Raw genomic sequence first — 57671 nt, forward strand, 5'->3', positions numbered from 1 at the left:
AGGGGAACTGGATGTTGGCGGGTTTCGTCAATGTTCATTCTGATTTTTGCTGTATTTTTGGAATATTTGTTTCTTATATTGTGTTATTATTGGTTTTTTATGTTGTTTTTGGCTTTGATTTATATTTTCATTTTTTATTGTCCTTTAGGGCGTGCGGCTGGCGTGTGATGTGCCTTAATTAAACTGGCATCATGTGATGTCAATGATCTAAGGAGTGAATTTTGTCCAGATCAAACGTACGCCTTAACCCGTTAGAGTGTGCTCAGCAGGCTCTGCATTGGATTCATCGCGACGCGTTAACGCAGGATGACATCGCGGCGCTGAATCAGGACGTGTTGGATTGTTTTCGTGAATACGTCAATCCCGGTTTTCTGGAGTACCGAAAATCGGTTACCACCGGGTGCGATTATGGCGCGGTCGAATGGTGCGCAAGCGGTCCGAATACATTAATTGATACGCAAGGGAATGAATACCTCGACTGTCTGGGAGGGTACGGTATTTTTAACGTTGGGCATCGCAACCCCAATGTGATTGCCGCTGTTGAACGTCAGTTAGGCAGACAACCGCTGCACAGCCAGGAACTGCTCGATCCGCTGCGGGGGATGTTGGCCAAAACGCTGGCGGCATTAACGCCGGGCGATCTGAAATACAGTTTCTTCAGTAACAGTGGCACGGAATCAGTGGAAGCGGCGTTGAAGCTGGCGAAGGCCTATCAGTCGCCGCGCGGTAAATCGACTTTTATCGCCGCGTCGGGCGCATTCCACGGAAAATCGCTGGGCGCGCTTTCCGCGACCGGCAAGTCAGCGTTTCGACGCCCTTTCATGCCGCTGTTGCCCGGCTTCTATCATGTTCCCTTTGGCGATATCAATACGTTGCGCAAGCAGGTTCAGCAATGCCAGAAGACCGGTGATGACGTTGCGGCCATCATCCTTGAACCGATTCAGGGAGAAGGCGGTGTCATCCTGCCACCGGAAGATTACTTGCCTGCGGTCAGAGCGTTATGCGATGAGGTTGGGGCATTGCTGATTCTGGATGAGGTTCAGACCGGTATGGGGCGCACGGGCAGGATGTTTGCCTGCGAGCACTATGGCGTACAGCCTGACATCCTGTGTCTGGCGAAGGCGTTGGGGGGCGGCGTGATGCCCATCGGCGCGACGGTCGCGACGGAAGAGGTGTTCTCCGTGCTGTTTGAAAACCCCTTTCTGCACACCACCACGTTCGGCGGTAATCCGCTGGCCTGTGCGGCGGCGCTGGCGACGGTCAATGAACTGTTGACGAAAAATCTGCCGGAACAGGCCGCGACGCAGGGGGCGTTTTTGTTGCAGGGGCTACAGCAACTGGCTTCCGAGTTCCCCCAGTTGATTATTGAAGCCCGGGGATTAGGGTTATTACAAGCGATTGAGTTCAGGAAAAACAAAATTGGCTATGCCTTCGCGAAGGCCTTGTTCCAGCGCCATGTTTTGGTCGCAGGGACGCTGAATAACGCCAAGTCAGTCAGAATTGAGCCGCCGCTGACCATCACACGTGAGCAATGCATCCGCGTGCTGAAAGAGGCGAAGGAAGCGCTTAAAGAACTCAGCGACGCGATGTCTGACGAAAATAACATGAAGGAATATGCAGCAGAGCGAAAATGAGACGGAAACAGGTTGTGCTCGATGAGTTTCGCTCGAAATCTGGTCAGCGGTCGCTGACTGGCTATTTTCCCTTTAGTCGTGTCGATCGTCATCGCGATTGCGATCAGGATGTCGCGTACCGTGCCCGATCCGGGCATTTCGATCCTTAAATGGTCGGCATTCGATCGTCGATATGGGGTTTATTAAGCAAAGGAAACAGGATGAGATTAAAAAAGAAACCAATTAAGCCGATGAAAATTCAGGATATTACCATTATTGATAATTCCCGGTTGAAGAAGGCGATTACCGCGGCTGCGTTAGGCAACGCCATGGAGTGGTTTGATTTCGGCGTGTATGGGTTTTTGGCCTATGCGCTTGGACAAGTTTTCTTTCCCGGCGCCGATCCGGGCGTACAGATGATCGCTGCGCTGGCAACGTTCTCGGTTCCCTTTCTGGTTCGACCATTAGGTGGGATATTTTTTGGCGCGATGGGCGATAAGTTTGGTCGCCAGAAAGTGCTATCGGTCACCATTATTATCATGGCGGTAAGTACATTCTGTATCGGCCTGATACCTTCCTATGAGACGATCGGGATTTGGGCGCCGATATTATTGCTGTTGGCAAAACTGGCCCAGGGCTTCTCCGTGGGCGGGGAGTATACCGGCGCGGCCGTTTTTGTCGCCGAATATTCGCCGGACAGGAAGCGCGGCTTTTTAGGCAGTTGGCTGGATTTCGGATCCATCGCCGGGTTTGTCATGGGCGCGGGGGTCGTGGTCCTGATTTCTTCCATCGTGGGAGAAGAAAATTTTCTGGCGTGGGGCTGGCGTATTCCCTTCTTTATTGCCGCGCCGCTTGGGTTGATTGGGATCTATTTGCGCCACGCGCTGGAAGAGACGCCCACGTTCCAGCAGCATGTCGACAATATCGATAACGAATCGAAAGGCAGCATCCAGTCTCCGCCGAAGATCTCCCTGCGCGAGATCGTGACGAAACAGTGGAAAGGTTTACTGGTTTGCATCGGAATGGTGATTACCACTAACGTCACTTACTACATGCTGTTGACCTATATGCCGAGTTATCTCTCGCATAGCCTGCATTACTCGGAAGATCACGGGGTGATGATCATCATTGCCGTCATGATTGGCATGTTGTTTGTGCAGCCGGTCATGGGACTGATGAGCGACCGTTACGGACGCAGGCCGTTTATCATTTGCGGCAGTATCGGGCTGTTATTGTTATCGGTACCCAGCTTTATGTTAATCAACAGCGGTGTGATCGGGCTGATTTTCTGCGGGTTATTGATATTGGCTGTCTTGCTCAATTCGTTCACCGGCGTGATGGCCTCAACGCTGCCTGCGCTGTTTCCCACTCATATCCGTTACAGCGCATTGGCGACGTCCTTTAACGTTTCCGTGCTGGTGGCGGGCTTTACGCCGACGTTAGCGGCGTGGCTGGTGGAGTCTACCAGCAATCTGTATATGCCGGCATATTACCTGATGGTGATTGGTATGCTGGGGTTGATCACCGGGATGTCGATGCGGGAAACCGCCAACCAACCGCTGAAAGGCGCCACGCCGGCGGCATCCGATCGGGCGGAAGCCAAAGAGCTTTTGCAGGAACAATACGACAATATCGAGCAGAAAATAGAAGATATTGATGAACAGATTGCCGATCTGGAGAAGAAAAGAAAACGTCTCACCGATCAGCATCCTGAAATTAATTAGCCCCTTCTGAACGGTAAAAAATGCCCGTCAGTGACTAACTGACGGGCATAACTTTGCGCGGCGCTGACGCCGGCATTGGCGACACCCAAACAGGTGCGATTAACGCCCTATCAGCCGCAACTGTGCACAGAATGGGCAATTGCAGCCGTTAATGGACGTCGCTTCACACTGGCCGGGATGAATCGTTTGCAGCCCCATCGGCGTAAAACCGACAAAAATACGCTTAGCCTCACCGGCATCGCGCAATCCGCCATCATTAGGCTGCGTTATTTTAGCCTGAAAGGCAGATGCTTGCGCCGCGACCAGAGAAAGACACAACACGGACAGACTTTTTTTCATCGGACGTCTCCAACGTGAAATTCGTTCCGTTATAACATAACAAACTGCGGCGCACACGTGCCGGCGACCGCACAGATGCAGCCGCCTTTCCGGGGGGTAGGCCGTCAACGAAACGGGGGCTCGTTAAAGGTACGCAGCTTGCGCGAATGCAGCTTATCTCTTTCCGCCTGGAGCAGGTCGATCGCACAAATACCGATCTGTAAATGCTCCGAAATCGCCCCTTCGTAAAAGCGGTTAGCCTGTCCCGGCAGCTTGATTTCGCCGTGCAAGGGTTTATCCGAGACGCACAGCAGCGTGCCGTAAGGCACCCGGAAGCGATAACCCTGCGCGGCGATCGTCGCGCTCTCCATATCGACCGCAACGGCGCGACTGAGGTTAAACCGTAGTGCGGAAGCCGCATAGCGTAATTCCCAGTTGCGGTCATCGGTCGTGACAACGGTGCCGGTACGCAGGCGCTGTTTAACGGCTTCCCCCGGCATGCCGCTGACCATTTTGGTGGCGTCGTACAGCGCACGCTGCACTTCCGCGATGCTGGGGATCGGGATATCCGGCGGTAGAACGGCATCCAGTACGTGATCGTCGCGCAGGTAAGCGTGCGCCAGCACATAATCGCCGATGGACTGGCTTTCGCGCAGGCCGCCGCAGTGGCCGATCATCAGCCAGGCATGCGGACGCATGACCGCGAGGTGATCGCAGATGGTCTTGGCGTTGGAGGGGCCGACGCCGATATTGACCAGCGTAATCCCCTTGCCGTGACGCGGGATCAGATGGTAGGCGGGCATTTGATGATTTTTCCAGGCCAAATCGGAGACCGTCTGTTCGGGATTGGGCGTGTCGGCGGTGATATAAATACCGCCCGCACAGGAGAGCGCCTCATAGGGGCTGTCCGGGTCGGCAATCTGTGCGCAGGACCAGCGCACGAACTCGTCCACATAGCGGGTGTAGTTGGTAAAAAGAATGTAGGGCTGAATGTGTTCCACGGGCGTGCCGGTATAGTGGCGCAGACGCGCCAGCGAAAAATCGGTACGCAGTGCGTCAAAGTGCGACAGCGGCGATATGCCCGCGGCGTTAAACAAACCGTCTGCGGTTTCGTCCCCAATCTGCGACAGCTCTGTCGTTGGGAAATGTTTGGCGATACCCGCGCTCATCGAACGGTCAAGAATCAGGTCGGAACCGTCCAGAACATAGGGGAACGGAATTTCCTGCTGAGAGGGGATAACGTCGATATTGACGTCATAATCCGCGTCCAACAACGTCAACTGTTCTACCAGATAAGCGCGCAGAAAAGCCGGGCGCGTAACGGTCGTGGTATAACGGCCGGGGTGGGTAAAACGTCCATAGGCGCGGTGGCGCGGGTGTCCGGTCAAATCACCGTTCCAGCTTACGCATAACGCCGGGTAGGCAAATAATCCGGCCTTACGCGCATTGGCATCCGGCAGCGTGCCGTGGCGGATAAACGCCTCAATGGCGTCGCGCAGGGCGGTGACGGCGTTACCATACAGCGTTTCCAGCTTATCCAGCGCCTGAGTGATGTTGAGGCTGACGTGGGATTCACTGCTATGCATATTGTCTCCTTATTGACGCTCGGCTCCCTGGCTGAGGTTAGCTAACAGCGTAACTGAAGATGCACAGGCCCGCCATCATGAAATCCGGCGGGGCAGCAGTTATGGCGGCTAATGCCGGTGGCGGCCGGAAAGGTTCGCTGCGCTGACGGCCAGTACCGACAGTACGCCGAGAGCAACCGCAGGCGCCAGTACGCCCCAGAACGCGCGTTCGATGTACGGCATACCTTCCGCCAGCACGCGTCCCCATTCCGGCGTCGGCGGTGATGCCCCCAGACCTAAAAAGCCAAGCGACGCCAACGCCAGCGCGATACCCGGCAGCCGTAGCATCGCGTGACGGAAAAGCGGACCAAGCAGCGCCGGCAGAACATAGAACAGGCTGCGGCGCATCGGACCCACGCCGAGCATCGGCAGCATTCGGATGTAAGGACGTGCGTTGATTTCCGCGACCAGCGCCGCGGTGTGGGCAGCCAGCGGCGCCCAACTGACGGCAATAACGGCAATCGCCGCGCCTGTCGCTGTGGGGCCGTTGACGGCGGCAACCAGCAGCCCGGCAATCACCGCCGGCAAGGCGTTAGCCACCTCGATGGGGCCGGTTAACAGGCGGGGAAACAGGCCGACACACAGGCCGATTATCAGGCAGGCCAGTGAAACGCCCAGCGCCAATAGACAGGTGTATAACGTACCGTGTGCGACGCGCGCCAGCAAATCACGCCCCATTGCGTCCGCCCCAAAGGGCAGGAAAAAGGAGGGCGGTTGCAGACGCAGAAATGCCGACGTGTAGGGATCGCGCGGTAATCCCGTCAGCAGCAGTATCGCCAGCAGCAGCACACAAACAACGGGCAGCCAGACGGCATGACGGGACACCGGGCTGGACTGTTCTTCCGGCACCGGCATGGCGCCGCTACGTAAGGCGCGCCCCAGAATCAGTAGCCGCACGCCGCTGGCCGCCATGCCGGCCAGCGAGGCGATGAGCAACAGGATCAACACGCCGACCTGCAAGGCGGGCAGGTCCTGTGCGGCGGCGGCGCCCAGCGTTGCCCGTCCCAGACCGGGGATCGCGAAGACTTTTTCGACGGCGATGGCGCCGCCGGTCAGCGAGACCAACACCAGCCCGACCAACGGCATCACGCTGGGCAGCGTGCGTTTCAGCACGGCCAGCGCGAGATGGCGTCGGCTCACGCCTGCGACGCTCCAGGTAGTCAGCCAGTTTTCACTAAAGGTGGCGGATAACGCATCGGCAATAATCCGGCCAAGGTAGCCACCTGCCGGGATGCCAAGCGCCAGCGAGGGCAACACCGCGTAATGCAGCCCTTGCCAGCCGTAGGGAGGGAACCATCGTAGCCAGACGGCGCCGACAATCAGCAAAAACGACGCCAGCAGAAATTCGGGCAGCGCGGTAAACAGGGCGGCGAACAGCCCGCCTGAACGATGAACCTGACCGCGCAACCCGTGCCAGAATGTCGCCGCACAAAGTAATGCCGCCAGCGTGAACGCCACCAGCGCTGAAGAAGCCATCAGCGTGAGCGAGACGCCTGCCGCCTCTAACATACCGGGAAGAACCGGTCGGCCCGAGACCCAGGAGTTGCCCGCATCGCCGTGCAGCAGACCGGTCAGCCAGTTCCACAGCAGGCGTAGCGGTCCCTGATCCAATCCGAGAGCATGACGAATCGCATTCAGCGTTTCCGCCGTCGCTTCCTGTTCGCCGGAGCGGGCGCGCAGCAATGCCAGCGCCGGATCCTGACCGGATAGCCACGGCAGCATGCCAATCAGCACCACGATGCCCGCCAGCGTCAGCAGCCGCGAAAACAGCGGGATCAGTACGCCGTATCGCAGGCGCTGTGTCTGGTTGACGGTCGCGCAGGTGCGGCAATATAGCGATTCGCTCATAAACTCTAACTCTTTATTCTTTTCGGTTGCGGATCCGTTGGCATCGGTTGCCTGTTATTTCACATCGGCGGCAATATGTGTGGCCGCGTTAATCAGCGTGCGCTCTCGCGGGTCGCGTAAGGCGCCTCTGACCTGCGCGTTTTCGCCTTGAATGACGCGTTCATGCAGCATGGGGATCGCCGCGTCGCTGGCGAGGATCAGGTTTTCTGCCCGCATAATGGCCTGACGGCGTGCTTCTCCGGCCGGGATCGTGGCCGCTTTTTGCAGCGCCTCATCGATTTCCGGTCGGCACAGTTGAGCGATATTGAACGATCCTTCGCAGGCAAAGTCGCTGTACAGATAAGCGACCGGATCGCCGGAATCCAGCACGGTAGCGCGCGATAAAATAAAGGCGTCAAATTTCCCCTCCAGCGCGTCGGACTCGATCTGGGCGTATTCGCGCACGACCTGCTTGACATTGAATCCGGCGGCGGTGAGCTGTTGCGCCAGATAAACCGCGACCTCAGGCAGTTCGGCGCGATCGCTGAAGGTGGCCAGCGTGATGGTCGCCCCCGCCGGCGTCCCGGCCTTGACCGGGGTCGCGACCGGCTGGCGCAGTTCCGCCGCCCAGGGTAGCGCAGGGCCTAACAGCCCCTGTGCGATATCGGCGCGCTTCTCATATACGTTATCCACTAACTGCTGACGGTTGATGGCATCACGCACGGCTGCACGCATGGTGGGGTCTTGCATCACGCCATGACGCGTATTCAGGTACAGCGTGTTGGTGCGCGGCATGGGGACTTCATGCACCAGTGATTGATCCAGCAGCGGCGCCTGAGAAACCGGAATAGCTTCGACAATATCTGCTGTTCCGGTACGCAAGGCGGCAGCGCGCGCCGCGCCGTCGGACACAAAGCTGGCGTCGATGCCGCTGGCCTGGGCTTTTTCACCCCAGTAGCCGTCGAATCTGTCTAATGCTGCGCTGCTGGTGCCGTTAACGCTACGCAGAACGAAGGGGCCGCTGCCGGTGTTAACCGGGTTGACGACGCCATTTTTACCGTAGGCCTGAGTCGAGAGGATGGCCAGTTGCGGGCTGGATAAACGCTGTGGCAGCAGCGGATCCGCTTTGGCGGTGGAGACAATCACTGCGTTATCGCCATCGGCTGTTACCGTCAATTGCACGCCGTCCAGAATGCGGGGTTTGGGAGACGCGGTCGCGGCCACGGTGAGCGAATTGACCACGGTGGCGGCGTTTAACGTGGTGTTATCGTGAAAATGGACGTTCGGACGCAGTTCAAAACGCCAGGATTTGTCATCGATCGGTTGCCATTTTGCCGCCAGCGCCGGTTGGGCTTCGCCGAGTTTATCCAGCACCACCAGCGTTTCCGCCGTACTCCAGCGCGACAGTTTAAAGGCGTCATCGCTCAGCGGCGTCAGGCCGGAACGCGGCGGCTGAAGCATCGCCAGTTTGATTCGACCGTCATGATGCGAGGTATTTTTTTCCTCCGGCTCATTAAAGCAGCCAGACAGCAACAGCGTGGCTGAGAGCAGGCCGAAAACGGGCCACGGGGTGTTACGCATATTCATCACTCTGTCCTTATTTATGATTTATGGTCTAAAGCGGATTTAAACGGGCGGCAAATGACCAGCATCGCCAGCGAGCTGCACAGCGGTACGGCGGCGAGCAGCACCCAGGGAATGGCGGCCTGCGGGGATGGCGTCAGCGCGCGATCGAGCTGGCTGCCGAGCACAAAGTTGCCCACCAGCACGGCGATGCCGCCCATTGATGCCAGCGCACCATAGTGCGCTCCCAGATTCTGGTTGTTGGCGAAACGAGGAATGAGGTCCATACCTACGGGCACAATCAGCATCTGGCCCAGCGTCAGCAGCGTGATCAATGAGATGGCTGGCAGCAAACGCAGCCAGCCTTCAGGCGGCGCGGCGGAGGCAAACAGCGCGACGCTCAGAAAGGAGGCGGCCAGCAGGGCGAAACCCAGCGGCAGCATACGCGCAGCGCCAATCCGACGGGCGAAACGCGCCAGCGGAAGCTGCAAACCGATCACCAGCAGCGAGGCGAGCACGAACAGCGGCCCCAAATCTTTTTCGCTGCTGCCGGAACGGTGCAGTTCAACCGGCAGCGCCAGATAAAGCTGGTTATAGCTAAACAGATAAGCGCTGTAGGCGATGATAAACGCGACAAAGCGCCGCTGGCGAAAGGTTTCCCACCAGGGGGCGATGTGCAATTCGCCCTGATTTCGCGGCGTAGGCGGCAGGCTGAAAAACAGCACGATGAGCGCGATGGTGAAAACGCCTGCGCCAGCTAACGCCACGCGCTGGAAACCGTAGCCAGCTAATACGGATCCCAGTAACGGCCCCAGTACCGCGCCCAGTTCACCGCAAATCGCAAACAGGGCGAACCATTCTGAGCGGCTACGTTTGCCCTCTTTCTCACTTTGCGTGCCGGCCTGCGCCATCAGCGCCTCAATCGCGGGAGAGAACAGCGCGCCGCCGACGCCGGTCAGGCAGGCGCCGAGAATAATGGGCCACAGCGTATCGCCCAACGCCAGCAGGAGATAACCGCTGATGCGCACGAGACAGCCGCACAGAATGATCACACGCGCACCAAAGCGATCGGCCAGCGCCCCGCCGATCAGAAACATCCCCTGTTGAGAAAAGGTGCGCAAACCGATCACCAGCCCGATAGCCCAGCCGGAAAGCAGCATGTCGTCACGCAGGAAAATGGCCAGAAACGGCACGACGGCATAAAAGCCAATGTTGAAAACCAACTGGCTGCCCAGAAGCAAGGGCGGATAGGGCCGCGGAGAGCGGCTGGCGATAAGGTCAGACATTCAATGATCCGTTATAGAAAAAGCCCGGTTATGGGAAAACATTCTGAATAAAGCGGCATTTTATTGTAAAAAAGACGTGTTCAGCGAGCTAATAACGATGAACCGCCAACGCGGGCACGGCCTCCAACAGACGGGAAGTGTGCGCCTGTTGGGGGGAGGCCAGTATCTCCGCCGTCGGACGATCTTCAATGATGCGCCCCTCATCCATCACCAACATTCGGTCGCACAGCCCCGCAAGCAGGGAAATATCGTGCGAGACCATCAGTAGTCCCATCTCATTTTGCTGGGTGACCTGTTGTAACAGGGCTTTGATCTGTTCGCGCAGCGGCAAATCCAGCCCGCTGACGGGTTCATCCGCCAGTAAAAAATCAGGACGAATAATCAGCGCCCGCGCCAGCGCGACACGCTGTGCTTGTCCGCCGGAGAGCTGACCGGCAACCTTGTCCAGCAGCGTTGTGCTGAGTTCGACTTGTTCCATCACTTCGTACAGGCGCGAAGAGACATGTTTATCTGAACGACGGTAATCGTCCGGCCGTAGACGTTTCAGAGGCTCAAGGAGAAGATCGGCGACGCGCTGGCGGGGGGCAAGCGACCCCGCCGGATCCTGCGGAATATACTGAACGCGACGGCGATACCAGAGCAGTGAACGCACTGAACCGGGTTTAATCAGGTTGCCATCGCAATACACGGCGCCGCGCTGAGGCGCCTCCAGCGCCAGCAGCGTTTTCAGCAACGTGGATTTGCCGCAGCCGGAAGCGCCAACCAGCCCGACACGTTCGTGGCGTCCCAGATGCAGCGACAGGTCGTGAAAAATTGCGCCGGCGGGATCGGTTTTTTGCCACGGCAAACGCGGCGTCTGGCGATAGCGGCTGACGTGTTCAAGGCTTAAAAACGGTGCAGGCACCGCATGCAGGCGATGGCTCATCCGACAAGCGCTCCGGCAACGTTTGAGGATAAGACGTGATCGGCACGGCGAGCGGCGGCGACCAGACTGCGGGTATACGGTTGCTGTGGCGCATTCAGCAATTGCAGCATGCTGCCGGACTCGACGATCCGACCATTTTCCATGACCAGACCGCGCTGGCACAGTTGGGCGGCGACGGCGATATCATGTGTAATAAACAGCAGGGCAGGCGACGTCGGCTGCGCGCTGCGCGCCTGTAATACCTGCAAGACCTGCTGCTGGGTCATGACATCCAGCGCCGTGGTGGGTTCGTCCGCCACCAGCAGGCGCGTCTTGCCGAGCAGTGCAAGCGTAATACAAATGCGCTGGCGCTGACCGCCGGACAGTTCGGCAGGATAGCGTTGCAACAGGTTGGGAATATCATCCAGGTTCATGGCGGCCAGCAGCGCGGAAAGTTCACTACGGGACGCGGTTTTCAGCACCAGCGACAGCTGCTTTCCTAATGGCATAAGGGGATTAAGCGCGGTTGCCGAGTCCTGAAAAACCGCGGATACCCGACAGGACTGCGGACGCGCCAGCGCGTTTAACCCACCCATCTCTTCGCCATTGATCCGGATGCTGCCGCTAAGCTGACACCCCGCCGGCGGGGTGCCGATGACCGCTTTAGCCGTCAGTGATTTACCGGAACCGGACGCGCCGATCAGACAAACACGTTCGCCCGCGGACAGCGTAAAGCTGATATCGCTGACTTTGGTTTCCCCTCCCAGAGACAGGCTAAGGTTCTCCACCTGAAGAATGGTATCTGTGTGTTTGTTCCTGCTGAGCATGATGGGCATATTACGGTGATGTAAATCGATATGTAATAACATAACAAATTGCATTGATGTGATGCAAAGGAAATGTGATTCAGCACGTGTAAATAAGGCGCGGAGACGCTGTCTGAGTTGGCGGCTTCAATATTCATTCGATGAATCAGGAAGCGGTGCCAGTTCCAGCATATCTCGCGTGCGCGCAAGGAAAGTGCGAAATGAAAGAAGCAAAGCGATCTCACGGGAAGCGAGATCGCTAGGGGGTGGTTAGGCTTGCTGTTCGGTCAGCCATTGGCGCAGGCGTTCGGGCGCCTGAGAGCCGCTCAGGCGAGCCTGCTCTTCGCCATTGACGATCCATATCAGTGTCGGGAGCGTTTTTACCGCCAGTTTCTCCGCCAGCGCAATGTGACGATCGGCGTCCAGATAATGGCCCGGCAAGTGGCGATATTCCTCGTTATCCAGAATCGATTCCAACTGGCGGTAGAGGCTTTTGCAGTGGACGCAGCGCTCCGCGCCGACCAGCAGCAACTGCGAGCCGGTGAGTGCCGCCCGTTCGGGCCAGTCGTCGGCGGTGAGCAGAGTAAAGCGCTCACGGTTGACGGCAAAGAGCTTCGGGCTGCGCTTGAGATCTTCGCTGTCGGTCGCGACGCACAGGGCATCGCCGCTCTTTTTGTAGGGGCGTGTGCCCTCAATTCTAACCACGCTCGCAAACCCGGGGGCTGCGGCGCCGGGCTGACGTAGCCGGGTGTTGTCGGGGGCGATCACCGGCGTTTCCTGTGGGCGAGGTAGCTGCGGCACCCATTCGTAGGGCACGCGGTAGGCGCGATACAGCATGTTGGTGTTCACCGTTTTGCCCCAGTAGGGGGAGATAAACTCCCAGACGATCTCGTGATCGACGGTGACTTCAAACAGTCGACCATTGGCTCCCTCGTTAATCAGCGTATTGCCGTTCGGCAGGCGTTGGATATTGCTGATGTACGGACTGTAAAACCGGAAGGCGTCGGTCGGATGCGGGATGCCCGCTTCGTAGGGCGAATAGCGCCAGACGATATCCAGCGTCACCGGGTTGATTTCCAGTACGCGGGAATAATCGCGCCAGGCGTTTTTTACCCCGTCGGGTGAAGCCGGATTCGGCGCGCCGTAGCCGGCCCAGCCGCCGTTATCAAACACCAGAATATTGCCCGCGCCCGGCAGGCCCGCCGGGATCATATGCGCGTGGTGCTGGCCGATAATCCAGCCGATATGTTTGAGCTCGGGCGTATTGTAATTGGGACCAAGCTGCCAGACGATCTTGCCGCTCTGTTTGTCGATGATGGCGATAATATTGGATTCGCGGGCGTCCCAGATGATGTTATCCGGATGGAAACGGGTATCGCCCTGATCGAACCACGGATTGGGGCCAAGCGCCGACATGGAATTGATATGCATCCAGTCGCCCATTCCGCCGCCGCTCTTGCGCAGGTTGGGATTGTGATACAAGGCGGTTTTGGCGGCATCATCAAAGCCCAGTTCGTCAAAATGGTCGCTGCAACGCCATTCCCATAAGATATTGCCCTGCCAGTCCACCTCGATGATGGTGTCGTCGAGCAGCCGTTTGTCGCTGATGCGTTCGTTATGCAGGTTAGTGTGCGCCAGCAATAGCGTGTTACCGCCAATCGACTGCGGTTCCTGACCCGGCGCGTAATAGCCGACCGGATTTCCGCTGCGCTGGTAGTCATGGTGGACGCGCGCCATCCATTCGGGCGGAAGGTCGGGATCGGTAATGTGTTCATAGCCGTTGAATTTCCAGACGACGTTGCCGTTCCAGTCGACCTGAATCAGGTCGACCATATCCTGCATGCCGTAGCGCGGGTCGCGTTCGCCGCTGTGTCCGAGGATGTAGCCGCCGGGCAGGATTTTGTTGGGAAAACCGTGCAGGCCTTCCCACAGACGCAGTTCGGTGCCGTTCATATCCACCAGCACCGCGCCGCGCTCCAGCGCCTGAAAGACGGTGTAGCCGCCCCAGGCTTTTTCCGGGTTGTAAATCGTCGTGCCGGTCGGGTAGACGGAAGGGTGTCCCATAATGGTGCTCCAGTATTTACGAGTTCAGAGAAGAGATCGCAGCCGCCGTATCGGCAGGCTGCGTCAGCAGTGCAAGCAGGTCGCTGCACTGCTGGTGGAAGGCCTGACTGTCGCGCTGGCGCGGATGCGGCAGCGAAATGGTCGCAATCTGCCGGATACGGCCAGGTCGTGGCGCCAGTACCACTACACGGTCGGCGAGGTACACCGCTTCCTCGACGTCGTGAGTCACCAGCAGCGTGGTGGTGCCTTCCGCCTGATGAATACGCCGCAACTCCTGTTGCATCTGCTGGCGGGTCAGGGCGTCCAGCGCGCCAAACGGTTCATCCAGCATCAGGATGCGGGGATTGGCGACGAGACCACGCGCGATGGCGACGCGCTGCGCCATGCCGCCGGAAAGCTGGGCGGGCAGCGCGTCGGCAAAATCCTGTAAATGCACGAGCTGAATGAAGTGGTCGATCAGGCGTTGGCGCGCTTTGGCGTCGATGGCTTCATTCGCCAGCCCGAGCGCGATGTTTTGCCGGACGCTCAGCCACGGAAACAGGCGCGGTTCCTGAAACACCATGCCGCGCTCACGTCCGATGCCGCGCACGGTTTTTCCTTCTACCAGCACGCGTCCCTGATAGTCATTGTCTAATCCCACCAGCATACGCAGCAGCGTGGATTTGCCGCAGCCGCTGCTGCCGACAATCGCCACCAGTTCGCCGCTGTGGATCGACAGTGAGAAATCCTCAATCACCGTCAGCGTTCCGCCCTGTACGCGAAACTGTTTACGCAGATGGTCGAACTGCACCACCGGCGGTGACACATCAAAAGAAGGGGACATCATGCAATTTCTCCTGCGAAACGCCAGCGCGTCATCCGCTGTTCCAGCGCGGATCCGATACGGTCGAGCACCGCGCCCGTTAATCCAATCAATAGCATGCCGCTGATAATCAGGGGCATATCCAGTAGCTGTTGGGCATTGATCATCAGGCTGCCGATCCCGGCGCCGGACGACATGAAATACTCTGCGCCGATGGTGCCGAGCCAGGCGTAAATCAGCGACAGGCGTAACCCCGCGAAGATCGCGGGGGCCGCCCCCGGCAAAATCAGCACCCGCAGACGGGTCGCGAGACGGAGTTGCAACACCAGTGCGACTTCCTGTAAGGCCGATGAGCGCTGGCGAATCCCGCGATGGCTGGCTACCAGCATGGGAAAGAAGGAGGCCAGCGCGACAAAGGTGATTTTTCCAGCTTCATCGTTACCGACCCAGGCGGTCAGCAGCGGCAGCCAGGCAAACAGCGCGATCTGGCGCAGCGCCGCAATGGTGGGTGTGAAGAGGGCGTCGCTGGTGGCGTTCAAGCCCAACAGAACACCACACAGCAGACCGGCGAGAATGCCGCAGGCTGCGCCGGCCAGCGCACGGCTCAGGCTGGCCTGCATCGCGTCGGTGAGCGAGCCGTCGCGCAGGCCTTGTAACAGCATGTGCCATACGTCGGTGGGCGGAGGAAGCAGTAACGGATCGATCCAACCGAAGCGGCTGGCCTGTTGCCATAACAGCAGAAGCAGAAAGGGGAAAACCAGCGCCGATAAGCGGCGGGACGGCGCGGTGGTTAACCGGCTGAGCGGCGGGTGTGGCCAGTAGACCAGATGGCGCTCCAGTTGGTTAATCAACCACTCCATTGCCAGCCCCGCCAGCCCGATGACGGCGATACAGACGAACACGATGTCTAACTGAAACAGCTGACGTCCCCACACCAGCAGGTAGCCGATACCCTGAGACGACGCGAGCAGCTCAACCACGATCAGCGATACCCACGCCTGCGAGAGCGCCAGCCGTAAACCGGTTAGCCAGGTGGGGAGGGCGGCGGGCAAGGTTAATTTGATGAGGCGCTGATGCCACGGCAAGCGCAGGGTGCGGGCGACTTCCTGTAGCGCGTGCGGCACATTACGCACGCCCGTTTGCGTGTGCAGCGTGACCGGGATGATCACGGCCTTGATGATGACGGCCAGTTTCAGGCCGTCATCAATACCGAACAGCACCATAAACAGCGGGATCCATCCCAGCGTCGGGATCTGTGCCAGCGCATACACCGTCGGATGCAGCAGATGTTCGGCGCGGCGTGACGCCCCCACGAGCGCGCCGAGCAGCGTTCCTGCGAGTAAACCCGCCAGCAGGCCGCTGGCTAACCGTTGCAGGCTGATGAAAAGCTGCGGCAGGAGATCGTTGTGCCAAAGCTCGACGGCGGTACTGCCCACCGCATCGGGAGAAGGGAGTATCTGGGCGGGCATCCAGCCGTAGTGGGTGCTGATGTACCACAGCGCCAGCAGCGCGAACGGCACCACAAGCGGATAGGCCAGCGCTATCGGCAGCGAAGGCCAGACGAACACGGTCTTTTTCATCAGTATCGACTTATTCATTTTTTTTCACTGCGGCATCATGTTTCGATGAATAAGTAATAAAAAACAGGTTTGCGCGCCGAAGGCCAATGCAATAAAGCGATAGTCGCCGTGCAATAAATGCATATGTGCAGCCGGAACGCGCCAGCACTGATTTATGCTTTTTTCCGCTGAGCAAACCTGTAAATGTTATTTAAGCCTGACGCCGACGGTTCGTTAGTTTTCATGCAGATGAAACGGATTACTGAGGAAAACCGTATGCGACACCCGTTACTCCGATTGAAAACCGATCCGTCAATGACGCTTCCATCAATACCGCGACCGCGTGCGTGCCGCTGGCGACAGGGAATGAACCGGCTTGTGAATGTTGCGCTGTTGCTGAGCGCTGCGCTAATGACATTGAGCGTTCAGGCTAACGATGCCGCGCCGCAGGATGTGCCGAAGCCAACGACGATCCGTATTGGATTGCCGGACCAAAGCGCGGGCAGTAAACCCTTTATTCGCGGGCCGTTGGGGTTGGCGCATATTCGCCAGCAACTGGAGAAGGAATTTGAGCCGCAGGGCATCAAGATTCAGTGGTCGTTTTTTAAAGGCGCGGGACCGGCGGTCAATGAGGCGCTGGCGAACAAGCAGCTGGATGTGGTGTATCTGGGCGATCTGGCCGCCATTATTGGCCGTGCGGGGGGGCTGTCGACGCGGGTGCTGGTGGGATCGCGCGGCTCTGATTCTTATCTGGCGGCGACACCGGAATCAGGCATTCAACGTATTGAAGATTTACGCGGTAAGCGGGTTGCGGTCTACAAAGGGACGGCCGATCAGCTGTCGTTCGAGCGTGCGATTAAAAGCGTCGGGCTGAGCGAGCGAGATATGCGGACGATCAATCTGGACTGGACGGCGAGTAAAGCCGCGCTGGCCGCCAAGCGCGTGGATGCGGTGTGGGGCGGCGTTTCTCTGCTGGCGTTGCGTAAACAGGGCATCAATATCGTCACCACCAGCCGGGCGCTGGGCTGGGGGAATACCACGCAGGCGGCGGTGCTGGCGACGCAGGATTTTATCGATCGTTATCCGGGCACCACGCAACAACTGGTGAATGTGCTGGTGGACAATGCACAGTGGATCGGCGATGCGCAGCACCTGCCCGAATACACGGCGCTGATGTCGGAACAGAGTCAGATCCCACAGGCAATTTTTCAGGAAGAGCTGAAAGCGCAAGATCTTCCCTTCCAAAGCTCGCCGCGTCTCGATCCGTTTCTGCTCAGCAGCTTGCAGGACAGCGTCGAGCGGGCGAAAGCCGCGGGTCTGATCCGTAACACATTCTCCGTCAGCGACTGGTTCGCCGGTCAGTTTGTCGACCGGGCGCTGACCGCCAAAGGGCTGGGATCGCACTGGTTGGTCTATGACGCCAGCGGCAATCCGACGAAGTAATAAAAAGACGCTCACAAGGTCGACAGGGCCGGATCCGGTGAGCGCAGCTTGTCCTGCGCCAGTAGGGTTTCGATCATCAGTTCGGCCAGCGGCGGCAGCGTTTTCTGCAAGCAGGTCACAATGCCGAAGCGGGTTTGCATGTTTCCCCATTCCGGCGGTGTTCCCGCCAGCGGAATTTCCACCAGTTGATGGCTTAGTCGTCCCAGCGCGAAGCCATCCTCGCTGGCGAAGCTGATAGCCTGCGTATGGCGCAGGATGCTGAAAACGGAATAGATATGGTCACACTGAATCTGCGGGCGGTAATCAGGCTGGCGCGTTAAGGCGGCCAGCACCTTGCGCATTCCGACGGGCATAAACGGGGAGGCAAGCGGAAAGCGCAGAAGATCGTCCGGCGTCACCGTTTCCTGTTGTGCCAACGGGTGAGAAGAATGGCAGATAAAAAAGCAGCGCTGCTGGCTTAAGGGTTGGACGTGGAGGTGGGTTTCCATTTCGGCCTGCCAGGTATCGGCAACGATAAAAGGCCACGCGTCGGCCATCAGGCGTTCACGCAGGGATTGCCAGTTATCCACGCTGTAGGTGACGCTGGCGCGCGGGCGGAGAACATGGAAATGCGCGACCGCCTTGGGGATCAACGAGGCAGAAGGCGCCGGGCCGCAGCCAAAGGTCAGTTCACCTTCCTGCGCTTCGCTGAGTTGCCGCATGTCGGTCATCAATTCCCAGGAGAGTTCCTGCATACGCCGCGCAAACGGCAGCAGCGTGTTGCCCTGATACGTCAGCGCAAAGCGCCGGCTCTGGCGATCGATGAGCGGATGCCCCATCGCATGTTCCAGCGCCTGAATACTGCGGCTGAATGCCGATTGCGACAGACAGACGGCTTCCGCGGCCTGTACAAAACTCCCATGTTCGGCCAGAGCAAGAAAATTGCGTAATTGCCGTAAATCCAGATGCATGTTGCAGTGACCTACCGTATCGATTTTCCTCACTTTTTAGGCGGAGGCAGGGAGGCAATGCAATGAACAAAAATTCATAAGTTATAGCAAATTGTTTGCTATAGGCCTTCGGTCCGTTGAGTCTGCTCACTCTGGCGCGATCGGCGGCTATTTCGCCAGCGCACAGGAAAAATCCTGAATTTCTTCCACGGAGCCGAGGCTCATATTGAAAACGTCAAGACTGCTGGCGAGCAGCACCTTTTCACCCGTAGGCGTGGAAACCATGGCAAGGCCGTATTTGCCGATCGATTCATTCCGCTGCTGGGCGTAGCGATCTAAGATTTTGAACGGATCGCTTTGCGTCAGCGCGTTCGGCGTGAGCGTTTTTGCCAGATAGACATGCCCGTTAATTTTCACCGGCAGGGTTTTCCAGTCGTCAGAAAGTGCCGGAAACTGTTGGTTCAGCGTGTGATAAATCGCCGGGCGCAGGCAGGCAATGTGGATATGCAGCTGGTTTTGCGTACGGCCATAGCGTGAGTTGATCGCCAGCGCAATATAATCATCTCTGATCGGTTTGCCCGCTTCGCGTGAAAGATGGCCGCGCCTGTCCCACGCCTGCATGAAGAAATTGGGCGTGTTTTGCTGTAAGAGTTCAGGACTCTCGATACCGCTGATCTTATCGGTTGGGATTAACAGGTCGTGATAAGGGCCATTTCTGTCATCAAAAAGCGCGTAACCGTCGGCCAGATTGACTTCCAGACAGGGGGCGGGATGACCGTTGCGTTGTTGGTTAGGCACGCACTGTTCGCTGACGATCTTCCATAGCGCATTGCTGTTCCCACGGCCAAACATCCACCAGCCAAAGGCCGCGATCGCCGCCAGCAATAACACTGCGCCGATTGCGTTTTGTCGACATGTTGTGTCTCCACCAGAATTGGGCGCTCAGGATTGAACGCCGTGAGCAGGTAACAGATCACGCTGCGGACGGTATCGGCAATAGGCAGCGCTCGCTTTCGGGCGTCGCCTGCGGCGTACACGTCGATTAGCGCACCATACAAAAATGACAGGCCGATGACGATAGCAATGGATGGAGAAATGAATGGCGGTGAGATGCCATTGGAAAAAAATCGTTCGGTACTCTTCAATAAGCGTTTATTTGTCGGCGACGGCGAATATCAGCCAGAAATACCCGTGCAAGGTCATAGAGGCTCAATGCGATTATTGTGGCTCTGGCTTGATGAGCTGTAATTCTACCCCGAGTCTTATGGCGTGTTTGGCGTTCAGAACGCCCAGCTTTTTAACCACATTGCCGATATGAAATTTCACCGTGCTGATTTTGATGCCCAGAATCAGCGCAATTTCCGGGTAGGTTTTTCCCATGCTGGCCCAATAGAGAATTTCGTTTTCTCGCTGAGAAAAAATCTCTTTGTCGCTTTGTTTCTTGCTCTGCGGACTTTGCGTTATCTCTTTGTAAAGCGAAGTGATTTTCTCATGAATGGTAATGAGTAACATTTGTAAGCGGTCTTTATTTTCCTCCACCACGGCCTCGACATCCGTGGTGGCATCCTCTTCAAACATAATGGATAACGCGGCCAGATTGTTATTGTTGTCGTGCAGGACGAATGTATACCCATTAACGATATCGTACTCTTTTGATAAGTTAAAAATTTTAGAAAACCGGAGCTTGGAATTAATCACAAGATTGTCTTCCCAGGAGAAGGGTGATACTTTGTTTATTGCGGTCAAAATAACCGGATCAATATGCTGGTAGTTATTTTCTTTATAGGTATTTACCCACTCCTGTGGATAATTCGAGATGATCAAAACCTGAGATGGATTCTTCTTATTCATGATCATGTAGGCATATTTCAGGTCGCCATACTGTTTCAATTTTCGGCTGAGATAGCTTTTTATCGTGTTATTGATAATTTCATTATCAGAACAAAATACGGACATGTAACAACCTCAATAAAAAGCGCAGATGTACCCATCATATAGATGGATTTATAAAAGTATAGTGCTGACCTATACCTAAGTATAACTACAGTTACCCCATGATATCACTTATAATTTTTTTATGAACAGGGCGATTTATAAAAAACTTTCAGAAAATAATTTTAATACGTTGTTACAAAATAATTTGCCAGCACCGGGGAATGACCACACCATCGCGCCTGTTCTGTTAACCGCCCATAGAGGGGCATAATACCATCCCCTCCATGGGCGGTATATCGCCGTTTAAGATTGTTAACTCACTGATTATACTCTGTTATCTCCTGTCTTTTTTGCATTCCACCCTCGCGCATCGTCTGTCATTTGCTGTGTCCTGATGTTCGACAGGGCGTGGTTAACGCAGGCTGCTATTATCGTATCAACCTGAATGTTAAACGGTTGCCGGAAAGGCCGCTTTATCCGGAATGATCTCCATTTTCGGATATGTCTGTATGCTGGGCGCGATGTTTTTTCTCTGACAACATTTCTACTACAAATAAGCGTAAGGTGTTGGCAAACGCTGCCGATATTAATAGTTCAAGGAACGTTATCTATTACCTGGTATTCGAGTTGTAGAAAAGCCAGCGCACATGCAGCTTGAAGCATGACGAGGTATATGACCTCAAGGGATGTGGACCCATTGTTGTACTGAGAGGGATACGATCCGTTTACGGGGCCGATGATCTTCGTCGTTAGATGATAGCGATGACACGCTTAGCGGGTAATTTACTTTTTACGCTGGATAAGATTGCAAAAGACAACTATCACGTACAGTGGAGCGGCCGGATGTTGGTTGAAATTTGTTCACATCTCGAATGTTGCCTGGTTACGGTATGCCTATAATGACTCGCACTGAGGAAAGCATGGATAATTTTCAGAAAGAAATTGATGAGAGAACCAATCTCACCTCCGCCAATAAATTTGAACTCTTATTATTTCGACTGGGTAAATCACCTGAAGGTGGCAAATCTGAGTTGTTTGGCATCAACGTATTTAAACTGCGTGAAATTGTCCCGATGCCGACGCTGACCAAAGCGGCCGGTATGACATCGCCAATGCTAGGTATGGTTAATATTCGTGGGCAGATTATCCCCGTTATCGATCTTCCCGCCGTGGTGGGCAGCGTGCCGGAAACCGGGTTGAATATTCTCCTCATCACCGAATATGCGCGTAGCACACAGGCGTTCGCCGTGGAATCGGTCGATGACATTGTTCGTCTGGAATGGAGCCAGGTTTTGACTTCTGAAGCCGGCGTCAGTAATTCCTATATCACAAGTATCGCGCGTCTTGATGCGGATAAAGACAGCAACCATCTGGCGCTGGTACTGGATGTTGAACAGATTCTGTTCGATATCATTCCCGGCGAGCGTGAAACCACGCTTAAAAACGTGGGAGAAAAAACGTTCCCTTACACGCCGGGTGCGATAGCGATTGTTGCGGAAGATTCTAAAGTTGCCCGTTCGCTGCTCGAACAGGGGCTGAACCAGATGGGCATTCCGTTCAGTATGCACATCACCGGGCTGGAAGCGTGGAATAAGATAAGACAAATTGCGCAAGAAGCACAGTCGGAAGGGCGTCCCATTTCGGATAAGATCTCACTGGTTCTGACCGATTTGGAAATGCCGGAAATGGACGGTTTTACGCTGACAAGAAATATCAAACGCGAAGAGTTCCTGAAGAACATTCCCGTGGTCATTCACTCTTCGTTGTCCGGTAGTGCCAATGAAGATCATGTACGCAATGTGGGCGCGGATGCTTACGTCGCGAAATTTGAGATTAATGAACTGTCGGCGGCCATTCAGGGCGTCTTGAACAAAGCCCAAAGCCGCCGTTAATCATCAGGTTGGTCGTCTGCCGACCTTCGGTCTCCGTTTACCTTGTATGGGAAAAAACGGAGGCCGGCTTCTATCATCTCTCACTCACCTTACATGTCAAACCCGCCAGCACAGGATAATCGCACGTCAAAAATCGGCGTGAGATTAAATTATCTGAGTGGCACTCGCGCCTGTTTGCTCCCGGGCAGTTAAATTTTTCTAAACGAGGAACTCTTTTCCCGCACTTTCCACAGAGTATTGGCGTAGTCAATGACTCATATAAGGCAGGGTACTTATGCGGAACGATATTATAAAAAATTTACTGGATTATTACCGGGTCGACCAATCGACGTTAACTCATGGACGCGGTGAAATGTATGCAATGAAAATAAATGAAGGGGATGAGGTTGTACTGTTTCAGGATAACGATAACTGGTTGCATTTGATGGTCGAGCTTGGAGTTTCAACGCTGGCGCCTGAAAATTTGTATAAGGATATCGCCTATTTTAACGACATAAACGTTAAACAGCCTTTGTTGGTATTGGGCGTAAATAAAAATGACGAACAGGTGATTCTGCATAGCCGCTTTCCCGCGCAACAGTTGGATAAAGTCCGACTGGTTGAACACTTCGAACGCTTTGTCGATAAATCAAGATTATTAAAAGCACATTTTAGCTGTCAGAGCAGGAGTCAATAATGGGTAATCTCTGTGTCTCCGGCACCAGCAGGTATGATTCTTCATCCAATGCTTCTTCCCCTGCGGCTTCGCCGGTTCGGGTTAATGCCAGAACCCAGTCGGGTGCCGAATTAACGTCGGTACGACAATTGAGTTCACCTGAAAGGGAACGGTTTTTGGACCTGCATGACCCCATGCGTTCGATTCCTGGTCTGGACAGTGATGCGTTGGTATATCGCACCACGCCGAGAAAATATGTTAAAGACGGTATGATTGCAGGCAACCCGAACTCTGTGGCTCGCATAAATCTGCACGAAGAATTGCGTCCAAACCATATGGCCCGTCGTGCAATGGGCGTACAGCCAGGCACGGCATATGCGTATAGTCCTAAAGAACTACGGGCCTCCGACCTCGGTACGCCATCGCTGAACGTCATGTATGGCAGTAGCGCGCTGACTGCGGCGCGCAGCTATGCCCAGTCGTCCCGGAATGTGGCGGTCGAAATGCGACTGGGTGATTTTCTTGAACGCGGCGGACAGGTTTATAAGGATGTTTCCGCTATTGCCGATGATGGTGAAACCGCCAACGCGTTAATCGTCACGCTGCCCAAAGGGAAGAAAGTGCCAGCGCGTATTATTGAATAGCAGGTACAGTCAGGCACGTTGAACGTCATTGCCTGGTGTTCTGAATATCATACTCCGCCAAACGGGCATGGCTTCGAGCGGTTTTTGGTGGAGTCTGGTTATTTGATGAGGATGAATTCCCCGCGTAGGAAAAATTTACCACGCAAGAGACGCGAAGCATTATATTTTCCGGCGCCGATCATTTTTTGTGGATAATCACCCTGGACGCATTAATAGCAAGGAGAATGAAATGGCGGTGCCAGAATCAAAAGATGAACTCATTAAAGCGATCAATAGTCACTTTGCGTTATTGCAGAAAAAGCTGGGGGCAGTCCTGCCTGAGCAGTCCTTTGAACCGACAATGGAAGGGCATGCAAAAGGGAGCGTGATGAGCGTGGCCCAATTGGTGTCTTATCTTATTGGGTGGGGAGAATTGGTCTTGCACTGGCACGAACAAGAAGCGAAAGGGGAAACGATAAACTTTCCTGAAGAGGGCTATAAATGGAATGAATTGGGGCGCCTGGCGCAGAAGTTTTATCGCGACTATGAAGACATAAAGGATTATGAAATCTTATTGTTGCGATTAAAGGAAAACAAACAGCAGCTTTTGACGCTGATTGAGCGCTTTAGTAACGAGGAACTTTACGGTAGTCCTTGGTATGGCAAATGGACGCGGGGGCGAATGATTCAATTTAATACCTCCTCGCCTTATAAAAATGCTTCAGGGCGATTAAATAAATTGAAAAAACAGGCTCCGATATGAAAATCTGGGCCTTCTGTGCTGCGGTCATGACGTCGACTCAGGACATGCTGTAAGGACCGGTAAAAAGGGTGAACAAGACCAGCTATTTTATCTCAACCTTATTTCTTTCCGGAGTAGGGGGGATGGTCTGAAGTAGCAGGCGCGGTAGAAACAACGACTGCGGCATTAATATGTACTGATATTTTGAAAGGCTATAATCGCGCGTTTATATCGATGGCACTATACCCCTTTGTAGACGCCTTCCAAAATGGCCATACAATATGGAGCGAATGGGCGGGGCGACCCGTATAAAATCCCGGTTCGGTTTTTACCATGAAAACTCACACGCCAGAAAATGCCGTTTTCAGGCGGGTATGAGCATTGCCTGTGGGAGTCACGGATGGACGTCAGACCCCACGCCACTGATAACGCCCATGAAACGGTTGCCCGAATCATGCAGGCATGCCCCCACAAAAACCGGCACGTGGGCGCAGAGCCTGAAATATTTTCTCTCCTTAATCCGCGAAAATATTTCTGTCCGCTACTTCATTTTTACGGCCCAGCATGTTTTCGCTCCTTAATCCGTGAAAAATGGGCGGACCATAAAACCTGAAAACCTCCACACCCTGCGCCTAATTCACCCGGATTATATTTTTAATGTGCTGAATAATAAGAATTTTACCAATGTAATTTCAATATTAAACTGAAAAATGACTGTTGAGGTAAACATCTTTGTTATTATGATAACCTTCATCAATCAACTCCGGATACACCCAAATCGCATTAGCATAAAATAATGTTTCGGAATCCGTATTATGACCGGACAGAAAGCTATGTTTTCCTTTCTGTGATGTTAGGGAGTGTCATTCTGAAGAATTACAGTAATCTCATGGTATTAATTTTCAACAATTGATGCCACATAAGCCTGGCGCGATAATATCACATTTTAAATGTGTGATGTAGTTCAAAAAAAACATTAAAAATCACAAGTAATTACCAGATCGGACAAGCCGTAGTTTGGGTGGAGTTTCTTTTCATAAAATCATAAGATCATAGAATCGAGTGTTGTGTAAATGGCTGGCGATTATAAAGAGAGGGATAATGAATAACAAATTAGAAATCCTTTTAAACGAGTTAATTGACGAGAAATACCATACAGCACATGAATTGGCGAGTAGAATAAATGTGAGTGAAAAAACCATTCGTCTGAGGATAAAAGAGTTAAATGAGGTTTTGAGCCCCCATGGGGGGACTGTTAGTTCGAAATCTAATATGGGATATAAATTAACTATTACATGTCAGGATAAATTTCATGCTTTTTTTGACTATCCTCAGAAAGAAAAAAGGCCAACAACATCAACAGAAAGAGTTCCTCATATTCTGGCAGTTTTATTATACGAACGAGATTATATCAAAATAGACGATTTATGCGAACAGTTTTATGTTTCTCGTAACACCATGAGTACCGACCTAAAAAAAGTAGAATATATTCTCAATATACACCATTTGACACTGGAAAGACGTCCTAACTATGGTCTTATTATCAAAGGAAGTGAGTTTGATAAACGGAGATGTATTGCAAATGGTTTGATTAAGCACAATGGCTTCATTAATGCTGATGGAAAATTAACAATACTGGCTAATATTATATTGGATATTGTTCATAAATATAATTTACATATATCAGAAGTATCCCTGGAAGATATTACCTCTCATTTTTATATTTCTATCAGTCGGGCAAACATGGATTTTCCTGTTGTTATAGATAATAATAAAATAGTTAAACAAGTTAAAGATGAAGTAAGGCAAGCAACAAAAGATATTGTGCTGAGAATTCAGGATACCATGCACAGCTATTTTAGTGAATCAGAAGTTGCCTACCTGATACTTCATATGGGAGCGAAACTGTCTTCCAGTGCCTATAAAAACCAGGAATCAAATCTCGTCATTTCACGAAATATTGATGAGTTATCATCGCGCATGCTGGAAATGATTCAAAAAAGTTTCAATATTGATTTCCGTAACAACCTGGAACTACGTATGTCGTTAAATCAGCATATGGTACCGCTGGATATTCGCATGCAGTATGGTATTCCATTAAGTAATCCGCTTCTGCACGAGATCAAGAAGGAATATGCCTTTGCCTATACGATGGCAGCTACAGCCTGTATTGTCCTGAGTGAGCACTATTATACCAGTATACCTGAAGACGAAATAGGATATTTCGCCATTTTATTTGAGTTAGCTCTGGAAAAGAAAGACAAAAAGGTCGATAAAAAGAATATCGTTATGGTCTGTGCATCAGGAAAAGGAACTACACAACTTTTTATGTATAAATACACCAGAGCTTTCGGTAAATATATTAATAATATATATGAGTGTACTGCTTATGAGCTGGAGTATTTTGATTTGGTAGGAAAGAAAATTGACTATATATTCACAACTGTCCCTATCAGTTTAAATGTTCCAGTTCCGGTATTTGAAGTGAATTTATTTCTGGAGGACAAAGATATCGTAGCATACAGGGAAATATTCGAAACCAGTAATAATGCTTTTCTGTCTGAATTTTATTATAGTCAGCTATTTCTGACAGATATTAAGGCAACAACTAAAGAAGAAACAATTAGAATTCTTTGCCAGCATACCGACAAACATTTTCATCTCCCTGCCGAGTTCTACAATGCTGTAATGAAAAGGGAGGCTATGGGGCAAACAGATTTTGGAAATCTGGTTGCAATCCCGCATCCATTCCAGGTAATGACAAAACAAAATTTTGTCACTGTGGGGATCCTGGAGAAGCCGATATGGTGGGGACACAAAGAAGTACAGGTCGTTTTTCTTATTTCCATATCTTCCGATGAGCATGTGGATGCTGAACAGTTTTATCAACTGACTACCAGACTACTTTTTGACGCAAAGAGTATTCAGTATCTTATTGATAATCCAAAATTTGATGTGCTTCTATCATTGCTGGGTGGGGCATGATGTATGTGCTATCGACTTTCAATGTATACCAGATTAAAGATGGTAAATATTCCGTTGGAGATGGGATAGTAAGTTCATTAAGATATAATAAAGTGACTATAAAAAAGAGGAAGCACAAGTGACCGATGTAAGCTTGGAAGATATTATCACAGAGTTGGTTGTTAATGGCGGAAATGCGAAAAGTAAGGCAATCCAAGCAATCAGGTCAGCAAAGACAGGGGCCTTTGAAGTTGCTGAGCAGAAAATAAGGGAAGCTAACGAATCACTACAAAAAGCGCATCAATTCCAGACTGAATTAATTCAGGCAGAAGCCAGAGAAGAAAAAGGAACCACCGTTTCACTTATTATGGTTCACGGTCAAGATCATTTAATGAATGCAATGACTACTCGGGATCTCGCCATTGAATTGATAGAAGTATATAAGCTTATCCATCATAAATGATAAGAGGAAAATTCTATGATCCGTATCACACTAGTATGCGCCGCAGGTATGTCAACGTCGATGTTGATGGCAAAGATGCAGCAGAGTGCAAAAAACAAAAATATTGATGTTCATATTATTGCGATGCCAGAAACAAAGTTTGAAACTTATAAAGAGCCGACGGATATATTATTAATTGGGCCACAAATTTCTTATATGGAGGATGATTTAAAAGAAAAATATGAACCTAAAGGTATTAAGGTAAAAGTGATCGATATGGTCGATTACGGCTCCATGAATGGCGAAAAGGTACTGACCGATGCCCTGACCTTGTTAAATTGATTTTAATCAAACAGAATTAATTTATAGCCATTTTTTGGTGAGGAATATGTATGCCCAAAATAGACATAAAAAATATAACCAGTAAGATCCATCCAGTGGTGAATAAAATTCAAACCAGTAAGTTGGTGAATGGTATTACTGGTGGGATGATGGGGGCGATGCCGATTACGATTCTTGGTGCATTTGCCGCATTGCTCCTGAATTTACCTGTACCGATCTATAAGGAATTTATTGCTGATGTTGGAATAGCCGCTGCTCTGAAAATTATCATCATGTTCACCACAAATTTCCTGGCCGTAATTTTTGCCATTGCAATTGCCGGAAATTATGCCAGGCAGCATGAAGAGGATGGACTTTTCTGTGGCATCCTCACATTAATCTGTTTCTTCATTGTGACGCCTGTTTCCATTTCCGGGAATGGAGCCGTCTCCGTTCCAATGCAGTGGATGGGAGGAACGGGGATCTTTACCGGCATTGTCGTTAGTCTGGTATCCACCCGGGTATATGTCTATATCAAGCAGAAGGGTTTTACGATCCGAATGCCAGACAGCGTTCCTCCGGTAGTGTCCAGTAGTTTCAGCAGCCTGGTCCCTGGTTTCGCTTCAATTATCCTTTTCGCAATTGTCGCTATAATATTTGCCGCAACACCATATCAGAATATGCATGAATTCGTATATTCTTTCCTTCAGACACCGCTTGAAGGACTTGGTGGCAATATCATAACAATACTTATTGTATGGACCTTTGCGCAGATTCTATGGTTTATGGGGATCCACGGCACTATGGTTGTCTGGTCCGTTTTTCTGCCGATTATAACTTCTATGGATGCGGTACAGTTGTCTGCCTATGCAGCTGGCGAACCTCTACCAAATATTACCGGGCGTGCGTTTATTAGTACGTATACCATGTCAGCCAGCGCAATTGGCTTTACGCTGCTTATGTTGTTCACTGCGAAAAGCCAGCAGTATAAGGCATTGGGTAAATTGACGACACTTCCTGCACTCTTCGGTATTTCTGAGCCTTTGGTCTTTGGCACTCCTCTTGTATTTAATTTCAGATTTATTATTCCTTTCGTATTTATGAATGCGCTTTCTTTGGGAATCGCTTACGTCGTGACCTATGTTGGCATTGTACCCAGAGTAGCCGGGATAACACCGATAACAGGTATGCCAATCATCCTTAACGGAATTATGGAGGGCAGCTGGAAAATCGCGGCATTACAGGTTGCTCTGGTCGGCGTTCAGATGCTGGTCTGGTACCCGTTCTTCCGAAAGGCCGACAGAGAATCTTATGCGCTGGAGCAACACGACAAAGTGCAAAGAACTGAATAAAACTAACAGCATGATTTTAGATATATTTTATAAGATGAGGCAGGAGATTAAATATGAGATATCGTTTTCCTGAAAATTTTTTATGGGGTGGTGCGGTTGCCGCCAATCAAGTGGAAGGCGCTAATGACGTTGACGGCAAAGGGCTGTCGACTTCGGATCTTACACCGCAGGGAGTGTTTGGCCCCATTGTCGAACGTACTCCGGGTGATACTAATGTCAAAGATGTCGCTATCGATTTCTATCACCGCTATCCCCAGGACATCGCGCTATTTGCTGAAATGGGGTTCACAGTGCTGCGTACTTCTATTGCCTGGACGCGTATTTTTCCTGATGGTGATGAGGAAGCGCCGAACGAAAACGGGCTTGCATTCTATGATCGGCTGTTTGAAGAGATGACGAAATACAATATTCAGCCATTGGTGACATTATCACACTACGAAATGCCCTATGGGCTGGTTAAAAAGTATGGCGGCTGGGGAAACCGATACACTATTGATTGCTTTGAACGCTACGCCCGTACAGTGTTCCAGCGGTTTCGCCACAAGGTGAAATACTGGCTGACGTTCAATGAAATCAATATGTCGCTGCACGAACCGTTCACGGGTGTGGGCCTGCAACGCGATAGCTCGCGGCAACAGATATATCAGGCCATTCATCATCAGTTAGTTGCCAGCGCCAAAGCAGTGAAGGCCTGCCATGACATTATCCCCGATGCAAAAATCGGCAACATGCTGCTGGGAGGCATTCTCTATCCGCTGACCTGCAAGCCGTCCGACGTAATGAAGTGTCTGGAGCAGAACCGTGAATGGCAGTTCTTCGGCGACGTGCAGGCGCGCGGCGCGTACCCGGCCTACATGCCGCGCTTCTTTAAAGAACGCGACATAACGCTGGAGATCACCGACGAAGACCGTCAGGCATTGAAGGAAACCGTCGACTTTGTCTCATTCAGCTACTACATGAGCGGCTGCGCCAGCGCCGATGAAACGGAGATGGAAAAAGCGCGCGGCAACATTCTGGACATCATCCCCAACCCGCATCTCAAAAGCTCCGAGTGGGGCTGGCAGATCGACCCGGAAGGCTTGCGCTACCTGCTTAACGTGCTGTACGACCGTTACCAGAAGCCGTTGTTCATCGTGGAAAACGGGCTGGGGGCAAAGGACAAACTGGAAGCAGACGGCAGCATCAATGACGACTATCGCATCAAGTACCTGAACGACCATCTGGTACAGGTGGCGGAAGCGCTGGATGACGGGGTCGAAGTTCTTGGCTACACCAGTTGGGGGCCGATCGATCTGGTCAGCGCGTCTAAAGCAGAAATGTCGAAGCGCTACGGATTTATCTATGTCGACCGTGACGACACGGGCAATGGCACGCTGGAACGTCGGCGTAAGAAAAGTTTCTACTGGTACGCCAGTGTTATTAAAAGTCATGGAGAACAACTTCAGCCAGCAGTGAAAAAATGAAAATCAGTTTGACTGGTATATAGTTGCCTGTTCTCACCGCGGATTTATATTTGAAACTTTATGTGGTTAATAGTTTCTCCGGATATCCTTTCTGCTTTGAAGCGGATAGAGATTTTATATTGGTTTTATTAGCAAATGTACGAAACAAGGAGGACTGGTTTTTAAATGTTAAAAATGATTGGCGTGTATTTGATGATTTTTAATAGGTGAATCATTCGTAATATAAAACCTCTGCCTACACCGATGAGAAAATTAAAATGACAAAAAACAAACTCAAAATATTAGTGGTTTTTTTATTATCGTTTAATGCAATGGTATCTCATTCAGCAGAAATTAATGATGATGAAGATGCTGCAAGAATCCGATTGAAAAATGATTTTCGTCGGGCGGATCGTCCCAGCGCAGGCTCCTCAGCAAGGGAGATTTACGGCTGGGTGCAGGGCACCATGCTTGATGTAAATACTCATTACTATTCAGATTTCATCGGCGTTCAGGCAGGTGCTTATTACGTTTACAAACTGGGGGCGAAATCACGTTGGAGCACACGCGGATATCTGGCCGATCATGACAGCTTCGGTCTGGCTTCCGGAGCGATTAAGCTCAGGCCTGCGGACAATATCCATATCAAAATAGGCCGGTTTGGAACCGATAATGGTTACGGTAGTCTTCCATATCGAATTCCGCTGATTGCCTCGGGTTCGACCAGAACAATGCCTGCTCTCTCCGAAGGGGTTATTGGCCGTTACGAACCCAATGAAAATATTGACTTATGGGCCATGTACAGAACTCGCGTATTTCTCTGGCCAGATGCTGCTGTGGGGGTCCGCAATGAAGGGATATATAACCCCAGCACCGGCTATTATGACACGCGCAAGGCACGTTCATTCCTGGCCGGAAGCTGGCATGATGACAGTAGTCGCTATTCGTTCGGTATGTCATGGCAGGATGACGTTTCCTCTCAATACCAGACGATTCTGGAGAAGAAATTCGCCTTGAAGAAGAAAGATAGTATTAAAGTAGAAGCACTTGCTTATCATGCAGAGCTGAATGGTATTTCTCGCTCCAATAGTGATCATAATAATACTCAGGTTTATTCTGGGCAGATAACATATATCATGCCGAAAATCAGTTTATTCAGCAGTGTAGGTCTGGTCACACATGCTATGAACAATATAGGTTCAAACGTCGATACGGATATTGGTTGGCCTAACTCTCTGAGTATCGATAGAAATAAAGAAAATATGTTTTCATTCCAGATTGGTGTCCAATATTATTTCAAACCTAATTTTAGCGTCATGCTTGCACCTCTTATTACTCATGGGTATGAAGACACCAATCGGACGATTGAAATAAATGGGCGAGGATTACTTGCTGCAATTTTTTACAATGTAACTGATGGTCCTCTGGAGGGACTGAAATTGTCAGTTGGTACTGATGTGGCGAAGGAAAAACGGAATGGAAGTAGCCTGGGAAATAACCTGGATTATTGGGATGTAAAGGCCGGGATACAATATGATTTTATGTTGAAATAGTGTAATGAGTTTAAATAGTCGATAGGGGGAGTTCGCTAATGTTAAAACCAATTGAAACAGATTCCCGGGAATGTAAAACGCTTGATGGTCTGTGGGAATTTAAAATTGACGCTAATAAGCGTGGATTTACTGAGGAATGGTGGAAAAACGCGCTGGAAGGAGCCAGAAAAATCGCTGTTCCAGCCAGCTACAACGACCAGTTAGCTGACGAAGCCGTACGCAACCATGTGGGCGACGTGTGGTATCAGACTCAGGTACGCATTCCTAAGGGCTGGGAGGGGCAGCGTATCGTGCTGCGCTTCGATGCGGTGACGCACCGTGGTACTGTGTGGGTGGATGATACTGAGGTTATGAGCCATCAGGGGGGATATACACCATTTGAGGCCGATATCAGCGCATATGTTGTCGCTAAAAGCACTGTACGGGTGACGGTTTGCGTCAATAATGAACTTTCGTGGCAGACTATACCACCTGGAGTGGTGGTGGAACAGAATGGCACGAGCAAGCAATTTTATTTCCACGATTTCTTTAACTATGCCGGGATTCATCGCCATGTCTGGCTGTATAGTACGCCCCATAAATTTATCCGTGATATCACCATTAGTACCAGTTTTCTGGATAATCTGAGCACGGGCTATGTGCGATACCAGATTGACGCGCCGGGTAACATAGACTGCCTGTTGTTGGATCGCAAGGGGAATGTGGTGGCGCGTAGCTCAGGGGCGGAGGGCTTGCTGGAGATCGATCATCCGACACTGTGGCAGCCTGGCAACGCCTATTTGTACCTGCTCAGGGTCACTGCGGGACAGGACTGCTATGAACTACGTGTTGGTATCCGGACTGTTAAAGTAGAAAACGACTGCTTCCTTATCAACAATCAGCCTTTTTATTTTACGGGTTTTGGACGCCACGAGGATGCAGATCTGCGTGGCAAAGGATTCGACAATGTGCTGCTGGTGTATGATCAGGCGCTGATGAGCTGGATCGGAGCAAATTCCTATCGTACTTCTCATTACCCCTATGCAGAAGAGATGCTGGACTGGGCGGATGAGCATGGTGTGGTGGTCATTGACGAAACTCCGGCTGTTGGGTTCAACGTGTCTCTGCCGATGCTTCGTAATTTCACCCGACCGGATCAATTATTTTGTCCGGATGCCATCAACGATGAAACACAGCGGGCGCACCTTGATGCCATTAAAGAGCTAATCGCTCGTGACAAGAATCATCCGTCGGTAGTGATGTGGAGCATCGCAAACGAACCGGACGCGCGTGAAGTAGCGAGTCGGGACTATTTCCGGCCGCTGGCGGAAGCCACCCGACAGTTGGATCCATCCCGTCCCATCTGTTGCGTCAACATCACCAAATCCTCGTTACAGGAAGATCAGATCAGCGATCTCTTTGATGTTCTGTGTTTGAACCGCTATTACGGTTGGTATGAAAACCCGGCAGATCTTGTCGCGGCGGAAAAAACGTTGGAAGCGAACTTGACTGCCTGGCACGACAAACATCGTAAACCCATTATCATTACTGAATACGGTACTGACACCCTTGCAGGTCTGCACTCTGTATATCAGGATATGTGGTCAGAAGAGTACCAGTGCGCCTTCCTGGACATGTATCATGCGGTTTTCGACAGGTTGCCTTTCGTGGTAGGAGAACAGGTGTGGAACTTCGCTGATTTTGCTACTTCGCAAGGTATCGTACGAGTCGGTGGCAATAAAAAAGGTATCTTTACCAGGGACAGAAAACCCAAATCTTCCGCCTTTCTGCTGAAAAAACGCTGGACGGCGATGATTTACGGGCGTAAGCCTGCGTAATAACGGGCTCTACTCTATTGTAAAAAGCCGTATCAGCACAGACTGATACGGCGTTGAGGTTCTGAATGGGTAATTGACAGGTCAGGCGACGATGTATCGCTTTGCTCTGCCCTGAATATAGAGTGGTACATAAGACTCACGGGGCACGTATCCAGATAATCCAACCACCACTGCATCATTGCCTTACGGGCTTCCAGATGCTCAGCCTTATGAATGTAAGCCAGACGCACGGTGTTGCGCTCCTGATGACTCATCTGGCGCTCCACCGCATCCTGCGACCATAAACCAGACTCCATCAGGGCACTGTATGCCATTGCCCGGAAGCCATGGCCGCAGACATCTGTTTTGGTGTCATAACCCATCAGACGCAGCGCTTTGTTGACCGTGTTTTCACACATCGGTTTATACGGGTTATGGTTGCCGGGGAATACCAGTTCCAGATGGCCGGAAATCGCTTGAATCTGCTTCAGGATATCGATGGCTTGTCGGGAGAGCGGGACAATATGCGGCGTGCGCATTTTCGCTCCGCGTCCTGAATAGCGTGCGCCGGCAATGGCTTCGCGGGTGGCGGGAATAGTCCAGATTTTGTTTCTGAAATCAATCTCGCGCCAGCGGGCGAAACGCAATTCGCTGGAACGGATAAATAGGTGCAGGGTGAGCAGTACCGCAGTCGGGTCAGTTCCCGGCCTTGCTGATAGCTTTCAATTCGTTCCAGCAACTCAGGCAGACGCTCCAGCGGCAGAGCCGGATAATGGCGTCTAATCGGCGGAGCCGTTACGCCAACTAAATTCAGCGCCGGGTTGTTTTCCCCCCATCCTTGCTGAACCGCGTAACGCATAATATTACACAGGTGCTGTCGGATACGGAGGAAAAAATAAGCACGCATCAGGACGAGTTTTCACATTATGTCCCTGGCTCCGAAAGCAAAAAAGCAGATGTCTGAAGACATCTGCTTTTCTAAATTTGGCTCCTCTGACTGGACTCGAACCAGTGACATACGGATTAACAGTCCGCCGTTCTACCGACTGAACTACAGAGGAATCGTGTGAACGGGGCGCATGATATCCGGCACCTGAGGTACTGTCAACGGCAAAATCAGCTTTATCGTCTGACTGTTTAGGCGATAAACAATTCGCTGCTTGTCTCCGGTCAATAAATAGATGGCGAGCGGTAATCAATGCTGTTTTGCCAGCATTTTAGCCGAGCGAGGGGATCCTGCCGATAGAATTTCTGGAAACAGCGATACAGGTCGGGAAAGCGTTCTTCCAGCAATTCGGGCGCACTGAAAAAATACTCTGACAGCACTGCAAAGCACTCCGCCGGATCTTGGGCCGCATAAGGATCCATGCTGGCGGCCTCTTCCCCTACCAGGTCGATTTCCTCCTGTAAAGCATCCATTGCGCCGTGCAGATGCTGTTCCCAGATAGCAATATCGCGAATCGGAATCAGAGGAACCCCTGTTGGTTCGCCGCTGCTGCGAATATCCAGTTTGTGAGCGACTTCATGAATAATGAGATTGAAACCTGAGAGGTCGAAGGAGTCCTGCACTTCCTGCCAGTTAAGGACGATCGGCCCCTGATCCCAGCTTTGTCCCGACTGCACTATTTTCCCTGTATGCACCAACCCGATATCGTCCTGCCACTCTTCTTCAACAATAAATGGACCGGGATAAACCAGAACCTCGTGAAAACCGTCCAACGCATCACCGCCAAGCGATAATACTGGCAGGGAAAACAGCAGGGCGATACGTTGCTGCATGATTTCCGTTAACGCCAACTCCTGCAAGGGGATCAGGCGTTTTTGCTTCAGGAATCGATCGGCAAGGTTGACCAGTTGCTGGCGCTCTTCATCGTTTAAGGGGGCGAGAAGAGGAACTGAGAGCGCAGTTTGCCAGTGTTCAAATGCTTGTGCCTGAGGTTGAGTGTTTTTCCACGGCCATTTAATCATTTTCTTGCTCGTTAAGTTGTCACTTAAATTTAAAGGCGGGTGCAATACTGTTAAAATGCCGCAAAAGCGGGCATTATGGCAACGGCTTAAACGGAGAGATGCCGGAGCGGCTGAACGGACCGGTCTCGAAAACCGGAGTAGGGGCAACTCTACCGGGGGTTCAAATCCCCCTCTCTCCGCCATTATTGTTGTAAAATCAAAAAATTATATGTTGTTGTGATTTTGCTCTGCATAACGTCATACAGAAAACAGCGTATCGGAAATGGTTTTTCCTAATAAATCTATTTCTATCATGTTGTATTTTGTCAGGCATTCACTTTTAACTCTTCTGCTTCACACTCTTAAAAAATTTTCTTTAGGCCCATACTGGCATGTGAAAATCGCGCTGGCGGATGATTGATATCGTTATGCGAGAAAGTGGGGGTAGATGAAGGCCCACGAAATTCAAACAGTGGGCGAGTTAAGCAACTTTACCCGGCCTGACGGTGGCTGCTCAAAAGGGTATCCGTTGCCGGCGTGTTCCCCGGTGGTGCTGACATCCGGTCAGATCTGCTTGCCCTGTTCCTTATGGCAGTACGCCGCTGGCTCATCCGGCTTGCGGGATATGAATGCCGGAAAATCCGTGATTTCAATATCAGTGTGGGGGGAAAAATGTTCTTTCCCGTCAAGGTAGGATTTGAATCCATCCAGAACCACCTTTTCTTCTTCAAGGCGGGCGTCGGGAAGGGATACAGCCATACTGTCTGGGTCGATCAGGGTATACCGACCCGCCATTTCAGTGTGTCCTGTAGACCGGAACGTCAGTGTCAGCCCGGAGGCCTTTGAACAGGCCTCGTCGTGAGGACAGCTTTTGTCTACTGTCGTGGGGTCAGTCCACCCCTGCGTAGTTACGCAAAAAATGACAATTGCCCGACTATAATATCCTCATAGGGAGCGAATCAACTCCCTATGAGAATCATGAACCGTTTCTATTATTGCTTTCAGATGTCACTAACGGTACGGAAATGATCTGTGTATTTTACAGATTAGGAGCTCTATCTTCAGTAAAAGCATCTTCAAGAAAACGAACGGCATTACGTATAGCCCGATCAGCATCAGGCAGAATGCCTGCGAAAAGATGCCAAACATGGAACATGCCTGGCCACACTTCAAGCGTGATACGTCCACGCGCTTCCCCTATATTTGAAGCCAGTCGAATTGCGTCACTCAGCATGACTTCATTTTCACCGATTTGGATAAGAATCGGCGCCAGCCCATGGACATCAGCAAAAACGGGGGATGCATCAGGATGTGTGGGAAGTTCACCGGCAAGGAAACATTTTCCCAGTTTGTTCAGAAACTCCACACTACAAATGGGATCAAGCCCGTCGCGAGTGGTGGCGGACGAACCACTGTGAGTAAGGTTTGCCCATGGGGAGATCGATACACCGGCGGCAGGAAGTGAAAAACCTCCATCACGTGCTTTGCGCATCATCGTTACAACCATAGCGCCGCCTGCTGAATCGCCAGCTAGAACTAGATCGCGGGGATGGGTACCTGAGTTCAGAATTGAGCAATAGGCGGCAAACACATCATCAATTGGTGTGGGGAAGGGATGTTCGGGTGCTTGCCGATAGTCAGGGGTGTAAACCCTGGCATTCAATTCCCGAGCAAGACGCCCCGTAAGACCACGATAAGCTTCAACACCACCATGCACGTAGCCGCCGCCATGAATATAAAGGACTACTCTGCTTCCTGTATACTCTTGTGGTTCGCTGATCATTGCCGAGACTCCGCCTAAAAGGGTGGTTTTATAGGAAACCCCATCGATAGCAGGAAAAATCTTTTCAAGGCCTTGCATATATAGGCTGCGTACTTCCGGCCAACTCGTTTCTGACTGAACACTGAGTTTCTGGACAATCGGGCCTGCAGCATTAATCCATCCATCCAAGGCATCTTGGGCATTTTTAGGTAACATTGTTGAATCCTCAATGAGTTTAGTTCTACAATTTGATTGTAACTAACAAATTGGCGAATAGGTTTCCCCAATGATAGATGGAAATATCCCGGCTTATAAAAAGTCAAATTCTGATTTGGATATTGGCGCTTTGCGTTTATTTGTAGCGATTGCTGAATCAGGAAGTTTTGTTGCAGGCGGTAAAGCAAGGGGACTGACGCGTTCTGCGGCAGGTAAGGCATTGTCTCGTCTTGAGAATCATCTTGAGACACGTCTTTTCCAACGAACTACTCGGCGCTTATCGCTTACAACAGAAGGGCATGAGTTCTATCATCGTTGCATTCAATTGCTAGAGGATTTGGAGGAAGCGGAAGCCAGTGTTCGTCAAAATCCACTCAAGCCAAAAGGTATTCTTCGATTAACCGTTTCAGAAGGATATGGAAAAATGGTTATTTTGCCGTTTCTCCGGGATTTTTTAGCGGCCATGCCTGAAGTTTCTGTAGAGATAAGTTTTAGCGATCGTGTTGTAGATCTTATAGAAGAAGGTGTTGATTTAGCCATACGCGTAGGCAGTGCGACTACCAGTTATCAATACATCACTCAGGTAATTGACCGTGCATCACTGCATCTGTGTGCCTCACCTGACTACCTCAAAACATGGGGTATGCCTGATTCGCTTACTTCTTTCAATAATCACAGACGTCTCGTATATGGTTTGGGATCTGCACCCACAGCATGGACGATCGGTGATAAAGAGAAATGCCAGATCACTGTGGACGACCGGGCTTATGCCAGATTTGACAGCGGAGAGGCCATTCGTACGGCTGCTATAGACGGTCTGGGTATCGGGTATTTACCGTCTTTTATGATTGAAGAAGACCTGCTGGAGGGAAGACTGGTAAAGGTAATGGCGGATATGGAAAGTGAAGAAATTGCTGTTCATGCTATTTACCCTAACCGTAGACATCTTCCGGTTCGGGTTCGTGCATTCATTGATGAACTTAATAGGTTTTTGAGACGGAGTTAATCGACAGTTTTCTGATTTTCCCCGCCACTCAAAAAACGAAAACTGCCCAGCGATGATGTCGAGCGCATCCTCTAGCGTTGGTACTGGATCGATATGAATCGCTGGCGCGTCAGTTTCGCCGACGCGTACAGCGACATAAAACCCGCTATCCTCGATCACTGCGTATGAACGAACAGGGCAGTCTGTCAGCATGTCGCTGTCGTCTAAAACGCAGATCGTCGTTCCGTGATAGTCGATTTTTCTCATTTTTCCGGCTCCTTCCGTCAGTTATTTTACCATCATTTTACCATTGGCAAATTGAAGACGAAAAAAAACCAACCGTAAGAGGTTGGTTTTTCTGGGGAAATTTGGTCGGCACGAGAGGATTTGAACCTCCGACCCCCGACACCCCATGACGGTGCGCTACCAGGCTGCGCTACGTGCCGATGCTATGGGCGCTTATACTACCTTTTCCTGACCTGATTGCAATAGCCAGATGGAACGACTGCTTTAGATTTAGGCAGTTAGTTGGCAATAAAGCGTCTTTCGTTCGTGAGTACTTGTAAAAGCAGCGCAAGCTGCGGTTTTTCATCATTCAGCCGATTTCCCTGCGTATCGTAAGCATGATAGTTGCCGTTGCTTTCCAATACGATGATCTGTTCCGGCGTCGTGATCAGTAGCGTACCGTTGTTGCCGTTAATCAACCACGGGTAGCGCCGTTGGGCAGAGAAGAGATCTTCGCCCTGTGAATAATCATCCGTGCTGTTTTTCACATGAAGCAGCCGCTGCATCAGCGTGGTCATGACGTCTTTGTTGTCCGTCATTTTCGTGATGGTCTGCGCAGGGGTATTCGGCCAGTGAACAATGAGCGGTGTTTGCCACTGAGTACGGGCAAAACGTGCCGCGTCACGGGTATTGGCATTCTGGTTTTGTGCGGTTGTCACAATGACGACCGTCTTATCCAGAATGTTTTTGTCCCGCAACGTACGGATGATTTCACCAATTTGGCGATCGACGTCCGGAATATTTACGCGTTCGTTTGGCTCAGTCGTTTTGTCTTTTGCGATTTTGGGCGCGCCGCTGAGTTCGACGTAAGAGAACCAGGGGGGCGGGTTATTATTGCGGTTGAGCCACTCTTGCCACTGCGTGATGATGGCATCGCCGCTTTGTTGTTGCGGGGCGGGTAAGGAGAAGTCGGAAAGCAACGCCTGGCGATAGAGCGGGCTGTCGAAGCCGTTTACCGAAAATAGCCCAAACTGATAGCCTTGTTGACTTAATGCCGTGACCAATGCCGCGGGTTTACGCGCGCTCAGGATACCGTCCATATAGGTCGTCGAGAGGCCGTAAAACAGGTTAAACAACGCGGCGTCCGGTTGGGATCCCGAATCATAATGGTCGCTGAAACGCACGTTTTCTTCGGCAAAGCGAGACAGGTTCGGCATACGGTTTTTCATGTCGACAGGCGAGGTATCGTCGATCATCACCATTAACAGGTTGTAACCGCTGCCGCTGTCATGGAAGGCGATATTATTGAGTGGGTACTCCACCGTAATGGCTTCAGGATTGCCCTGCTGCGTGAGCCGACGCTGATATTCTTGTGCATCCAGCAGGCCATGTTTTTCCAGAAACCGTCGGGCCGTCATCGGATAAGACAGCGGCAGGTTGGCGCGCTGCATGGTAATCGGGCGATAGAAATTGGCGTCGGCCCAGATGTACATCAGGTGCGACGCGAAGAATGCCGAGATGAAAACGCCCGCCAGCGGTTTGCCAAAGTGGCGGCGATTCAGACTGCGCAATTTTTGCCAGCACCAGGTGCCGAAGAGCATTTCCACCATGAAAATTAACGGAATGCCAATAAACATCCATTGCCAGTCGCGGGCAATCTCACCTTGTCCAGGGTTGATGACGAGTTCCCAAACGGTGCTGTTAAGGTGCAGGTGGAAGCGGGTAAAGACTTCAACATCCACTAACAGCAGCGTAAGCGCGGCGGTTGCCAGCGCCGCGGAGAGAAAACGCAGCAGGCGCTGTGACATCACAATGAATGTCAGCGGGAAGATGATCAGCAGATAGGCGGCAAAGACGATAAAGCTGAAATGTCCGAGCCAGCTCACCAGCGCGTAAATCCTGCCGAATAAAGAGGATGGCCAATCGGCAACAAACAGGTAGCGGCTACCCAGCCCCAGAGTGAGCAAAATATTGAATAAGGCGAACCAGTGTCCCCAACTGATCATCTGGGAGACTTTTTCGCGGTAGCGCTGACGGTTGGTTACCATACGTTGGTCAAGAATCAGTAAACTTAATCGGCTTTTTTAATTGAAGCCTGTAGGGCTTCAGCGAAAGAACGGGCCAGCATCTGACGTTGCGCCGACGCGACGCTCGTGTTAATCAGATTTGTCACCATGTTACCCAGTACCATCAGAGCAAGATCGGTTGGGGCGTGGTGCTTTTCCAGAACATTGACCATCTCTGAAAGCAGTTGTTCAACGTGTTCGTCACTATATCGGGATGATTGTGGCATAAAATGGCGTATCTCAAGCTGGTAAAGTCGCTTATCTTACCGTATAGACTTATGCTTTTCCGCACTTTTATCTTTTATCATTAGTGAATCTAGCCGCTTAGCGCGTGAACGGACATGATGAAACCGTTTTGGGTATTGCGGGCCTTGCGTATCAATGTTTGAATACGCGCCTTGTTAAAAGGAGAGTTTATCATGAGTCTGGATATCGGCCAGATTGCCCTGCATCAACTAATCAAACGTGACGAACAAACGCTGGAAATGGTGTTGCGTGATTCCCTATTGGCGACCAATGCGCCAGTAGAAGAGATGATGGCTGAACTGCACCGCGTCTACAGCGCCAAGAGTAAGGCCTATGGGCTGTTTAATGAGCAAAGCGAACTGGCTGATGCGCTGCGGGCTTGTCGCAAAGGGGATGAGGACTTTCTGGGGTTTTCCCGGGCCGCAACCGGACGCCTGCGTGATGAACTGGCTAAATATCCCTTCGCGGAGGGCGGTATCGTATTGTTCTGCCAGTATCGTTATTTGGCGGTGGAGTATCTGTTGATTGCCGTGCTCAATAGCTGCAACAGCATGCGGGTAAACGAGCAGTTGGACATCAGTACGACGCACTATCTGGACATCAATCATGCCGATATCGTGGCGCGTATCGATCTGACAGAGTGGGAAACTAACCCGGAATCGACGCGTTATCTGACCTTCCTGAAAGGCCGGGTTGGGCGGAAGGTGTCTGACTTTTTTATGGATTTTCTGGCGGCATCCGAAGGGCTGGACACGAAGGCGCAAAACCGTGGCTTGTTGAAGGCCGTCGATGAGTATTGCGATGAGGCGCAACTGGATAAAAACGAGCGCCAGAATTATCGTCAGCAGGTGTATAGCTACTGTAACGAGCAGTTGCAGTCCGGCGAGGAAATCGAGCTGGCATCGCTGTCGCAGGAGCTTCCGCCGTTGGGCGATAAAACCTTTCAGCAGTTTTCAGCCGAGCAGGGCTATGAGCTGGAAGAGAGCTTCCCGGCCGATCGCGGAACGTTGCGCCAGTTGACCAAGTTTGCTGGCAGCGGCGGCGGCATCAGCCTGAATTTTGATGCGCTACTGCTTGGCGAGCGGGTTTTCTGGGATCCGGCAACGGATACGCTAACGATTAAAGGCACGCCGCCGAATCTGCGCGATCAGTTACAGCGCCGGACGAGCAGCGGTAAGTAGTCGGCCATCGCGCTGAAGACGAGTCTGCCCTTGTTCTTATCGTCAGAAGAAGGGCAGCGGCTGATAACGGTTGGAAACGACCGTGACTAGAAATATTTAAGCCAGCGGATGTCCCGGCGACGGGCTTTCAGGCGGGCAAACGCGCGAACCGGCCAAAATAACAGGACCATCAGCACCAGCGTGCACACCCACAGTTGCCAGACGGCGGAAAAGCCGAACCATTCTCCCTGATTCTTCCCCCATATCGCGACTGCGGTTAAGTACATGCCTTTTAAAATATAGAGATGCAACAAGTAGAAAAACATCGGCGCGGCCCCGAAACTCGCCAGCATCACCAGACAGTGCTTTTGCTGGAGACGTTCAAACAGGGCCAGCAGGCAAAGTCCGACGCCGAGCGTCAGGCAGAGAAACAGCAGCGACGGCGGGTATTTCGTGGTGTTGAAATAGCTCATGAGCGTCTGCGTAATGAGCTCGCTCTGTTGCCAGGGCTTGTCGCCATATAGATTAATACTGCGCAGTACAAAGAAAAGCGCCAGCGCGATCCCCGCCGCGGTGAACAGCACCCGCTGGCGCTGAAGCGGAAAGATGTCTTTTCGATATAACGCGCCCGCCGCATAGCCAAGTGAAATTACGCCAATCCAGGGAAGTATTGGGTAGGAGGTGCGTATACGGAAAGCTTCGCCGATGTCTATCCAGACGCGATCGTGCAGAACCGCCCAGGGAATAAACCCGATTGAACCGGCCGATGCGTGCAGGGGATCCAACAGGTTATGGCCGATGACAATAACGACACCCAGGGTAAAAATCACCCTGGCAGGGAGCCAGATCAGCGCGCTGAGTGCCAGCATACTCATGCCAATCGCCCAAATCACTTGTAAATAGATGACGTGCGGCGGGAACTGGAATGTCCAGGCAACGTTGATCAGCGTGATCTCCAGCAGGATGAGAATGAGCCCCCTAGTGAACAGAAAATGCGCGGTTTGTCGGCGATCCTGCACTTTTTGGTGATAAAGCGCGGCGGATAGCCCGGTTAAAAAGACAAATACGGGGGCGCACAGGTGGGCCAACGTGCGATTCATGAACAGCAGGGGAGCGGTGCTGGTGACATCGATCGGGTCGGCGAGCTGTAGGTGGAGATAGAACGTTTCCCGCACGTGGTCTAATAGCATCAGAACCATAACCAGACCGCGCAGGGCATCAATAGCAATAAGTCGCTGGGAGGCAACATGAGACATGTTCACATTCCTTTGTGAATAACGATATTTTATAAAAAAAACGCCGCATAAGCGGCGCTCTTCTTTTCCGGCGTCCCGGAAAACGACGTCAACGCGGATTAAGCGCGAACGAAGTCGATATGAGTCAGTTTTGGCTTGTAGACGTGACGCTGTACAGCCTGAACTTTCACTTTTACTTCTTTGCCATCGATGGACAGAGTCAGTACTTCACCGTAGAAGCCTTCTTTCACTTCCAGGTTTTTGACTGAATCGTGATCCAGTTCGATAGAGACTGGTGCTTCAGAACCACCGTAGACGATGGCCGGGAATTTACCAGCGGAACGCAGGCGGCGGCTCGCACCCTTACCCTGCTCTTTACGTACTTCTGCTTTGATAGTAATCATTTTTTTCTCTACTTAAAAAGTAACCCTGCTACAGGCGACCCAGCAGCAGGTGGGGGTGTTCTGCTTTTGTGAATAAAAGCGGGCTGAATTCTAACGGAATATGACTTTATGGGCAAACGAAACCATAAATTAAGGCGCGTCGTCCGAATCGGGTGCCCTGATGCTCCCCCGAAGGGGCTAGCCGCGCAGCTCATTGGCGCGGCGAAAGCGGCCCTGGTAATCAAACAGTTTTTCGCGGATTTGCCAGAATTTTCCATGTTTACGCGCTACGACAAAATCCGGGGGGCGCAGGCTGTGCTGCTGCGCGATGATATCGGCGGCCTGTCGCCACTGAAACGTCGTGCCCGGCGCGCGTTGGTGGACGCGCAAAAACTGTTGCAGGAAAACGTGACGCTGGGCGGCGGTGTGCAGGCGAAAACGCTCACTGACTTCAGCGCCATCTTCGTCGTGATAGGTGATTTGCAGCCATTCTCCTTTTGCATCTTCCCCGTGGTGAAAACTCATGCCGCTACAGCGCAATACGAACGCGTCTTTCAGATTCAGCGCCGCTTTCAGCATGTCGTCCGGATCGGCCAGCACTTCGTTACATTGATGACAGCGCCGTGCCGCAATGTCGTTTTCCGCCCCGCAGTGTGGGCAGATTTTAAACCGAAACCGATAATTGCACTGCCGCCGCTGGTCGTTTTCATCCCTTTCCCAGCCCTGACAGCGGCGACCATAGTGTTCGATGATATCGCCGTCCGGGGTGGTTTTGCCCCAGAACAGGTTGGCAAAGCCGCATTCCGGGCAAAATACCTGCACGGGGTGGCTATCTGCGTGCGGCTTACTGGCGCCGACTTCCGGCGTGTAGAGGTCGTGCGGATTGCCCGCATAATCCAGTATCAGGCAGTCGGTTTTCCCCGGATACAGGCGCAAACCGCGGCCGACAATCTGCTGATAGAGGCTGACGGACTCCGTCGGGCGCAGGATGGCGATGAGATCGACATGGGGAGCGTCAAAGCCGGTGGTCAGCACCGCGACGTTAACCAGATAGCGTAATGACTGCTGTTTAAACGCGTCAATGAGCGCGTCGCGCTCGGCCGGGGACGTCTCGGCGCTGATGAACGCCGCCTGATCGACGGGCAGTAACGCCGCAATTTCTTTAGCATGTTCGACGGTCGAGGCGAAGATCATCACGCCGCGTCGCGTTTGGCCATATTCGACGATCTGGTTGACGATGTGCGGAGTAATGCGTTGCTGGCGCTTGAGTTCAAGGTTCAGGTCGGCTTCACTGAATAGCCCGTTGCTGCGGGCGACCAGCTTACTGAAATCATAGTGCACCACGGGCATATCTAATCGCTGCGGCGGCACCAGAAAGCCGTGCTTAATCATATAGCGCAGCGGTAGCTCATAGATGCAGTCGCGGAATAAACTGGTTTCGTCGCCGCGCAGCATACCGTGATAGTGATACTGGTATATCCAGCCTTTACCGAGACGGTAGGGCGTAGCGGTTAGCCCCAGCAGTCGCAACTGCGGATTAGTTTTTTGCAGATGAAGAATGATTTGTTGATATTGGCTGTTGTCGTCATCGCTGATGCGGTGACATTCGTCAATGATGAGCAGGGAGAACGCATCATCGAACTGTTCGAGATTGCGGGCAACGGACTGCACGCTGCCAAAGACCACTTTTCCCCGGCTCTGTCGCCGTTGGAGACCGGCGGCGAAGATATCGGCTTCCAGTCCCCAGGCCCGGTATTTGGCATGGTTCTGCGCCACCAGTTCCTTGACGTGGGCGAGCACCAGCACGCGGCCACGAGCGAGTCTTGCCAGCTCAGCGATCACGAGACTTTTCCCGGCGCCGGTTGGCAAAACGATCACTGCCGGTTGAGTTTGCCGGCGAAAATACTCCAGCGTAGCGTCAACCGCCTCACGTTGGTAAGGGCGAAGCGTGAATGACATCAATCAGTGCTGGCAAATTTTACTGGCGTGGGTGGTAAATCCCGCGTCAAGCGGGATAAATTTACCGCGCTCAGACAAAAACTGCACCAGCATCGTCGACGTCATATTGTCTGCCGAGCAGGTATGAAAACGCGCCTCGCTGCCGAAGCGGGCGTCTATCGCGGCAATCAACTGTTCGGTGGTGAAAGACTCACCGGACGCGATCATCATTTGCAGGACTTCATGGCCGTGGATGGATGACATGGAATTTGCCTCAAAATATATCATTATGCTTATTATGCCTGTTGATCATACCCGGCGCGAGGGGCAAGGCAAGGTCAGGCGGGGTAAAGCCGGTGAAAAGCGCGCGGCGGAAGCGGTGAATTGCAGGACGCATGGACAAAGCACCGTTATACTACCGCTTCATGATTTGAGACAGGTAGTGAGTTGTCATGCGATTGGACAAATTTTTATCCCAGCAACTGGGGATCAGCCGTGCATTGGTGGTGCGCGAACTCCGGGCACAGCGTGTCACCGTTGATGGCGAGGTAGTAAAAAGCGGTTCGTTCAAACTTTCCCCCGAACATAGCGTTGAATTTGACGGCTCGCCGCTGGAACAGCAGAACGGCCCGCGCTACTTCATGTTGAATAAGCCGCAGGGGTATGTCTGTTCGACGGACGATCCCGATCACCCCACGATCCTCTACTTCATGGACGTGCCGGTCGCACATAAGCTGCATGCGGCGGGGCGTCTGGATATCGATACCACCGGGCTGGTGTTGTTAACCGACGATGGGCAGTGGTCGCATCGCATTACCTCGCCGAAGCATCAGTGTGAAAAAACCTATCGGGTAACGCTGGAGCAGCCGCTGGCGGAGGATACCGCAGCGCAATTTACGCAGGGTGTGCAACTTCATAACGAGAAGAATCTCACCAAACCCGCTACGCTTGAGAAGATAACGGATCATGTCGTTCGACTGACGATTAGCGAAGGTCGCTATCATCAGGTGAAAAGGATGTTCGCTGCGGTGGGAAATCGGGTCGTGGCGTTACACCGCGAACGTATCGGCGATATTTATCTGGATAGCGAACTGGAGCCGGGGGAATTCCGGGCATTAAGCGATGAAGAGATCGCCAGTGTAAAATAATGCTGTTCAGCGCGTTCTTTTTTCATCTGGAGTGATTTTTGGTGCGATTACGCCGTGCTTCACACTTCGGGCTGATTTTTATCCTTGGCCTGATTTCGATGCTGATGCCGTTAGCCATCGATATGTATTTACCCGCGCTGCCGACCATTGCCAATGAGTTTGGTGTAGAAGACGGGCATGTCCAAATGACGCTAAGCACTTATGTGCTGGGGTTTGCCATCGGCCAGATGTTCTACGGCCCGATGGCGGACAGTCTGGGGCGCAAGCCTGTGATCCTCGGTGGTACGCTGGTTTTTGCGTTTGCCGGCATGGCCTGTGCGCTGGCGCAAACGGTAGAGCAGCTGATCTTTATGCGCTTCCTGCATGGTATTTCCGCGGCAGCGGCGGCGGTGGTGATTAATGCACTGATGCGCGACATGTTCTCGCGGGATGATTTTTCTCGCATGATGTCGTTTGTCGTGCTGGTGATGACCGTCGCGCCGCTGATTGCGCCGATCGCCGGTGGCTGGCTGCTGATGTGGTTCAGTTGGCATGCGATTTTCTGGGCGATCTCGGGTGCGGCTTTTCTGGCGTCTGCGCTGATTTTCTTTTTCATTCAGGAAACATTACCGCCAGCCAGACGGCAAGCATTTCATCTGCGCACGACCATCGGGAATTTCGCCATTTTGTTCCGCCATCGGCAGGTATTCGGCTATATGATCGCGAGTGGATTGTCCTTTTGCGGGATGTTTTCTTTCCTGAGCGCCGGGCCGTTTGTGTATATCAACCTGTACGGCGTTTCACCTCAGCATTTTGGCTACTACTTTGCTTTGAACGTCGTCTTTCTGTTTGCGGTGACGTTGTTCAATAGCCGCTATGTACGCCGGCTGGGGGCGATGGCGATGTTCCGGGCAGGGCTGCTGATTCAGTTTGCGATGGGCCTGTGGCTACTCATCGTTTATCTGTTCGACCTGGGATTTTTACCGCTGGTGTTGGGTGTCGCGCTATTCGTTGGCTGTATTGCGATGGTTGGGTCGAACGCGATGGCGGTGATTTTAGCGGGCTTTCCTCATATGGCAGGAACGGCGTCATCATTGGCGGGGACGCTGCGTTTTGGTCTGGGAGCGACGGTCGGCATCATCCTGTCGATGGCGTCGTTTGACAGCGCCTGGCCAATGGTGCTCTCGATGGCAATCTGTTCGATAGGGGCCTTTCTGCTGTATCTGTACGTGAGTCGGCCAACGGCGTCCTGATTTCCAGACGCGGAACGGTGTGTCCGCATTCCCATTCTTCCTTTCTCTCACGGCTTAACGGTGACTCGTTAAGCCGCTTGTCCTTGTTCTTTAAATGTAAATAAAATGATTTAAAAGTGAATAAAAGAAATAAAAATAGTTGAGATATTAAGTGGAAAAGGTTACATATAGCCCAAAAATAAGAGAGATTCGTGATCTGTCTTACATTAATCGTGCTTGCAATCAGGCGTGTTCGTGAATTCGTTAATTACAAAACGTTAAATTGTTGTTTTTTTGCTCATTAAAAGTGGCGGGAAACCGCTGGAGCACGCTACTATGATAAGTATGTTGCTATTTTGTGAAATTTTAACCTGAGGAAAGCAGTAGTGGATAGTTTCCAACTTTCGGTCGTTCATCGTTTGCCGCAAAGTTATCGCTGGTTATCGGGTTTTGCAGGCGTCAACGTTGAACCGATCCCGCTGAGCGGTCGAGAAGAAGAAAATAATCTGAGCGGTTTCAAGTTGTTAAGCCATGATGGTGATCTTGCATGGAAAATCATGCACCAGTTGAATGAGACCTTGTCTGAAATTCAGGTTGAATGTGCCGTTCTGGAATGGGAAGGCGAACCGTGCCTGTTTTTACACCGCAAGGATGAAAGTACCGCAATGTGCCGCTTGAAAAATATGGGCGTGGCTATTGCTGAATCGATCTCCGCGCAGTACCCCTTTTAAGCCGCAGCGTCAGCGCAGGCGCAGCGGCTATTCCGCTCTTTTCCACGTTCAGGATGAGAACTGTAGCAACTCCCGCGTATAACGTTCAGCGGGACGCATGAAGATCTGTTTACACTCACCCTGTTCGACGACTTCACCCTGCCGTAACACGATAACCTGATGGCACAGCGCACGGATAACCTGCAAATCATGGCTGATAAACAGATAGGCGATGCGGTGTTTTTCCTGCAACGATCTCAATAGCGCCAGAATCTGCGCCTGTACCGTTCTGTCCAGCGACGACGTGGGTTCATCAAGGATCAGCAGCTCCGGTTGCAGTATCAGCGCGCGGGCAATGGCGATACGCTGGCGCTGACCGCCGGAAAACTCGGAGGGATAACGGTAGCGGGTGGTGGGATCCAGCCCGACTTCTTGCATCGCCTCAATCACGCGCTGGTCGCGCGCCGCTTTGCTCAACTTTTGGTGGACGGTCAATCCTTCGGCAATAATTTGGTCGACATTCAGCCGTGGGTTCAGCGCGGAGTTGGGATCCTGAAAGACCACCTGAATCCGGCGGCGGAAGGGCAGCATCTGCTTACGGGTTAACCCTTGCAACGGCTGGCCGTCAAACCAGATATCGCCGCGTGATTGAATCAGCCGCAGCAGCGCCAACCCGGTGGTGCTTTTTCCTGAACCGGATTCGCCCACCAACCCCAGACTTTCGCCACGGCGTAGCGTGAAGCTGAGCTTGTTGACAACCTGCTTTTCGTCCACGGTACGGCGCAATAAGCCACGTTTGATGGGAAATGCGACGCACAATTTCTCCACCCGCAGGAGTGGTTCTCCGTCATCCTCTAGGGGAGGCGGCTCGCCAGCGGGGTCTGCCTCCAGCAACTGGCGCGTGTAGTCATGCTGTGGCGCGCTGAAAAGTTGCTGACAGGTATTGTGCTCGACGGCCTGACCGGCCTTCATGACGGAGACATTATCCGCCAACCGGCGAACGATATTCAGGTTATGAGTAATAAAAAGCAGGCTCATCCCCATTTCCTGTTTCAGCTCGTTGAGCAACGTCAGGATTTGCGCCTGCACGGTCACGTCCAGTGCCGTCGTCGGCTCATCGGCGATCAACAAGTCAGGCTGGGTCAGCAGCGCCATGGCAATCATCACGCGCTGGCGTTCCCCGCCGGAAAGCTGGTGTGGAAAGTCGGTCAACCGGCTTTTCGCCTGACGAATCCCGACGCGATCCAGACAGGCGATGACTTCGCTGCGCGCGGTCTCGGCGCGCATGCCCCGGTGGAGTGAAAGAACTTCAGCCAGCTGTTTCTCGATGTTTTGCAATGGGTTGAGCGACACCATCGGTTCCTGAAAGATCATCGCGATTCGGTTGCCGCGTATCTGACGCAGTGTTTTTTCATCCGCGTGCAGCAGAGATTGCCCAGCGAAGCGGATATCCCCCTGCGGATAAAGCACGGGCGGTGAGGGGAGTAAGCGCAAAACCGACAGCGCGGTGACGCTTTTTCCCGAACCGGACTCTCCCACCAGCGCCAGCGTTTCGCCGGCATTCACCGTCAGCGAAAGCCGGTCGACCACTCGCTGCTCTTGGTCGCCTTTGCGGAAGGCTATGCTGAGATTATCTATCTGCAATAAGGGTGAACTGGACATATTAATGCGCCTTGCTGGGGTCAAAGGCGTCGCGCACGGCTTCGCCGATAAAAATGAGTAAGGAAAGCACGATAGAAAGCACCATAAACACGGTAATGCCCAGCCACGGCGCCTGAAGGTTATTTTTCCCTTCCAGCAATAAGGTGCCAAGTGACGGCGAGCCCAGCGGCAGGCCAAAACCGAGAAAGTCCAGCGATGTCAGTGTGGTGATCGAGCCGCAGAGAATAAAAGGCAGATAGGTCAGTGTGGCGACCATCGCGTTTGGCAGCATACAGCGGAACATAATGGCGCGGTCGCTGACGCCCATCGCCTGCGCAGCGCGAATATAATCAAAGTTCCGGGTACGCAGAAATTCCGCCCGCACCACGCCGACCAGACTCATCCAGCCGAAAAGCACGGTAATGGCCAATAGCCACCAAAAGTCCGGCTGAATCACGCTGGACATCAGAATGATGAGAAAGAGCGTCGGCATACCCGACCAGACTTCGATAAGGCGCTGTCCCCATAGGTCGAAACGCCCGCCGTAATAGCCCTGTGTCGCGCCGACGGCGATGCCAATCACGCTGGATAATAATGTGAGCGCCAGACCGAACAGCATTGAGATACGGAAGCCATAAAGAACCTGTGCGACCACATCTTTCCCCTGGCTGTCCGTGCCCAGCCAGTTTTGCCCATCAGGCGCGGACGGAAAGGAGGCCGTCGTGGCATAGTTTATGGTGTCGTAGCGATAATGAATCAGCGGCCAGACTGCCCAGCCGTGGCGGTTGATTCGTTCGGCGATGTAAGGATCGCGGAAGTCAGCGGTGGTATCTAACTGCCCGCCGAACGTCCTCTCGCTGTGATCAACGAACACCGGCGTATAGAACTGGCCGTTGTATTTCACCAGCAGCGGTTTGTCATTGGCGACCAGCTCGGAAAACAGGCTGACGATAAATAACGCCATGAAGATCCACAGCGACCAGTAACCGCGACGATTGCTTTTAAAACGCGCCCAGCGCGCCTGATTTATCGGGCTTAAACGGCTCATTGGCGTCCCTCAAAATCGATACGCGGATCCACCAGCGTATACGTCATGTCGCTGATGATGTTCAGCAATAAACCGATCAGCGTGAAGATATACAGCGTGCCGAACATGACGGGATAGTCACGTTGCAGCGTGGCGTCATAGCCTAACAGACCCAGTCCGTTGAGAGAGAACATCACCTCAATCAGCAGCGAGCCGGTGAAAAACATGCTGATAAACGTGGCGGGGAAGCCCGCGATCACCAGCAGCATGGCGTTACGGAACACATGGCGATAGAGAATACGCTTCTCATCCAACCCTTTAGCTCGCGCGGTGACCACATACTGTTTGCGGATCTCATCCATAAAAGAGTTCTTGGTGAGCATGGTTAAGGTGGCAAACCCCCCAATCACCGAAGCCAGAACCGGTAGGGCGATATGCCACAGATAATCGGTAATCTTGCTGTACCACGGCAGGGTATCAAAATTGCTGGACACCAGCCCGCGAAGCGGGAACCAGTCCAGATAGCTGCCGCCGGCGAACAGCACAATCAAAATGATCGCAAACAAGAACGCGGGAATGGCATAGCCGATAATAATCAGCGTGCTGCTCCAGGTGTCGAAGGGCGTGCCGTTCCTGACGGCTTTTCTTATGCCCAGCGGAATGGAAATCAGGTAGACGATGAGCGTGCTCCACAGCCCCAGCGTAATGGAAACCGGCATGCTCTCTTTAATCAGTTGCATCACCGAAGAACCGCGGAACAGGCTGTCGCCGAAGTCAAAACGGACATAATCCCACAGCAGTTTAAAATAGCGTTCATGGAGCGGTTTATCGAAGCCATAACGCTTGGTGATTTCCTCTATCACTTCCGGGTCGAGCCCGCGTGAGCCCCGGTAGGTATTCTCGATATTGGGGGCGTTGTTGGCGCGCGCCATTACGGCATCCATTCCTTTGCCGCCGGTAAAGCCGCTGCCGTGTCCCATTTCAATGGCCGCGATGGCCTGATCTACCGGACCGCCGGGGGCAATTTGTACAATGAAAAAATTAATCGTGATGATCGCCCACAGCGTTGGAATGACCAGCAAGAGGCGGCGTAACAGATACGTTCCCATTTCGATTCCTTAGCGTCGATCTGCGGGCAGCGTGGCCGCCTTTTTGACATCGTACCACCAGCCGTCGAGGCCAAGCGAATAGGCGGGGCGCACGGCGGGCATGGCAAACTTGTTCCAGTAGGCGAAACGGTCATGGTTGGAATACCACATCGGGATCATGAACTGGTTCCAAATCAATACCCTATCCAGCGCCCGCCCTAGTGCCACTAGCGGCGCCTTTTGTCCCTGGTGTTTTACGATTTCGGCGATAAGCGAATCAATGGCGGGATCGCTGACGCCGGGTCTGTTGTACGTCGAGTCGATATACTGCGAGCTCCAATAAATTTCGAGGTCATCACTGGGGTAGAGGAACGCTCTGTAAACCGTTGCCGTCATATCGAAATCCCGTTTGCGGATACGGTTGTTGAACTGGGTGCTATCAATATTACGCACGTTCATGGTAATCCCCAGTTTTTTCAGACTCTGCTGAAAGGGCAGGGCATATTGTGAGTTGCCTGCGCTTGGCAACAGCAGTTCAAACGTAAAGGGCTGCCCGGTTTTACGGTTCACCAGCTTTTGGTCTTTCAGTACCCAGCCGGCGTCTTCCAGCAGTTTTAAGGCCTTAAGCCAGTTTTGTCGGTCATAGCCGCTGCCGTCGGAGGCAGGTGGTTGATAGCTGGGACCAAACACTTCAGCGGGCACTTTGTCTTTCAGCGGTGTCAGCCAGGAGAGCTCCCCGGCGCTGGGTTCGCCTTTGGCGGCATACTCGGTGTTTTGGAAATAACTGTCGGTACGTTGATAGGCGTTGTAATACAGCGCCTTGTTCATCCAGTTGAAATCGAATGCCAGTGCTAACGCCTGACGTACCCGGCGATCCTGAAACAGCGGCCGCTGAAGATTGAATGCCAGCCAGCGCGTATCCTGTGCGGCCTGATTGACCTGATCCTGTTTGATAATATAGCCGCGCGCAATGTTGCCGCCTTGATATTGCGTCGCCCAGTGTTTGGGCGATCTTTCTTCTCGCAGGTCAAAAGCGCCGGCTTTAAACGCTTCCAGCGCGACGCTGTCGTCCAGATAGTAGTCGTAGCGGATTTTATCGAAATTGTACTGACCTTTATTGACCGGCAGGTCGGCGGCCCAATAGTCTTTTACCCGCGAATAGGTGACATATTGTCCGGTACGATAAGCGGTAATGCGATAAGGGCCGCTGGCAGGCGGCGGATACCCTAACGGTTCATTGAATTTATGGTTCTTCCAGAACGCCTGCGGCATGACGGGCGACGTCAGCAGGCTGAACATGCGGTTTTTATCGGGAACCGGAAAATCGAAACGCACGGTTAGCGGCGCCACAACCTTTGCCGTAATACCTTTAAAATAGATGCGGAACTGCGGCACGCCCTGCGTCATAAACATATTGTAGGTGAACGCGACGTCGGCAGCGGTGATCGGCGAGCCGTCGTGAAAGCGGGCTTTGGGATTGATGTCTATTTCAATCCAGTGGAAGTCCGCCGGGTAGCGTGTTTTCTCGGCGATCAGCGGATAATAGCTGCCTGGCTCATCCTCTGCGGCAACAAAGAGCGAATCGTAGAGCTGCTCAGTACGCGCAGCCGGAAGGCCGCGCAGCGCGTAACGGTTGAAATTATCAAAAGTACCCAGGGCGCTGAGCGTGATGCTGCCGCCTTTTGGCGCATCAGGGTTAACGTAATCAAAATGACTGAAGTTCTCGGCATATTTGGGTTCACCCAAAAGTGCAAAGCGAGTGCTATGTTCAATCGTCTCGGCATGGAGCCCAAACTGGGTGGCGCAAAGCAGTAGGGCGGCGATAACGCGTGTTGACATCGGGCGGTAATCTCCTGCGAGCGGACGTAAACTGGCTGGAAGTCTTGAGACAACTATTCCATCGCGTAACGTCGGCAATGCCGATTTTTTCGGCAAAAAGCTATTGAAATAATTAACATTCCCCGCGGGAATCGACGTATTTCTTTTTTATCATGAAATCAGGCGATAACCTACTCTAATCACGGTCTGTTAATGTTTCAGTCTGTTAGGGCCGGAAAATTTTGTCTGGCCTGTCAGAAGGGGAGTATGCGGGAGAAGAACGGGTAAAAAACGCTAAAAAAACGCCGCTTGGCTAAGCGGCATTGATATCGTCTCGTTTGTTGGTTAACAGCACCATTCATAGCAAGGGAGCGGGTTGATTAGCTGTTTGTTCCTTTACTCAGAACGCGGCGTCCTTCCTGATAACGTTTGCTCCAGTAGCCTTCCGTCATGCTGGAAATCATCACGCCGCTGCTGGTTGACGCGTGGACGAACTGATCGTTGCCGAGGTAAATACCAACATGGCGCCCGGTCGAGCCCGCGCGAAACAGAACGAGGTCGCCAACGCGCAGTTTGTTGCGTTGAACCTTCTGGCCCATTTCTTGTTGTTCATAGGTAGAACGCGGTAAATCCATGCCAAATTGTTCGCGGAACGTGCGTTGCACGAAAGCCGAACAGTCAATACCACGACGACTGTCGCCACCTAAACGGTAACGAACGCCTTTCCAACTGGCATATTGGTTGAGCAACTTAGACTTGATGTCGACGTTACGAACCAATGCTTCAAATTCATCCTGAGAGGCTTGCAGTAAAAGACCATCTTTGTCATTAACTGCACGCATATCAGTTTGAGGTTTATGGTGGTACGCGCTGTTACTTCCACATGCGGAGAGCATCATTGCCACCGCGACGGCAGGGACCGCCCGCCAGATATATCTCAGAATCGGTTGAGACTTGACCATTGTTGTTGAGTTCCCTTGCTGTCCTTAACGATAAGTATCGCTATGTCATATCCCCGCATCACCGGGGCATCAATGCCAAACGAAAACGAAACACAGACTAAATCAGCGTGTCATGTTAGCCAAACACTCATTAGCGAAAGTGTGTATGAATGCACATTTTCGCTTGCCGCTGGTAGCAGACTGCGTGCTAAAAAGCAAACTCGAACGAGACTACCGTAACAATGAAAAGATTGCGAGTAGTTTTAAGTATTTATTTATAAGATTTAATGATGTATTCACACAAAAAATGGCGATAGAAAGAATCAGAAAGCAGACAGGCTTATTCTGCCGGTTTGTACGGTAACAGTCGGCTGAGCGCGGCGATAGCCGCATCGCATGCCGGGGTTAATAACCACCAACTGAGGCCGACTAACACAACGGAAAACGATCCTACCGCGATATCGGTAAACCAGTGCGCGCCAATCATGATGCGCGGCAGCGAAAAGAACACCACAATGGCGACGCCGATTGCAAATGCGGTTCGGGTAAAATAACGCAGCATAAAGGCGGAAAAAATCATCAGCATCATGCCGTGGTCACCGGGGAAACTGTCCGAAGAGGCGTCTTTGGTGGGGATCCCCGTCAGGTCTGAAACGCGGTTGATGCCGTGAAAGTAGCGCGTCGGGCTGGCGTGTTTCACGGGAAGTAAGTGGCCCGCCTGATTCAGTACGACGGCGGTTAACAGCATGACGATACCGATGATGAACAGGCGATGCCGTTCTACAGGCGACGCTTTCAGATAAAACGACAGGTATAACAGCCCCATGGCGATGAGTGAGCAACCGTCAAAGGCGCGGTTATTGGTTACGGCGACCAACTGTAAGAAGGCCGGGCTTTCAACCAGAAGGTGGTTGAAATAGAAGAAGATATGGCTGTCGAGCGTAAACCAAAAGCCATGATGCTTCATCAGATACCAGGACAAAAACAAACCAATGCCTAACGCATTGAGCGCTAAAATAGCGCAAAGGCGAGTCAGTGACATGTGCTAAAAGCCGGAAATGAAAACGCCAGATTAATCGACGTTAGTTAAACGCGCCTTTAACAAAGTGGTTTGTAATGCGTTCCATTCCGCAGGTGTCTCGTTGATCGCTTCAATACGGCTGTCAAGCGGCGGCGTCGCCCGGGTTTCGATATGCAGATCGTGCCCCTGACGGTTGATGAGGAGGGTGCCTTCTTTTATATGCATGATGCCCTTAACCCGGCCAACGGGGGAAAGGCGCACCCAATCCAGCAGGGCTGCGGTATCAAAGGTGGTTTCAGGGGAGAATATCCACCCGCAGGCGTGATAACCCTGTCCTTCGTTGAGCGCGCGCCGCCATGATTGGCCGCCCGGCAGTTTTAGTGCTGCCAGTCCCTTTGGGGACTTATGCGCGTGATGGTGAGCGCCATCGGGAAGTTCGTTCAGGTTCTGGCGCGCATGGTCGAGTAATTCCCGATCAATATTACCCTGGCTGGCTTCAATAAGCAGCCGGCCTCCGCCGCTTGTCTGGCGCCACTGTTGTAGGGCTGCAAGATCGTCGGGGCGGTAGCTCTCCCGCTTATTGGCGATGATGATGTCGGCAGAGGCGAGTTGATCGCGGAAATTTTCGTTTTCCCTATAGCGAGCTTCGTTGAGTTGGCGCGCGTCCAGCAGACATAGCGTGGCCTGTAATGTCAGCCATGGCTGATAGATATCACTCGTCAG

General features: G+C 52.2%; 50 protein-coding genes, 3 tRNA genes and 1 pseudogene (1 of these 54 running past the window's edge). 22 read left to right on the forward strand and 32 right to left on the reverse strand.

The genetic code is table 11. The features are described from left to right. The first annotated feature begins 272 nt into the window (after positions 1-272). Genes ygjG through proP form a run of 3 tightly spaced genes read left to right on the forward strand, consistent with a single transcriptional unit; the run spans position 273 to position 3337 of the window. Positions 273-1634 carry a putrescine aminotransferase gene (gene ygjG / locus EDC54_RS02885; RefSeq protein WP_380895377.1) on the forward strand — a complete coding sequence of 454 codons (1362 nt, stop codon included), beginning with the start codon at positions 273-275 and terminating at the stop codon, positions 1632-1634. Further along, positions 1631-1783: a hypothetical protein gene (locus EDC54_RS17845; RefSeq protein ID WP_165904253.1), complete on the forward strand. Its 153-nt coding sequence runs from the start codon at positions 1631-1633 to the stop codon at positions 1781-1783. Before ygjG ends, EDC54_RS17845 begins: the two co-directional genes overlap by 4 nt. Before the next feature lie 51 nt (positions 1784-1834). Continuing rightward, positions 1835-3337 carry a glycine betaine/L-proline transporter ProP gene (proP, locus tag EDC54_RS02890; RefSeq protein ID WP_132453017.1) on the forward strand — a complete coding sequence of 501 codons (1503 nt, stop codon included), beginning with the start codon at positions 1835-1837 and terminating at the stop codon, positions 3335-3337. Between the two features lie 99 nt (positions 3338-3436). On the opposite strand, the gene EDC54_RS02895 is transcribed toward proP, so the two are convergent. The 10 genes from EDC54_RS02895 to EDC54_RS02940 all read right to left on the reverse strand — a co-directional run bounded on the left by EDC54_RS02895 (position 3437) and on the right by EDC54_RS02940 (position 16130). After that, entirely contained in the window at positions 3437-3676 is a 240-nt protein-coding gene (locus tag EDC54_RS02895; protein ID WP_132453019.1) for a hypothetical protein, read from the reverse strand. 104 nt (positions 3677-3780) lie between these two features. Further along, positions 3781-5241 (reverse strand): AMP nucleosidase, encoded by a 1461-nt coding sequence (locus tag EDC54_RS02900; protein ID WP_132453021.1) that lies wholly within the window; start codon positions 5239-5241, stop codon positions 3781-3783. 108 nt (positions 5242-5349) lie between these two features. Beyond that, the gene (locus EDC54_RS02905; RefSeq protein WP_132453023.1) at positions 5350-7128 is read right to left on the reverse strand and encodes an ABC transporter permease subunit; all 1779 of its coding nucleotides are present in this window, start codon (positions 7126-7128) and stop codon (positions 5350-5352) included. A gap of 54 nt (positions 7129-7182) precedes the next feature. Continuing rightward, positions 7183-8694, reverse strand: a complete 1512-nt coding sequence (locus EDC54_RS02910; RefSeq protein WP_132453025.1) for an ABC transporter substrate-binding protein — start codon at positions 8692-8694, stop codon at positions 7183-7185. Between the two features lie 14 nt (positions 8695-8708). Then, positions 8709-9956, reverse strand: a complete 1248-nt coding sequence (locus EDC54_RS02915) for an MDR family MFS transporter (protein WP_132453027.1) — start codon at positions 9954-9956, stop codon at positions 8709-8711. Positions 9957-10044: 88 nt separating this feature from the next. Continuing rightward, positions 10045-10881, reverse strand: coding sequence for an ABC transporter ATP-binding protein (locus tag EDC54_RS02920; RefSeq protein ID WP_132453029.1), 837 nt, complete (start codon positions 10879-10881; stop codon positions 10045-10047). Continuing rightward, positions 10878-11687 carry an ATP-binding cassette domain-containing protein gene (locus EDC54_RS02925; RefSeq protein WP_196238436.1) on the reverse strand — a complete coding sequence of 270 codons (810 nt, stop codon included), beginning with the start codon at positions 11685-11687 and terminating at the stop codon, positions 10878-10880. The genes EDC54_RS02920 and EDC54_RS02925 overlap by 4 nt, the downstream gene beginning before the upstream one ends. Positions 11688-11936: 249 nt before the next feature. Further along, a complete protein-coding gene (locus tag EDC54_RS02930) occupies positions 11937-13730 on the reverse strand; it encodes an aryl-sulfate sulfotransferase (protein ID WP_132453031.1) in 1794 nt (597 codons plus the stop codon). A gap of 16 nt (positions 13731-13746) precedes the next feature. Further along, entirely contained in the window at positions 13747-14556 is an 810-nt protein-coding gene (locus EDC54_RS02935) for an ABC transporter ATP-binding protein (RefSeq protein WP_132453033.1), read from the reverse strand. After that, entirely contained in the window at positions 14553-16130 is a 1578-nt protein-coding gene (locus EDC54_RS02940; RefSeq protein WP_132453035.1) for an ABC transporter permease, read from the reverse strand. The genes EDC54_RS02935 and EDC54_RS02940 overlap by 4 nt, the downstream gene beginning before the upstream one ends. A 276-nt stretch (positions 16131-16406) precedes the next feature. Here EDC54_RS02940 and EDC54_RS02945 point away from each other — a divergent pair, with 276 nt between their 5' ends. Then, on the forward strand, positions 16407-17534 hold the full coding sequence (locus EDC54_RS02945; protein WP_165904267.1) for an ABC transporter substrate-binding protein: 1128 nt from the start codon (positions 16407-16409) through the stop codon (positions 17532-17534). An 11-nt stretch (positions 17535-17545) separates the two neighbouring features. Here EDC54_RS02945 and EDC54_RS02950 read toward each other — a convergent pair whose 3' ends face one another. Then, positions 17546-18484 (reverse strand): LysR family transcriptional regulator, encoded by a 939-nt coding sequence (locus EDC54_RS02950; protein ID WP_132453039.1) that lies wholly within the window; start codon positions 18482-18484, stop codon positions 17546-17548. A gap of 147 nt (positions 18485-18631) precedes the next feature. After that, positions 18632-19363, reverse strand: a complete 732-nt coding sequence (locus EDC54_RS02955) for a CDP-diacylglycerol diphosphatase (RefSeq protein WP_132453041.1) — start codon at positions 19361-19363, stop codon at positions 18632-18634. A gap of 171 nt (positions 19364-19534) precedes the next feature. On the opposite strand from EDC54_RS02955, the gene EDC54_RS17850 reads away from it, so the two are divergent. Then, a complete protein-coding gene (locus EDC54_RS17850) occupies positions 19535-19711 on the forward strand; it encodes a hypothetical protein (protein WP_165904255.1) in 177 nt (58 codons plus the stop codon). Here EDC54_RS17850 and EDC54_RS02960 read toward each other — a convergent pair. After that, positions 19682-20419: a helix-turn-helix transcriptional regulator gene (locus EDC54_RS02960; RefSeq protein ID WP_132453043.1), complete on the reverse strand. Its 738-nt coding sequence runs from the start codon at positions 20417-20419 to the stop codon at positions 19682-19684. The genes EDC54_RS17850 and EDC54_RS02960 overlap by 30 nt on opposite strands. A gap of 899 nt (positions 20420-21318) precedes the next feature. On the opposite strand from EDC54_RS02960, the gene EDC54_RS02965 reads away from it, so the two are divergent. From EDC54_RS02965 to uidA, 11 genes are all read left to right on the forward strand, one after another. Continuing rightward, positions 21319-22290, forward strand: coding sequence for a chemotaxis protein (locus EDC54_RS02965; protein ID WP_132453044.1), 972 nt, complete (start codon positions 21319-21321; stop codon positions 22288-22290). A 274-nt stretch (positions 22291-22564) separates the two neighbouring features. After that, positions 22565-22966, forward strand: coding sequence for a CesT family type III secretion system chaperone (locus EDC54_RS02970; protein WP_132453046.1), 402 nt, complete (start codon positions 22565-22567; stop codon positions 22964-22966). Next, positions 22966-23589, forward strand: a complete 624-nt coding sequence (locus tag EDC54_RS02975) for an AvrPphF family type III effector (RefSeq protein ID WP_132453048.1) — start codon at positions 22966-22968, stop codon at positions 23587-23589. The genes EDC54_RS02970 and EDC54_RS02975 overlap by 1 nt, the downstream gene beginning before the upstream one ends. A gap of 229 nt (positions 23590-23818) precedes the next feature. Further along, complete coding sequence (gene clbS, locus EDC54_RS02980; RefSeq protein WP_132453050.1) at positions 23819-24331, forward strand: colibactin self-protection protein ClbS; 513 nt, start codon at positions 23819-23821, stop codon at positions 24329-24331. A gap of 1080 nt (positions 24332-25411) precedes the next feature. Then, positions 25412-27295 carry a BglG family transcription antiterminator gene (locus EDC54_RS02985; RefSeq protein ID WP_132453052.1) on the forward strand — a complete coding sequence of 628 codons (1884 nt, stop codon included), beginning with the start codon at positions 25412-25414 and terminating at the stop codon, positions 27293-27295. Positions 27296-27413: 118 nt separating this feature from the next. Continuing rightward, positions 27414-27737, forward strand: a complete 324-nt coding sequence (locus EDC54_RS02990) for a PTS lactose/cellobiose transporter subunit IIA (protein ID WP_132453054.1) — start codon at positions 27414-27416, stop codon at positions 27735-27737. Between the two features lie 15 nt (positions 27738-27752). Beyond that, a complete protein-coding gene (locus EDC54_RS02995; RefSeq protein ID WP_132453055.1) occupies positions 27753-28058 on the forward strand; it encodes a PTS sugar transporter subunit IIB in 306 nt (101 codons plus the stop codon). Positions 28059-28108: 50 nt separating this feature from the next. Further along, the gene (locus tag EDC54_RS03000; RefSeq protein WP_132453057.1) at positions 28109-29389 is read left to right on the forward strand and encodes a PTS sugar transporter subunit IIC; all 1281 of its coding nucleotides are present in this window, start codon (positions 28109-28111) and stop codon (positions 29387-29389) included. Positions 29390-29442: 53 nt separating this feature from the next. Then, entirely contained in the window at positions 29443-30852 is a 1410-nt protein-coding gene (locus EDC54_RS03005) for a glycoside hydrolase family 1 protein (RefSeq protein WP_132453059.1), read from the forward strand. A 257-nt stretch (positions 30853-31109) separates the two neighbouring features. Then, the gene (uidC, locus tag EDC54_RS03010; RefSeq protein WP_132453061.1) at positions 31110-32384 is read left to right on the forward strand and encodes a glucuronide uptake porin UidC; all 1275 of its coding nucleotides are present in this window, start codon (positions 31110-31112) and stop codon (positions 32382-32384) included. Between the two features lie 38 nt (positions 32385-32422). Continuing rightward, positions 32423-34201: a beta-glucuronidase gene (gene uidA, locus EDC54_RS03015; protein WP_132453063.1), complete on the forward strand. Its 1779-nt coding sequence runs from the start codon at positions 32423-32425 to the stop codon at positions 34199-34201. An 81-nt stretch (positions 34202-34282) separates the two neighbouring features. On the opposite strand, the pseudogene EDC54_RS03020 reads toward uidA, so the two are convergent. The 3 genes and pseudogenes from EDC54_RS03020 to mtfA form a co-directional block, all read right to left on the reverse strand. Further along, positions 34283-35066 (reverse strand): annotated as a pseudogene (locus tag EDC54_RS03020) (tyrosine-type recombinase/integrase); the annotation flags it as partial. A 99-nt stretch (positions 35067-35165) separates the two neighbouring features. After that, positions 35166-35241 (reverse strand) — tRNA-Asn (locus EDC54_RS03025). A 109-nt stretch (positions 35242-35350) separates the two neighbouring features. Further along, the gene (gene mtfA / locus EDC54_RS03030) at positions 35351-36148 is read right to left on the reverse strand and encodes a DgsA anti-repressor MtfA (protein ID WP_132453065.1); all 798 of its coding nucleotides are present in this window, start codon (positions 36146-36148) and stop codon (positions 35351-35353) included. 92 nt (positions 36149-36240) lie between these two features. Between mtfA and EDC54_RS03035 the strand changes: the two genes are divergently transcribed. After that, positions 36241-36330 (forward strand) — tRNA-Ser (locus EDC54_RS03035). Between the two features lie 361 nt (positions 36331-36691). Here the strand turns inward: EDC54_RS03035 and EDC54_RS03040 are convergent. Continuing rightward, the gene (locus EDC54_RS03040) at positions 36692-36922 is read right to left on the reverse strand and encodes a hypothetical protein (RefSeq protein ID WP_132453067.1); all 231 of its coding nucleotides are present in this window, start codon (positions 36920-36922) and stop codon (positions 36692-36694) included. Positions 36923-37166: 244 nt separating this feature from the next. Next, positions 37167-38105 (reverse strand): alpha/beta hydrolase, encoded by a 939-nt coding sequence (locus EDC54_RS03045; protein ID WP_132453069.1) that lies wholly within the window; start codon positions 38103-38105, stop codon positions 37167-37169. Positions 38106-38175: 70 nt separating this feature from the next. Between EDC54_RS03045 and EDC54_RS03050 the strand changes: the two genes are divergently transcribed. After that, positions 38176-39111: a LysR family transcriptional regulator gene (locus EDC54_RS03050; protein WP_132453071.1), complete on the forward strand. Its 936-nt coding sequence runs from the start codon at positions 38176-38178 to the stop codon at positions 39109-39111. A 348-nt stretch (positions 39112-39459) separates the two neighbouring features. Here EDC54_RS03050 and EDC54_RS03060 read toward each other — a convergent pair. The 3 genes from EDC54_RS03060 to EDC54_RS03070 form a co-directional block, all read right to left on the reverse strand. Next, positions 39460-39536, reverse strand: a tRNA-Pro gene (locus EDC54_RS03060). A gap of 78 nt (positions 39537-39614) precedes the next feature. Further along, positions 39615-41363 carry an LPS biosynthesis-modulating metalloenzyme YejM gene (gene yejM / locus EDC54_RS03065; protein ID WP_132453073.1) on the reverse strand — a complete coding sequence of 583 codons (1749 nt, stop codon included), beginning with the start codon at positions 41361-41363 and terminating at the stop codon, positions 39615-39617. Between the two features lie 23 nt (positions 41364-41386). Next, positions 41387-41608 (reverse strand): YejL family protein, encoded by a 222-nt coding sequence (locus EDC54_RS03070; RefSeq protein ID WP_132453075.1) that lies wholly within the window; start codon positions 41606-41608, stop codon positions 41387-41389. A 192-nt stretch (positions 41609-41800) separates the two neighbouring features. Here EDC54_RS03070 and yejK point away from each other — a divergent pair, with 192 nt between their 5' ends. After that, a complete protein-coding gene (gene yejK, locus EDC54_RS03075) occupies positions 41801-42808 on the forward strand; it encodes a nucleoid-associated protein YejK (RefSeq protein WP_132453077.1) in 1008 nt (335 codons plus the stop codon). Positions 42809-42894: 86 nt separating this feature from the next. On the opposite strand, the gene EDC54_RS03080 is transcribed toward yejK, so the two are convergent. The 4 genes from EDC54_RS03080 to EDC54_RS03095 form a co-directional block, all read right to left on the reverse strand. Beyond that, positions 42895-44043 carry a DUF1624 domain-containing protein gene (locus tag EDC54_RS03080; protein ID WP_132453079.1) on the reverse strand — a complete coding sequence of 383 codons (1149 nt, stop codon included), beginning with the start codon at positions 44041-44043 and terminating at the stop codon, positions 42895-42897. Positions 44044-44141: 98 nt separating this feature from the next. After that, the gene (gene rplY / locus EDC54_RS03085) at positions 44142-44426 is read right to left on the reverse strand and encodes a 50S ribosomal protein L25 (protein ID WP_132453081.1); all 285 of its coding nucleotides are present in this window, start codon (positions 44424-44426) and stop codon (positions 44142-44144) included. 177 nt (positions 44427-44603) lie between these two features. Beyond that, positions 44604-46364: a DEAD/DEAH box helicase gene (locus EDC54_RS03090; protein ID WP_132453083.1), complete on the reverse strand. Its 1761-nt coding sequence runs from the start codon at positions 46362-46364 to the stop codon at positions 44604-44606. A 3-nt stretch (positions 46365-46367) separates the two neighbouring features. Beyond that, positions 46368-46607, reverse strand: a complete 240-nt coding sequence (locus EDC54_RS03095; protein WP_132453085.1) for a YecH family metal-binding protein — start codon at positions 46605-46607, stop codon at positions 46368-46370. A gap of 188 nt (positions 46608-46795) precedes the next feature. On the opposite strand from EDC54_RS03095, the gene rsuA reads away from it, so the two are divergent. The 3 genes from rsuA (at position 46796) to EDC54_RS03110 (ending at position 49433) form a co-directional block, all read left to right on the forward strand. Next, positions 46796-47491: a 16S rRNA pseudouridine(516) synthase RsuA gene (rsuA, locus tag EDC54_RS03100; protein WP_132453087.1), complete on the forward strand. Its 696-nt coding sequence runs from the start codon at positions 46796-46798 to the stop codon at positions 47489-47491. Positions 47492-47532: 41 nt separating this feature from the next. After that, on the forward strand, positions 47533-48723 hold the full coding sequence (locus EDC54_RS03105; RefSeq protein ID WP_132453089.1) for a Bcr/CflA family multidrug efflux MFS transporter: 1191 nt from the start codon (positions 47533-47535) through the stop codon (positions 48721-48723). Positions 48724-49088: 365 nt separating this feature from the next. Then, positions 49089-49433, forward strand: coding sequence for a YejG family protein (locus tag EDC54_RS03110; protein ID WP_132453091.1), 345 nt, complete (start codon positions 49089-49091; stop codon positions 49431-49433). A 48-nt stretch (positions 49434-49481) separates the two neighbouring features. Here EDC54_RS03110 and yejF read toward each other — a convergent pair whose 3' ends face one another. From yejF to EDC54_RS03145, 7 genes are all read right to left on the reverse strand, one after another. Beyond that, entirely contained in the window at positions 49482-51074 is a 1593-nt protein-coding gene (gene yejF, locus EDC54_RS03115) for a microcin C ABC transporter ATP-binding protein YejF (RefSeq protein ID WP_132453093.1), read from the reverse strand. A gap of 1 nt (position 51075) precedes the next feature. Further along, positions 51076-52101, reverse strand: coding sequence for an ABC transporter permease (locus EDC54_RS03120; RefSeq protein ID WP_132453095.1), 1026 nt, complete (start codon positions 52099-52101; stop codon positions 51076-51078). Then, positions 52098-53189, reverse strand: a complete 1092-nt coding sequence (locus tag EDC54_RS03125) for a microcin C ABC transporter permease YejB (RefSeq protein ID WP_132453096.1) — start codon at positions 53187-53189, stop codon at positions 52098-52100. Before EDC54_RS03125 ends, EDC54_RS03120 begins: the two co-directional genes overlap by 4 nt. Before the next feature lie 9 nt (positions 53190-53198). Further along, on the reverse strand, positions 53199-55007 hold the full coding sequence (locus EDC54_RS03130; RefSeq protein WP_132453098.1) for an extracellular solute-binding protein: 1809 nt from the start codon (positions 55005-55007) through the stop codon (positions 53199-53201). 359 nt (positions 55008-55366) lie between these two features. Then, positions 55367-55948 (reverse strand): bifunctional murein DD-endopeptidase/murein LD-carboxypeptidase, encoded by a 582-nt coding sequence (gene mepS, locus EDC54_RS03135; RefSeq protein ID WP_132453100.1) that lies wholly within the window; start codon positions 55946-55948, stop codon positions 55367-55369. A 319-nt stretch (positions 55949-56267) separates the two neighbouring features. Further along, positions 56268-56969, reverse strand: a complete 702-nt coding sequence (locus tag EDC54_RS03140; protein ID WP_132453102.1) for a phosphatase PAP2 family protein — start codon at positions 56967-56969, stop codon at positions 56268-56270. Between the two features lie 30 nt (positions 56970-56999). Beyond that, positions 57000-57671: the 3' portion of a CobW family GTP-binding protein gene (locus tag EDC54_RS03145; RefSeq protein ID WP_132453104.1), read on the reverse strand. The gene runs 315 nt beyond the window's last position; 672 of the gene's 987 nt are visible here — the last part of the coding sequence; its start codon lies off the right edge, out of view; the stop codon is at positions 57000-57002.

This window comes from Samsonia erythrinae (assembly GCF_004342665.1).
GTDB lineage: Bacteria > Pseudomonadota > Gammaproteobacteria > Enterobacterales > Enterobacteriaceae > Samsonia > Samsonia erythrinae.

Bases quoted from the DNA above. Each gene is read 5' to 3' on its own strand.
- EDC54_RS02945 (WP_165904267.1), top strand. From the start codon at position 16,407: ATGACGCTTCCATCAATACCGCGACCGCGTGCGTGCCGCTGGCGACAG.
- EDC54_RS02905 (WP_132453023.1), bottom strand. From the start codon at position 7,128: ATGAGCGAATCGCTATATTGCCGCACCTGCGCGACCGTCAACCAGACA.
- EDC54_RS02900 (WP_132453021.1), bottom strand. From the start codon at position 5,241: ATGCATAGCAGTGAATCCCACGTCAGCCTCAACATCACTCAGGCGCTG.
- EDC54_RS03070 (WP_132453075.1), bottom strand. From the start codon at position 41,608: ATGCCACAATCATCCCGATATAGTGACGAACACGTTGAACAACTGCTT.
- EDC54_RS02925 (WP_196238436.1), bottom strand. From the start codon at position 11,687: ATGCTCAGCAGGAACAAACACACAGATACCATTCTTCAGGTGGAGAAC.
- EDC54_RS03130 (WP_132453098.1), bottom strand. From the start codon at position 55,007: ATGTCAACACGCGTTATCGCCGCCCTACTGCTTTGCGCCACCCAGTTT.
- EDC54_RS03080 (WP_132453079.1), bottom strand. From the start codon at position 44,043: ATGTCTCATGTTGCCTCCCAGCGACTTATTGCTATTGATGCCCTGCGC.
- rsuA (WP_132453087.1), top strand. From the start codon at position 46,796: ATGCGATTGGACAAATTTTTATCCCAGCAACTGGGGATCAGCCGTGCA.
- EDC54_RS03040 (WP_132453067.1), bottom strand. From the start codon at position 36,922: ATGGCGGGTCGGTATACCCTGATCGACCCAGACAGTATGGCTGTATCC.
- EDC54_RS02950 (WP_132453039.1), bottom strand. From the start codon at position 18,484: ATGCATCTGGATTTACGGCAATTACGCAATTTTCTTGCTCTGGCCGAA.
- EDC54_RS02910 (WP_132453025.1), bottom strand. From the start codon at position 8,694: ATGAATATGCGTAACACCCCGTGGCCCGTTTTCGGCCTGCTCTCAGCC.
- EDC54_RS02895 (WP_132453019.1), bottom strand. From the start codon at position 3,676: ATGAAAAAAAGTCTGTCCGTGTTGTGTCTTTCTCTGGTCGCGGCGCAA.
- uidA (WP_132453063.1), top strand. From the start codon at position 32,423: ATGTTAAAACCAATTGAAACAGATTCCCGGGAATGTAAAACGCTTGAT.
- clbS (WP_132453050.1), top strand. From the start codon at position 23,819: ATGGCGGTGCCAGAATCAAAAGATGAACTCATTAAAGCGATCAATAGT.
- rplY (WP_132453081.1), bottom strand. From the start codon at position 44,426: ATGATTACTATCAAAGCAGAAGTACGTAAAGAGCAGGGTAAGGGTGCG.
- yejK (WP_132453077.1), top strand. From the start codon at position 41,801: ATGAGTCTGGATATCGGCCAGATTGCCCTGCATCAACTAATCAAACGT.
- uidC (WP_132453061.1), top strand. From the start codon at position 31,110: ATGACAAAAAACAAACTCAAAATATTAGTGGTTTTTTTATTATCGTTT.
- EDC54_RS03125 (WP_132453096.1), bottom strand. From the start codon at position 53,189: ATGGGAACGTATCTGTTACGCCGCCTCTTGCTGGTCATTCCAACGCTG.
- EDC54_RS02970 (WP_132453046.1), top strand. From the start codon at position 22,565: ATGCGGAACGATATTATAAAAAATTTACTGGATTATTACCGGGTCGAC.
- EDC54_RS03005 (WP_132453059.1), top strand. From the start codon at position 29,443: ATGAGATATCGTTTTCCTGAAAATTTTTTATGGGGTGGTGCGGTTGCC.
- EDC54_RS02920 (WP_132453029.1), bottom strand. From the start codon at position 10,881: ATGAGCCATCGCCTGCATGCGGTGCCTGCACCGTTTTTAAGCCTTGAA.
- EDC54_RS03045 (WP_132453069.1), bottom strand. From the start codon at position 38,105: ATGTTACCTAAAAATGCCCAAGATGCCTTGGATGGATGGATTAATGCT.
- EDC54_RS03050 (WP_132453071.1), top strand. From the start codon at position 38,176: ATGATAGATGGAAATATCCCGGCTTATAAAAAGTCAAATTCTGATTTG.
- mtfA (WP_132453065.1), bottom strand. From the start codon at position 36,148: ATGATTAAATGGCCGTGGAAAAACACTCAACCTCAGGCACAAGCATTT.
- yejF (WP_132453093.1), bottom strand. From the start codon at position 51,074: ATGTCCAGTTCACCCTTATTGCAGATAGATAATCTCAGCATAGCCTTC.
- EDC54_RS02930 (WP_132453031.1), bottom strand. From the start codon at position 13,730: ATGGGACACCCTTCCGTCTACCCGACCGGCACGACGATTTACAACCCG.
- EDC54_RS03000 (WP_132453057.1), top strand. From the start codon at position 28,109: ATGCCCAAAATAGACATAAAAAATATAACCAGTAAGATCCATCCAGTG.
- EDC54_RS03140 (WP_132453102.1), bottom strand. From the start codon at position 56,969: ATGTCACTGACTCGCCTTTGCGCTATTTTAGCGCTCAATGCGTTAGGC.
- EDC54_RS02940 (WP_132453035.1), bottom strand. From the start codon at position 16,130: ATGAATAAGTCGATACTGATGAAAAAGACCGTGTTCGTCTGGCCTTCG.
- EDC54_RS03120 (WP_132453095.1), bottom strand. From the start codon at position 52,101: ATGAGCCGTTTAAGCCCGATAAATCAGGCGCGCTGGGCGCGTTTTAAA.
- proP (WP_132453017.1), top strand. From the start codon at position 1,835: ATGAGATTAAAAAAGAAACCAATTAAGCCGATGAAAATTCAGGATATT.
- EDC54_RS02965 (WP_132453044.1), top strand. From the start codon at position 21,319: ATGGATAATTTTCAGAAAGAAATTGATGAGAGAACCAATCTCACCTCC.
- EDC54_RS17845 (WP_165904253.1), top strand. From the start codon at position 1,631: ATGAGACGGAAACAGGTTGTGCTCGATGAGTTTCGCTCGAAATCTGGT.
- EDC54_RS02995 (WP_132453055.1), top strand. From the start codon at position 27,753: ATGATCCGTATCACACTAGTATGCGCCGCAGGTATGTCAACGTCGATG.
- EDC54_RS17850 (WP_165904255.1), top strand. From the start codon at position 19,535: ATGACGATAGCAATGGATGGAGAAATGAATGGCGGTGAGATGCCATTG.
- EDC54_RS03090 (WP_132453083.1), bottom strand. From the start codon at position 46,364: ATGTCATTCACGCTTCGCCCTTACCAACGTGAGGCGGTTGACGCTACG.
- EDC54_RS02960 (WP_132453043.1), bottom strand. From the start codon at position 20,419: ATGTCCGTATTTTGTTCTGATAATGAAATTATCAATAACACGATAAAA.
- EDC54_RS03095 (WP_132453085.1), bottom strand. From the start codon at position 46,607: ATGTCATCCATCCACGGCCATGAAGTCCTGCAAATGATGATCGCGTCC.
- yejM (WP_132453073.1), bottom strand. From the start codon at position 41,363: ATGGTAACCAACCGTCAGCGCTACCGCGAAAAAGTCTCCCAGATGATC.
- mepS (WP_132453100.1), bottom strand. From the start codon at position 55,948: ATGGTCAAGTCTCAACCGATTCTGAGATATATCTGGCGGGCGGTCCCT.
- EDC54_RS02985 (WP_132453052.1), top strand. From the start codon at position 25,412: ATGAATAACAAATTAGAAATCCTTTTAAACGAGTTAATTGACGAGAAA.
- EDC54_RS02915 (WP_132453027.1), bottom strand. From the start codon at position 9,956: ATGTCTGACCTTATCGCCAGCCGCTCTCCGCGGCCCTATCCGCCCTTG.
- EDC54_RS02975 (WP_132453048.1), top strand. From the start codon at position 22,966: ATGGGTAATCTCTGTGTCTCCGGCACCAGCAGGTATGATTCTTCATCC.
- EDC54_RS02935 (WP_132453033.1), bottom strand. From the start codon at position 14,556: ATGATGTCCCCTTCTTTTGATGTGTCACCGCCGGTGGTGCAGTTCGAC.